Origin of the sequence: Flavobacterium sp. CHNK8, assembly GCF_019774515.1 — a bacterium.
GTDB lineage: Bacteria > Bacteroidota > Bacteroidia > Flavobacteriales > Flavobacteriaceae > Flavobacterium > Flavobacterium tiangeerense.
In genome coordinates this window covers 115,343-173,013 of the sequence record NZ_CP081492.1, presented here as the reverse complement: position 1 = coordinate 173,013, position 57,671 = coordinate 115,343, and the positions used below count along the sequence as shown (strand labels likewise).

Annotated in this window: 36 protein-coding genes and 1 pseudogene (2 of these 37 running past the window's edge); 21 read left to right on the top strand and 16 right to left on the bottom strand. The window is 37.0% G+C overall.

Translation table 11 applies throughout. The annotated features are described in order from the left end of the window. From K5V07_RS00685 to K5V07_RS00675, 3 genes are all read left to right on the top strand, one after another. Positions 1-1,259 carry the 3' portion of a PAS domain-containing sensor histidine kinase gene (locus tag K5V07_RS00685; protein ID WP_370632439.1) on the top strand. It extends 214 nt beyond the left edge of the window, so only the last 1,259 of its 1,473 coding nucleotides appear in the window; its start codon lies beyond the left edge, outside the window; it ends in the stop codon at positions 1,257-1,259. 9 nt (positions 1,260-1,268) lie between these two features. Then, positions 1,269-2,051 carry an enoyl-CoA hydratase/isomerase family protein gene (locus K5V07_RS00680; protein WP_221915962.1) on the top strand — a complete coding sequence of 261 codons (783 nt, stop codon included), beginning with the start codon at positions 1,269-1,271 and terminating at the stop codon, positions 2,049-2,051. Positions 2,052-2,195: 144 nt separating this feature from the next. Further along, complete coding sequence (locus K5V07_RS00675; RefSeq protein ID WP_221915961.1) at positions 2,196-2,600, top strand: hypothetical protein; 405 nt, start codon at positions 2,196-2,198, stop codon at positions 2,598-2,600. 159 nt (positions 2,601-2,759) lie between these two features. Here K5V07_RS00675 and K5V07_RS00670 read toward each other — a convergent pair whose 3' ends face one another. The 3 genes from K5V07_RS00670 to K5V07_RS00660 form a co-directional block, all read right to left on the bottom strand. Next, the gene (locus tag K5V07_RS00670; protein ID WP_221915960.1) at positions 2,760-3,413 is read right to left on the bottom strand and encodes an HD domain-containing protein; all 654 of its coding nucleotides are present in this window, start codon (positions 3,411-3,413) and stop codon (positions 2,760-2,762) included. An 89-nt stretch (positions 3,414-3,502) separates the two neighbouring features. Continuing rightward, complete coding sequence (locus tag K5V07_RS00665; protein WP_158730154.1) at positions 3,503-4,492, bottom strand: acyl-ACP desaturase; 990 nt, start codon at positions 4,490-4,492, stop codon at positions 3,503-3,505. 10 nt (positions 4,493-4,502) lie between these two features. After that, complete coding sequence (locus tag K5V07_RS00660) at positions 4,503-5,237, bottom strand: 1-acyl-sn-glycerol-3-phosphate acyltransferase (RefSeq protein ID WP_221915959.1); 735 nt, start codon at positions 5,235-5,237, stop codon at positions 4,503-4,505. Positions 5,238-5,352: 115 nt separating this feature from the next. Between K5V07_RS00660 and rnpA the strand changes: the two genes are divergently transcribed. The 3 genes from rnpA to K5V07_RS00645 are packed head-to-tail and all read left to right on the top strand — an operon-like array spanning position 5,353 to position 8,246. Then, complete coding sequence (gene rnpA, locus K5V07_RS00655; protein ID WP_158728162.1) at positions 5,353-5,733, top strand: ribonuclease P protein component; 381 nt, start codon at positions 5,353-5,355, stop codon at positions 5,731-5,733. Between the two features lie 42 nt (positions 5,734-5,775). Then, positions 5,776-6,603 carry a DUF4349 domain-containing protein gene (locus K5V07_RS00650; protein WP_221915958.1) on the top strand — a complete coding sequence of 276 codons (828 nt, stop codon included), beginning with the start codon at positions 5,776-5,778 and terminating at the stop codon, positions 6,601-6,603. A gap of 5 nt (positions 6,604-6,608) precedes the next feature. Beyond that, complete coding sequence (locus K5V07_RS00645; protein ID WP_221915957.1) at positions 6,609-8,246, top strand: S41 family peptidase; 1,638 nt, start codon at positions 6,609-6,611, stop codon at positions 8,244-8,246. Between the two features lies 1 nt (position 8,247). On the opposite strand, the gene K5V07_RS00640 is transcribed toward K5V07_RS00645, so the two are convergent. The 10 genes from K5V07_RS00640 to K5V07_RS00595 all read right to left on the bottom strand — a co-directional run bounded on the left by K5V07_RS00640 (position 8,248) and on the right by K5V07_RS00595 (position 43,378). Beyond that, a complete protein-coding gene (locus K5V07_RS00640; protein WP_221915956.1) occupies positions 8,248-8,694 on the bottom strand; it encodes a GNAT family N-acetyltransferase in 447 nt (148 codons plus the stop codon). Between the two features lie 29 nt (positions 8,695-8,723). Continuing rightward, positions 8,724-9,707, bottom strand: coding sequence for a DUF4837 family protein (locus tag K5V07_RS00635; protein ID WP_221915955.1), 984 nt, complete (start codon positions 9,705-9,707; stop codon positions 8,724-8,726). A 47-nt stretch (positions 9,708-9,754) separates the two neighbouring features. Continuing rightward, positions 9,755-11,767 (bottom strand): LysM peptidoglycan-binding domain-containing protein, encoded by a 2,013-nt coding sequence (locus tag K5V07_RS00630; RefSeq protein ID WP_221915954.1) that lies wholly within the window; start codon positions 11,765-11,767, stop codon positions 9,755-9,757. A gap of 291 nt (positions 11,768-12,058) precedes the next feature. After that, positions 12,059-13,246 carry a phosphoglycerate kinase gene (pgk, locus tag K5V07_RS00625; protein ID WP_221915953.1) on the bottom strand — a complete coding sequence of 396 codons (1,188 nt, stop codon included), beginning with the start codon at positions 13,244-13,246 and terminating at the stop codon, positions 12,059-12,061. A gap of 266 nt (positions 13,247-13,512) precedes the next feature. Next, complete coding sequence (locus K5V07_RS00620) at positions 13,513-14,475, bottom strand: type IX secretion system membrane protein PorP/SprF (protein WP_144893574.1); 963 nt, start codon at positions 14,473-14,475, stop codon at positions 13,513-13,515. Positions 14,476-14,514: 39 nt separating this feature from the next. Then, on the bottom strand, positions 14,515-35,859 hold the full coding sequence (locus K5V07_RS00615) for a T9SS type B sorting domain-containing protein (protein ID WP_221915952.1): 21,345 nt from the start codon (positions 35,857-35,859) through the stop codon (positions 14,515-14,517). Positions 35,860-36,007: 148 nt separating this feature from the next. Continuing rightward, positions 36,008-40,078 carry a PorP/SprF family type IX secretion system membrane protein gene (locus K5V07_RS00610; RefSeq protein ID WP_221915951.1) on the bottom strand — a complete coding sequence of 1,357 codons (4,071 nt, stop codon included), beginning with the start codon at positions 40,076-40,078 and terminating at the stop codon, positions 36,008-36,010. Position 40,079: 1 nt separating this feature from the next. Further along, a complete protein-coding gene (locus K5V07_RS00605; protein WP_221915950.1) occupies positions 40,080-41,537 on the bottom strand; it encodes a gliding motility-associated C-terminal domain-containing protein in 1,458 nt (485 codons plus the stop codon). 44 nt (positions 41,538-41,581) lie between these two features. Further along, positions 41,582-42,883 carry a hypothetical protein gene (locus K5V07_RS00600; RefSeq protein ID WP_221915949.1) on the bottom strand — a complete coding sequence of 434 codons (1,302 nt, stop codon included), beginning with the start codon at positions 42,881-42,883 and terminating at the stop codon, positions 41,582-41,584. 54 nt (positions 42,884-42,937) lie between these two features. Then, positions 42,938-43,378, bottom strand: a complete 441-nt coding sequence (locus tag K5V07_RS00595; protein WP_144889809.1) for a hypothetical protein — start codon at positions 43,376-43,378, stop codon at positions 42,938-42,940. 798 nt (positions 43,379-44,176) lie between these two features. On the opposite strand from K5V07_RS00595, the gene K5V07_RS00590 reads away from it, so the two are divergent. The 7 genes from K5V07_RS00590 to K5V07_RS00560 all read left to right on the top strand — a co-directional run bounded on the left by K5V07_RS00590 (position 44,177) and on the right by K5V07_RS00560 (position 49,970). After that, complete coding sequence (locus tag K5V07_RS00590; protein WP_221915948.1) at positions 44,177-45,325, top strand: DNA polymerase III subunit delta'; 1,149 nt, start codon at positions 44,177-44,179, stop codon at positions 45,323-45,325. A 5-nt stretch (positions 45,326-45,330) separates the two neighbouring features. Continuing rightward, complete coding sequence (locus tag K5V07_RS00585) at positions 45,331-45,714, top strand: DoxX family protein (protein ID WP_221915947.1); 384 nt, start codon at positions 45,331-45,333, stop codon at positions 45,712-45,714. 35 nt (positions 45,715-45,749) lie between these two features. Then, the gene (locus K5V07_RS00580) at positions 45,750-46,259 is read left to right on the top strand and encodes an acyl-CoA thioesterase (RefSeq protein WP_086454887.1); all 510 of its coding nucleotides are present in this window, start codon (positions 45,750-45,752) and stop codon (positions 46,257-46,259) included. A 182-nt stretch (positions 46,260-46,441) separates the two neighbouring features. Then, positions 46,442-47,449, top strand: coding sequence for a recombinase RecA (gene recA, locus K5V07_RS00575; protein WP_144890513.1), 1,008 nt, complete (start codon positions 46,442-46,444; stop codon positions 47,447-47,449). A 153-nt stretch (positions 47,450-47,602) separates the two neighbouring features. Further along, positions 47,603-48,013 carry a hypothetical protein gene (locus K5V07_RS00570; RefSeq protein WP_221915946.1) on the top strand — a complete coding sequence of 137 codons (411 nt, stop codon included), beginning with the start codon at positions 47,603-47,605 and terminating at the stop codon, positions 48,011-48,013. Positions 48,014-48,028: 15 nt separating this feature from the next. Beyond that, positions 48,029-48,577, top strand: coding sequence for an RNA polymerase sigma factor (locus tag K5V07_RS00565; RefSeq protein ID WP_086454885.1), 549 nt, complete (start codon positions 48,029-48,031; stop codon positions 48,575-48,577). Continuing rightward, positions 48,567-49,970 (top strand): hypothetical protein, encoded by a 1,404-nt coding sequence (locus K5V07_RS00560; RefSeq protein WP_221915945.1) that lies wholly within the window; start codon positions 48,567-48,569, stop codon positions 49,968-49,970. The genes K5V07_RS00565 and K5V07_RS00560 overlap by 11 nt, the downstream gene beginning before the upstream one ends. Here K5V07_RS00560 and K5V07_RS00555 read toward each other — a convergent pair. Then, on the bottom strand, positions 49,954-50,715 hold the full coding sequence (locus K5V07_RS00555) for a 1-acyl-sn-glycerol-3-phosphate acyltransferase (RefSeq protein ID WP_221915944.1): 762 nt from the start codon (positions 50,713-50,715) through the stop codon (positions 49,954-49,956). The two genes, K5V07_RS00560 and K5V07_RS00555, sit on opposite strands and share 17 nt — an antisense overlap. A 244-nt stretch (positions 50,716-50,959) precedes the next feature. On the opposite strand from K5V07_RS00555, the gene trpS reads away from it, so the two are divergent. From trpS to K5V07_RS00540, 3 genes are all read left to right on the top strand, one after another. Continuing rightward, positions 50,960-51,934: a tryptophan--tRNA ligase gene (gene trpS, locus K5V07_RS00550; protein WP_221915943.1), complete on the top strand. Its 975-nt coding sequence runs from the start codon at positions 50,960-50,962 to the stop codon at positions 51,932-51,934. A gap of 168 nt (positions 51,935-52,102) precedes the next feature. After that, a complete protein-coding gene (locus tag K5V07_RS00545) occupies positions 52,103-52,270 on the top strand; it encodes a hypothetical protein (RefSeq protein ID WP_221915942.1) in 168 nt (55 codons plus the stop codon). Positions 52,271-52,275: 5 nt separating this feature from the next. Next, positions 52,276-52,731 carry a hypothetical protein gene (locus K5V07_RS00540; RefSeq protein ID WP_221915941.1) on the top strand — a complete coding sequence of 152 codons (456 nt, stop codon included), beginning with the start codon at positions 52,276-52,278 and terminating at the stop codon, positions 52,729-52,731. A gap of 112 nt (positions 52,732-52,843) precedes the next feature. Here K5V07_RS00540 and K5V07_RS00535 read toward each other — a convergent pair. Continuing rightward, positions 52,844-53,429 (bottom strand): annotated as a pseudogene (locus K5V07_RS00535) (transposase). 283 nt (positions 53,430-53,712) lie between these two features. On the opposite strand from K5V07_RS00535, the gene K5V07_RS00530 reads away from it, so the two are divergent. Both K5V07_RS00530 and K5V07_RS00525 read left to right on the top strand, forming a co-directional pair. Then, the gene (locus K5V07_RS00530) at positions 53,713-54,213 is read left to right on the top strand and encodes an HNH endonuclease (RefSeq protein WP_221915940.1); all 501 of its coding nucleotides are present in this window, start codon (positions 53,713-53,715) and stop codon (positions 54,211-54,213) included. A gap of 2 nt (positions 54,214-54,215) precedes the next feature. Further along, complete coding sequence (locus K5V07_RS00525; protein WP_221915939.1) at positions 54,216-54,647, top strand: SMI1/KNR4 family protein; 432 nt, start codon at positions 54,216-54,218, stop codon at positions 54,645-54,647. Between the two features lie 575 nt (positions 54,648-55,222). Here the strand turns inward: K5V07_RS00525 and K5V07_RS00520 are convergent. Then, on the bottom strand, positions 55,223-55,777 hold the full coding sequence (locus tag K5V07_RS00520; RefSeq protein WP_182651143.1) for a transposase: 555 nt from the start codon (positions 55,775-55,777) through the stop codon (positions 55,223-55,225). A 505-nt stretch (positions 55,778-56,282) separates the two neighbouring features. Here K5V07_RS00520 and K5V07_RS00515 point away from each other — a divergent pair. The 3 genes in view from K5V07_RS00515 to K5V07_RS00505 are tightly spaced (at most 5 nt apart) and all read left to right on the top strand, a layout consistent with a single transcriptional unit that may run on beyond the window. Continuing rightward, positions 56,283-56,804 (top strand): hypothetical protein, encoded by a 522-nt coding sequence (locus tag K5V07_RS00515; RefSeq protein ID WP_221915938.1) that lies wholly within the window; start codon positions 56,283-56,285, stop codon positions 56,802-56,804. Between the two features lie 4 nt (positions 56,805-56,808). Next, entirely contained in the window at positions 56,809-57,504 is a 696-nt protein-coding gene (locus K5V07_RS00510; protein ID WP_221915937.1) for a nucleic acid/nucleotide deaminase domain-containing protein, read from the top strand. A gap of 5 nt (positions 57,505-57,509) precedes the next feature. Next, positions 57,510-57,671, top strand: partial view of a hypothetical protein gene (locus K5V07_RS00505; protein ID WP_221915936.1) — the 5' end (the start) only. It continues 309 nt past the right edge of the window; 162 of the gene's 471 nt are visible here — the first part of the coding sequence; it begins with the start codon at positions 57,510-57,512; its stop codon lies beyond the right edge, outside the window.

The window sequence follows — 57,671 nt, the reverse complement described above, 5'->3', positions numbered from 1 at the left end:
CTTTAACGGCAGCAAACCTAGACCTCATCTTTAAGGATAAAATCCATGAATTGGCACACATTCATAATGTCGAAATTAATATTTACAGCCTTAACGGTCAGTTATTAAAATCTTCCAAAGAATCATTCTCAGTTGATAAAGTAGCGCCACCAGTACCCAAATACATTTTGAAACTGGTACGTTCCTCCATTGAAAAAAGGTATGTAGACATTAAAACCATTGACGGCAAAAAAAATCGTTCGGCTTTTAGCCAAATCAAAGATGATAAATTCAAGCCACTCGGAATTTTAAACTTGCCTTATGTAGAGGACGATGGATATTATGAAAATGAGCTTAAAAATTTCTTGGTAAGACTTGGTCAAGTGTATACTTTTATGTTGCTCATGGCCTTTGCGCTAGCGTACTTTTTATCGTCCTATATTACAAAATCTTTGAAAACCATTTCGGATAAATTAAGTGAAACCAGTTTAAACCAAAAAAACGAAAAAATTGTTTTAGAGGCCAATAGCAAAGAAATTAATTTACTCATCAAGGCGTATAATGCCATGGTAGATGAACTGGAGAAAAGCGCCATCAAACTAGCACAAAGTGAGCGCGAAGAAGCCTGGAGAGAAATGGCAAAACAAGTGGCCCATGAAATTAAAAATCCGCTTACGCCAATGAGACTAACGGTTCAAAGCTTTCAACGCAAGTTTGACCCATTGGATACCAATGTAAAACAGAAAATGAACGACTACTCTGAAACGCTCATTCAGCAAATTGACACCATGAGTGCAGTAGCTTCGGCTTTTTCTAACTTTGCCTCCATGCCTGCCCAACAAAATGAAACCCTGAACGTAGTTGAAGTTGTAGAGCTTACCATGGATATTTTTAATGAAGATTATGTTGAATTTCAAAGTGAATCTCCAGAGATTATTTCAAAAATTGACCGTACACAATTGATTCGAGTTATTACCAATCTTGCCAAAAACGCTATTCAATCAATACCGGAGCAACAAGAACTTAAAAAAGTACTTGTAAAAATAAAAAAAGAAGACAATAACGTACTTATAACCGTATCAGATAACGGAATAGGAATACAAGCTAGCGATGCGCATAGGATTTTTGAACCTAAATTTACTACCAAAAGTAGCGGTATGGGTCTTGGTCTTGGAATTATAAAAAACATTATCGAAAATTACAAAGGAACGATTATCTTTGAATCTGAATTTGGTAAAGGAACCACATTCATTGTGTCGCTCCCCATCATCAACTCTTAAAAAATACTTATGAACTACGAAAATATTTTGGTTACTACCCAAGAAAACATTGCTACTGTAACTATCAATAGACCTACAAAGTTGAACGCATTGAATGTGGCAACCATTTCTGATTTAAACAAAGCCTTTAAATTATTATCAAAAAACACTGATATTCGTGCTATTATTTTAACAGGAAGTGGCGAAAAAGCTTTTGTAGCAGGAGCAGATATTTCAGAATTTGCAAATTTCTCCATTGAACAAGGATCCCAACTTGCAGCAGAAGGTCAAGAAAAATTATTTGATTTTATCGAAAATTTAAAAACACCTGTTATTGCCGCAGTTAATGGTTTTGCACTAGGAGGCGGACTTGAATTGGCTATGTCGTGTCATTTTAGAGTTGCCTCTGCAAATGCCAAGATGGGATTACCAGAAGTTTCATTGGGTGTAATTCCAGGTTATGGTGGAACGCAAAGATTGCCTCAACTAGTAGGAAAAGGCCGCGCTATGGAAATGATTATGACTGCTGGAATGGTTACTGCAGATGAAGCTTACAGAATAGGATTAGTAAACCACGTGGTTTCAGAAGACGAACTAATAGAATTTTGTACCAATATAGCCAATAAGATAATTAAGAACTCTCCATACGCTATTGGCAAAGCAATAAAAGCAGTTAATGCTAATTTCAAAGAAGGGAAAAACGGATTTGAAACAGAGATTAAATCTTTTGGAAAATGTTTTGGAACCGAAGATTTTAAAGAAGGAACAACGGCTTTCCTAGAGAAAAGAAAAGCAGTTTTTACTGGAAAATAAAAATAAGAGAGAACCAGATTGGTTCTCTTTTTAGTTTAAACACACATAGTTTTAAATAATTTTTTTCACAAAAAGGATTTGTTTGCCGCACAAGGCTTAATTTTGCATTTCATATGTGATTATCTCACTCTTTAAATTCTAATTATGTCCTTCCAACCTGTATTTGATCTGTTCTGGGAAAAAGTAAAAGAAAGTATCGATAACTATAGTTATGCAAAGTTAACCCTAGCCAAAACCATTGGTGATACAGAATTGAAAAATATTTATGTGCGTCCTGTTTTACAAGAAAACGATGTGTTTTGTATGTCCATAACGGCGCGTTACAAAACCGAAGAAATAGAAAGTTTCCATACCCTTGATGAGGCGTATATTGTATTGGCTCCGTATATGAATAACCCTTTTTTAACGGCTTTACTCTTCACCACAGAAAACGACATTACGTTTAAACTCAATAAAAAAAGAGTCGGAACTATCATTGAGCAAGCACCTACCTTTAAAAACGCATCGGATGTGATTCTAGAAATGAAAGAAAAAGGAATTTCAACCTAAAATTATTGAAACAAATGCTGGTTTTCGACTTGAAAACCAGCATTTGTCAAAACACAGCTGGATGAATTGGTAGGATGCATCTATTGCAAGTCCTAATTCCATTTTTTTTGAACGATAACAATCTCAAAAACTGCAAACTGTAAACTGTACACTGCTAACTTACTTCTCCCCTTCCCATTCTGCATAAAACTGAGCTAGAAAACCTTCCATGTACTGGTGTCTTTCTTGCGCTATCTTCTTCCCAGTTTCGGTATTCATTTTATCTTTTAACAGCAAAAGCTTTTCGTAGAAATGATTTATTGTTGGAGCATCATTCTTTTTGTATTCATCCTTGGTCATGCTGGTGTTTGGAGAAATTTCAGGGTCATACAGCGCTCTATTTTTAAAACCTCCATAATTGAATGCTCTAGCAATTCCTATGGCTCCTATGGCGTCTAAACGATCCGCGTCCTGAACTACATCTAGTTCAATGGAGGAAAATTTTCGTTCTACATTTCCACCTTTATAGGAGATGTTTTCAATGATTTGAACCACATGCATAATAATTTCCTCGTCAACATGTTCCGATTCTAAAAATTTTCGAGCAACTCTAGGCCCTACCGTTTCATCCCCATCGTGAAATTTACTATCGGCAATATCATGCAGCAACGCACCAAGCTGGGCAACAGTACTATCACAAGTTTCCGTGCTAGCAATTAACACCGTATTCTTAAACACTCTTTCGATATGAAACCAATCGTGTCCGCCCTCGGCATTTTTTAATTCTTCTTTTACAAAAAGAATTGTCTTGTTTATCAAATCAGGATTTGTCATTGTATCTTTTGTTTTTAAAAAAAATGTTGAACTTTAAAGTTTTGAAACTTTAAAATCCAACATTTATATTGAGTATTCATAGGAATGAATTAGCGAATTAAAGCAGGCTCAACCCATTTGAAAATGTGAGATTCTTGAGGAATTACCAAACGCTCAGAGATTTTGGCCATTCTACCAGGTAATTTCATCAAATAGTCACGGGCTTTTTCAGCTTCATCTGTTAAACCACCTATTTTATCAATTTCCCATTTGTCAATTAATTTTTGCATAATTTCAACATAGTCTACTGCGGTATACACCCCAATACGCTGTGCTGAATCAGAAAACTGTTCAAAAGCTGTACTTATTTTTTCACCAGATTCTCTCAAGAAATGAGCCGGCATCACAATTTTTGCTTTCATCATGTATTGGAAAGCAAGCATCATTTCGCTTGGGTCAATTTGGAAAATTCGGTTTACAAACTCACTATATGCATGATGGTGGCGCATTTCATCGCCTGCAATCATTTTGCACATTTTAGACAGTTTGTTATCTCCGTATTTTTTAGCAATTTGAGCTACTCTGTTATGAGATACATAGGTAGCTAGTTCTTGAAAACTAGTATAGATAAAGTTCTTATAAGGATCTCTACCAGTACCAATATCAAAACCATCATTAATCAAGTGCTGTGTCGTCATTTCTACTTCGCGCATGTTCACTCTACCGGATAAGTACAAGTATTTGTTTAATAAATCACCATGGCGATTTTCCTCACCTGTCCATTGTCTGATCCATTTAGACCATCCGTTGCGCTCCACATTATCTATTCCTTCTACATCCATAAGCCAAGACTCATAGGTAGGCAACGCTTCCTCTGTAATGGTATCACCTACTAGTGTTACCCAGAAATCATAAGGCAAATCTTTAGCAATTTCACGTAGTTCTTTTACTTCATCAAAAAAAGTATCACTCTGGGAATCTGGCAAAAAATCTGTAGGTTGCCATATCTTTTCAACAGGAATAAGATACTGATCGACAAAGCTATCTACGTTTTTCTCTAAAAACTGCATTACTTCTAATCGAATGTTTTTTATTGACATTTTATATATATTAAATTTTTATTCCATTCACTACGGCTGCTTCGGTTTTCACCATCAAATCAGCAAAATCATATTCGCTCACAGCAAGCGGTTCGTGCACTACAAAGGTAAGATGATTTCCTAAACCTACGGGGAAAAAACCAAATTTAACCATTTTCCAAGAGTTGTTAATACTTACCGGAACTACATAGGCCGATGGGGCATTCTTGCACAACATTTTTAATCCTGTTTGTGAAAACTCTTTTGGTTTTCCTGTTTTACTTCGGGTACCTTCTGGAAAAATAACGGCAGAACGCTTGTGCTTTTCTATATACTCTGACAAACTTCTTATAGCAGGAATGGCTTGTTTGGGATCTTTTCTATCTATAAGTACAGAACCTCCATGGCGTAAATTATAGGACACACTTGGTATTCCTTTACCTAATTCTTTCTTACTCACAAATTTACAATGAAAACGTCTAAAATACCAAATCATTGCAATAATATCGTACATACTTTGATGGTTGCACACAAAAATCAAGGGTACATCCTTTGGGATGATATCTCTATTTGTAAAAGTATACGTAGTTCCAAGCAAATTAGTGCATTTTACCAAGAAAAAATTCAAATAATCCACACTTTTTTTATGTGCTTGGTAGCCAAACACGTTGAAACAAACCCATTGAATAGGATGAAAAACAAGCAATGTCAGACTAAAACAGAAATAATAAACAACAGATATAGGGTACGAAATTATTTTTTGCATGCTTCAAAAATTTCTGCAAAAGTAATAAATATATTTTTAGCGTTATTTCATCTAGAAAAAGTCGCAAAAAACAGCTTTAATTGTACCTTTGCTATCCAAAATACGTTCCCTATATATGAATTTCAAATACCCTAAAACCGAGAAACTAAAAAGCAAAATAACCATTGGTTTATTATTTACTGAGGGTAAATCCGTATCCAAATATCCGTTGCGATTGGTATACAAAGCAGGTACTTTTGGCGAAAGTGAAAAAATAAAAATAGGCGTTTCCGTATCCAAAAAGAATTTTAAAAAAGCAGTAGACCGCAATTATTTCAAACGCGTACTTCGCGAAACCTATCGCCTAAATAAACATTTGTTGCTTGACAATCTTGACCAACCGTACTCTTTCATGTTTTTTTATCAAACCAAGGATCGCTTGACTTACCAAGAAATCAATACTAAAACCGTTCAATTGTTTGAAAAGTTTTTGCTGCAAATAAAAAAAGAAGAGTAGCAATTCTATTTTTTGTATTTTTAGCATTAAAACAACCTATTTATGAAGTCAATACTCTTATTTATTCTTGTACTCTTGTGTTTGGGGAGTTGTAAAAAAGAAGAAGCTGAATTAGATATGAAAATCACAGCTATTAAACTTCCTGCAAAAAGAGAATCTGGACAAAATGGCAACTACAGTGCTGATAAAATGGACTCGCCTGAAAAAGAAAAAACAGAACAAAAAATCATCAAAACAGGTAACCTTCGTTTTGAAACCAATGATTTAGAAGCTACATATACCCAAATACAAAATGCAGTAAAAAATAGTAAAGCAACAATTCAAAACGATAGCGAAGGTAAAGATTACGAGTCGGTTTTTAGAAATCTAACCGTTCGTGTACCAAGCCAAAACTTTGATGTTTTTATAGCTTCGATTTCAAAAGGAGTTGCGTATTTTGACACTAAAGAAATTTCTTCACAGGATGTCACTGCAGAATTTATAGATCTTGATGCCCGCTTAAAAGCAAAGAAAGTATTGGAAAACCGATATCTAGAACTTTTGAAAAAAGCAAACAAGGTTACCGAAATGCTAGAAATCGAAAAACAACTTTCGGCTATTCGCGAAGAAATTGAAGCCAAAGAAGGGCAATTGAACTACATGCAAAACCAAGTTTCTTATAGCACCATAACCATAGAATTTTATAAATCTGTTGCAGAAGCTAGTGGCGCTACCGAATCATATGGAACAAAAATTTGGACCGCCATCAAATCAGGGTTCAATAGTCTTTCGAGTTTGTTTATCAATTTACTCAGCATTTGGCCATTTATCCTCATTATGATTGCTTTAGGTTACTTTATTAGAAAACGATTTAAGTCAAAAAAAATATAAAAAACATGTATTCTTTCCTCAAAAAAAAATTCATATTACCTGTTGTTGCTTCGGCATTTTTATTCATTGGAAGCAGTTTCAAAGATGATTTCTTCGAAATTGCCAAACAAATCGAAATCTTCACCACGCTTTTCAAAGAATTGAACCGCAATTATGTAGATGAAACTAATCCAGGAGAGTTAATGGACAAAGCCATTAAGGCCATGTTGGCTAATTTAGATCCGTACACGGTCTATTTTAACGAGCAAGATGTTGTGAAGTTTAAAATCAACAATACAGGTGAATATACCGGCATAGGCGCTATACTGACCCGCAAAGAAGATAAACTGATTATCAAAGAACCGTATAAAAATTTTCCTGCTGACAAAGCCGGTTTAAAAGCAGGTGATGAGATCATTCAAATAGGCGATGTGCTTTTATCAGATTTCAAGGATGATGCCTCGCAATTACTCAAGGGTTCTAAAAATACCAAAATTACAGTAAAATACATCCGACAAGGCAAGCCAAATACCACACAAATTATATTGGATGAAGTAGAAATTAAATCGGTACCGTTTTTTGCAAAAATAGATGATAAAACGGGTTACATTGTCTTGTCTCATTTTAACAAAAAAGCCTCTTTTGAAACCAAAGAAGCATTAGAACAACTCAAAAAAGAAGGAGCAGAACGCATCATTCTAGATGTAAGAGACAATCCCGGCGGGTTACTGAATGAAGCTGTAAATATTTGCAATTTATTTGTAGCCAAAAACGAAACTATTGTCACCACAAAGTCTAAAATTGACAAACACAATACTACCTATAAAACTACCAGAGAGCCGGTGGATTTGGACATTCCTTTGATTGTTTTGGTAAACGGTCGTAGTGCATCCGCTTCAGAAATTGTTGCAGGTGCGTTGCAGGATTTAGATCGTGCGGTAGTGGTAGGAAGTCGTAGTTTTGGAAAAGGACTAGTACAGCGTCCTGTTGATTTAACTTATGGTACCCAACTCAAAGTGACCATTTCGCGCTACTATACTCCTTCGGGACGATGCATTCAGGCATTGGATTATTCTAAAAAGGATAAAAACGGAATGGCTTTGAAAACCGAAGAGAAGAACTTTAACGCTTTTAAAACCCGAAAAGGTAGAACTGTGTATGACGGCGGAGGTATTCAACCTGATGTAGTTTTAGAAGAAACCAAATCTAGTCCTATCACAAACGCCTTGCTTCGCAACGACGGAATCTTTAACTACGTAACCAGTTACTGTTACAAAAACCCAACACTTGGAAATCAAATTCCAGTGATCAGTGATGCTGATTATGCCGACTTTAAAAACTATTTAAAAGCTCAAAAATTCTCCTTTGACACAGAAACTGAACTGGCTTTGAAAAATACTTTGGCTGTAGCCAAAAAAGAAAAGCTAGACGAATCCATTCAAGTAGAGTACCAGCAATTATTGACCGCCTTGCAAAAATCTGAAAATGCATTGCTAGACAAACATCAAAAAGAAATCAAGGGCTTAATGGTTGATGAAATTATCAAACGTTTTCAATACCAAGAAGGTTTGTATCAATATTACACCAAAAACAACATAGAAATCAAGAAAGCAACGACACTCTTAAACGATGCCGCTGCCTACAAAGCTATCTTAAAAATGTAACTTACTGTTTTTGCATTTCTATGTGTGGGATATCATCTTCCAGATACATCTCACTGGTTTGTACAAAACCGTGGCTTTCGTAAAACTTTTTTAGGTACAACTGGGCTCCTATTGTGATTTGGCTTCCGCCAAAATGTTTCGCTATGCCCGCAATAGACTCGCGCATTAGATCATGACCCCATTTGCGATCACGGTAATTAGCATCAACAGTAACTCTACCTATTGAGGCAAAATCAAAACTTATTCCGGGTTGAAACAATCTAGAATGAGCCACTATTTTACCGTCATAAACGCCCATAAGGTGTAAGGCTACTTTATCTTTATCATCTAAGTCAAGGTACACACAGTTTTGCTCAACTACAAAGATCTCGCTTCGTAACTTTAAAATATCATATAACTCAAAAACTGTAAGTGCTTCAAATGCTTTTATTTCCCACTGTAGTGTCATGTGCTGTTTTTTATACAAATTAAAGCAATTTAAGGCTCTTTTTTAATAATCCGCGCCGATTTTATAATGGATTCTAATTCGTGCATTAAATCCCTTTTATCTTTAGAAGGCGCATAACAAAAACCTTCAAGAATTAGCAGTCGGTTGTATTTGGTATCTACTATTGCATAATTGATAAAAGGACCCGACATGAAATCATTATTCAATTGCCAAGTTCCCTTAGTTTCATAAGCAGTGTATTTGTTGAGTTTTGTCTTAGAAAAATAAGGAGAATACGCTTCCTCTGTAATCATGTTGGTATGCGGTTCTTTACCTCTGATGTACAAATTGCCTATAGAATCGCGCAATTGAATAACCTTTGCACTCCAGTTTTTATCGGTTCTATATTTATCTAGAGGAACTTGGTAGAGCAAGAGACTAGTGTTTCCGCCAATAAATTCTTTTTTGAGCCACAAGAAATTTCTTTTTTGCAAGACATACACATAACCCGTAGGCACTTGGATAGCCGTATGAAACTTGTTCTCAATAATTTTAGGATCCAGTAAAGATTGTTTGTTTATTTTTTGGCTAGCCGCAATTTCAGCATTTTTAATCATGCTGATCATTTGGGGTGCGTTTTGCTCCATGATTGTCACAATATCACTAACTGTTCTTCCTGAAATATGAAAAACATTTTGCGGACTAGCATATTGATTTTTCTTGATTTCAAATTTATTGACTTCGGTTTTTTTTACCACAATTATCGCTCGCGTATCGGTCATGAAACCCTCTAAAAGTTTCACAGGATATTGATTGATGTTAAAAAGAGGTTCTTCCTGAGGCAAGCCTATTACTGGCGCAGCAAATTTATTCCTGATGCTATCTCCTATCTCACCATTCCACAACTGATCTTCAATAATAATCGATATGGTGTTGATTTTACCTGTAGTAATACGCGGCAACGAGCTGTTATCCTTTTGACAAGAAAACAAAGAAAGTGTCACAAAAATGAATAAACAATAAAATCGATGCATTGCTGGGTGTTGTTTAGTAAAACCCAAATATAAAGAACAAAGCCGTATTATCCGTTTATTTTTAACTTCATACCTGGTTTGATATCTTCACCACTAATACCGTTCCACTTTTTTAAATCATTGATGGTTACACCCGGATATTTTTTAGAAATACTAAATAAGGAATCTCCTTTTTTTACAAAATATTCTGAAGCAGTTTTCGCAGCAGATGTATTTTTCTTTGTTTTAAAAGTATCTACAGTAGCTTTATCAGTATTGATTGCTATTTCATCCTTAGCAACAATAAGAGATTTTCCTATAGTAATCGTATTATCAGATAGATTATTCCACGATTTTAATTCAGGAATGGTAGCACCAAATTTAGTAGCAATAATTCCTAAATTATCTCCTTTAAGAACTACATATTCAACATCTTTGCGCAACGGACTTGTTGCTGCATCTGGTTTAGCATCAGTTTCTTTTGGACTTAATTGCAAAACCAATCCCGCTTGTACAGAAGCCGTAGTTAAGCCATTTAACTTTTGAATCTCAGTAACTGTCAAATTGTGTTTCTTTGCAATACTTCCCAAGTTATCTCCTTTTTGTACTACATAACTTGAAGCGGTGTTTGACGCATCAACAGCCTTTTCCTCTTTATTTACTTTAGCATCTGCCAGCGCTGTGTTTTTATAAACTGTATTTTTAGGTTCAGACTTTAATTCCTTTACTGTAGAAGGATCAGTATTGATTTTCAAACTTCGTCCGTATGCAATATTGTTGCCCTTGATGTGATTCCATTTTTTTATTTCGGCAATAGTTACCCCATATTTTAGAGCTACACTAGCAATATTATCACCTTTTCTAACTTTGTAGTAAACACTTTTGGTTGCGGCCAGACTTTCAGTGTTAGTTCTAAGACTGTCTTTAACAACAGTTGTTTTTACTAACATAAAAGGTTTTTCACTTTTGTCTTTTTCGTATTGTGCGTAGGCATATATTTTGTCTTCGTTTGAGGCAAAAACGGCAACTTTTTCTTGTGGTAATCTTAAAAAATGTGTTTGATCGTGATAAAAAGGCACCACGTTTAGTTTGTAAGAGGGATTTAAAAGCTGTAATTGTGCTACCGGCACATCAAGTAAGTCCGATATTTGTCTGAAAGTCATTTGACGCTTGATCATCACCGTATCTGTAGCAAAGTGTTTTACTTTGGCTCTATTAGGAACAATACCATGTTCTTTGTGGTATTCATAAATATACATGGTTGCTAAAAAAGCAGGTACATAACCTTGTGTTTCACGGGGTAAATTTTTTCGAATATTCCAATAATTTTGTTGTCCTCCAGAACGTCTGATGGCTTTTGCAACGTTACCAGGTCCAGAGTTGTAGGCTGCTAAAACCAAATCCCAATCTCCAAATATCTTGTACATGTTGGTCATATATTGCGTTGCAGCTTCGCTAGATTTCAGTGGATCACTTCTTTCATCTACATAAGAATCTATTTTAAGACCGTATTGTTTTCCGGTTTGATACATGAACTGCCACAATCCAGTAGCGCCCATTCGGGAAACTGCTTTAGGATTTAATGCCGACTCAACCACTGCTAGATATTTAATTTCGAGTGGAACATTTTGCTTTGCTAACGCTTCCTCCATTAACGGAAAATAATATTCAGAAACTGCCATAAGGCGTTCAAAAGATTTTTTTCTGTTTTTCAAAAAGGATTTAATTAAGTTTTCTAATCCCGGATTGTACTCTATGTTAAAAGGTGACTTGGCATCCATGGCTGCCAATCTTTGTTTAAGTAAATCTGTAGGCAATTCAAAATCTATGGCAAGATCAAGATTGGTATTTTTTATTTCTTCAGAGAATGAAGTAAATAAATCAAGATCGTTGAGTTCTTTCATCCACAAACTGTCAACGCGTGCGGCAACTTTGTCGTTTACAAAGGTTTTCTTGATAGAATCGAGGTACGAAATTTTAGGTACTATTTTTAAAATGGATTGGGTGTCATTTGCATCTTGTGCAAACAAATTAGCCGAAAACAAAAGTAATAGTGCAACAGTGGTATTTTTTATATTCATATTTTTACGATCAAAGACCTATATTTCAAATGATTACAAAGCTTGATTTACAAACTTAACGGGTTTTTTCTAAAAAACGTCTTTAAAAAGTGTTAAAAATGCAATAATTGATACATTTATAAGGAATATCTATCGATTTAAGAAAATAAGTGGCGATACCAAACTAAATTAGTATCCAAAATAAAAAACCTCAACAACTTTTTTCGTTGTTGAGGCCTAGTTTTCAATTAGTAGCCTGTAAAAACTACTTTAAAAATATATTTTTGCATTTACAAAGTGGTCTTTGGATCCTTATTCAAGGATAGCTGCAATACCAGGAAGTACTCTACCCTCAAGCATTTCTAGCATGGCTCCTCCTCCCGTAGACACATAGCTTACTTTGTGTTCTAGTCCAAATTGTTTTACTGCAGCCACAGAGTCACCACCACCCACAAGTGAAAAAGCTCCCTTGGCTGTAGCCTCGGCAATGTAATTCCCTAATGTAATAGTTCCATTTGCGAAATTTTCTAATTCAAATACTCCCAAAGGTCCATTCCACAATATCGTTTTAGATTCCATAATCACTTCTTTAAAAAGGTCTAATGATTTTGGTCCTGCGTCAAGACCTTGCCAGCCATCTGGGATACTATTCACATCCACTACTTGCGTTTGAGCATCATTTGCAAAAGCATCTGCCGCTACAACATCAACCGGAAGATGTATTTGAACCCCTTTTTCTTTGGCTAAACGCAAAATTTCTAGTGCTAAGTCTTGTTTGTCATCTTCGCAAATAGAGTTTCCTATTTTGCCTCCTAGCGCTTTCACAAAAGTAAAAGTCATTCCACCACCTATGATCATGTGGTCTACTTTATCTAAAATATTTTCGATCACAGTAATTTTAGAAGAAACTTTAGAACCACCCAAAACCGCAGTAACTGGTTTTTCACTGTTTTTCAACACTTTATTCAAGCTCTCAATTTCTTTGGCAAGCAACAACCCAAAACATTTGTGCTCTGGAAAAAACTGTGCGATGATAGTAGTAGATGCATGTGCTCTATGTGCTGTACCAAAAGCATCATTCACATAAATATCTCCAAGACTGGCTAATTCTTTGGCAAAAGCTACGTCTCCTGCCTCTTCCTCTGGATGAAAGCGTAAATTTTCAAGAATCAATACGCTTCCTGCTAACAAGTTTTGCGCAGCCTCTTGAGCCACTTCACCCACACAATTTGATGCAAATTGAACCGGAACACCCAGGATTTCTGAAGTAATGTGTACAATATGTTGTAGTGAATATTTAGCTTCTACACCTTTTGGTCGTCCTAAATGCGACATTAATATTACGCTTCCCCCTTGTGCTAAAATAGCATCAATAGTAGGTTTGGCTGCTTCAATACGCGTGCTATCGGTTACTTGGAATTGCTCGTCTAGTGGCACGTTAAAATCTACTCGAATGAGCGCTTTCTTATTTTTAAAATCGAAATCTTGTACGGTTTTCATGTGTATGTTGTTAGTGTTTGTTTTTTCAAGGAGAAACAAATATAGCACTTTTAGTATGGTAACAAATTGGTGAAAACCAAAAAATCTACTTTAGTTACTAACGAAATCGTTATCAATTACGAACTAATAACACAACACTGCTTCGGAGCTACATTAGCTTCCAAAAAATTACATTTAGAATAGCGGCTTTGAACAAACCTAAAGGATGGAAACAAAAAATCCGATTGTGGGGACAATCGGATTGTAAGTGGGTTTCGTGCATTGCTTTAATCAATAATTGGGTTTTGCGTACATGGGCAATCACTTACTCCTTGAAGGAAGTCAAGACCTATAGTCACAACGTGCGTTCCAGAGTTAAAACTCCCTAAACGATTCAAAATTACTTGGTACGAATACCCAAAATAAAAATTCGATTTCTTAAATCCTACCATAGGGCCTACGTTAAGCGGTTTTCCTATTTGATCGTTTAAGAATCGGTACGATGCACCTGCCCATAAATAATCATCATTACGATCGTATTTACGATACTTGATGTTGATATCGGTACTAGAACGTTTGTCACTAGCAAAATATTGGTAGTACACTGAAGGTTCAAACTCTGACCTGTTGTAGGTTCTACTTCTAAATACATATCCCGAATAAACTTGGTAGTTCCGAACCAAGCTCGGCTCCACTCCGCTAAATTGATCAATATCTTTGTCCAAAATGTTACTGGCATTGAAACTCAGGTAATACTCTTTGTTACGGTATAAGAAACCCACATCAAAATTGTTATTGGCCACAAACCTATTGTTGTTAATGGTCGGGTCATTATTGATAGGTTGTAAAGCATCAACATCTATTTTAAAGGTGTTTAAGTTATACGAGATACCAAAAGACAAATACTGCTTTGAATAATAATCCAAGATAATGTGGTGTGCAAAAGAGGCTTTGATCCCTTGTTGCATGGTATTTCCGTTTTTATCATTGTACGCAGAAATCCCCACACCTGATTGATCAGCTACCCTAAAATCAGCATAAATAGATTGGTTTTCAGGTGCGCCTTTAATTCCTACCCACTGCGTCAAGCCGTTGGCACGTATCCTCAAGTTATCCCCAATACCGGCAAAAGTAGGAGAAACCACAAAAGGATTATCCGCAAGATATTGCGTAAAAACGGGCAAGTTTAACTCTTGGCCGTGGCTTGAACCCACCACCAAGAGCAACATTGAAAGGATGATTTTTTTCATTTTACTATATTTTTTTGAGAACATATGCAATTCTCTATATTATCTGTACAATGTGAAATGTCCAACAAATTCTCGAGCGTCTTGTACATTTCTCAATCTAAGGATGTACCAGTAATCTCCCGAAGGTAATTCATTTCCGTTGTATTTACCATTCCAAGACTGACCTTCTCTGTATGTGCCTATTTTACGGCCGTATCTGTCAAATACTTCAAAGATTAAATCTTTGTAATTAATTGTATTTGTTGGAGCCCAAGTATCATTATTACCGTCCCCATTTGGTGTAAACACATTTGGAATCTTGATATCAATGAACTCAAAGTAACGAGTAGCCGTTGCAGAACAACCATTGGCATCAGTAACCGTCACCGTGTAATCACCCGATTTGTAAATGATGAAATTACCTTGACTTCCTTGAGGCTCTCCGTTTAAGCTGTATTGGTAGTTACCAAAACCTCCTGAAACAGTAGAAACGATCTCATTCAATCCACCATCTGATAAGCTGATTGTGATTGGATTTATTTGATCTACATTAAAGATTACTTGCTTGATACAACCGTTAGTATGTCTTACATCAACAGTATGTCTACCTGCGCTCAAGTTATTGAACACATTACTGGTTTGGAACACTAATGACCCATCAAGTGAATAATCTAAGTCAGCAGGCACGTTTCCAGCAGCTACCGTAATGGTTACTGAGTTCACTTGACTGTTGTTCACACAATCATAGTTCACATCAGCTACAGGATTAAGCGTTACTGGTTCTCCTAGCATAACAGAAATATCGCTTTCACATCCATTAGCATCACGTATGTATACAATTTGTTCGTTTCCAGATAAACCACTGAAATCAAATTGTGTTTGTGTAAGCGTTCCCGTAGTGTAGGTTCCGTTTCTATTATTTAAACTTACACTGTATGGAGCGTTTCCTCCTGTAATGTTTATACTAAAAGCTCCATCAGCGTCACCCGCACATACTTCTGGAACCGCACTGTTAGGAATAACAGTAGCAAATACAGATCCTGGCTCTGTGATTTCAATATCCTTAATGTTTATAAAACATCCGTTTTCATCTTGAACAATATACTCGTAGAAACCTGGTCTTAAGTTTTCAAAAACACCCGATTCAAAGAACTGATCTAATCTAGGCGAAATAGCATACTTAATGATTCCCGTTCCTCCTGATGCCGTGATTACGATACGTCCATCACCCTCACCAGCACAAGTAATAGGTGTTACCACATAAGATTGAGTTAATGCTACCAGCGGTTCAGTAATAGGTACAATACTAGAAGTTACCGCAGCACAATCTTGACTTACTACACGTACTACATAATTTCCAGCAGGAATATTTGTAAAGTTACCTGGTGTAGTTTGTGTTACCGTAAATGGTACTGGATTGCCCGTACTGTCTAATAGTGTGTACACATAGTTACCTAAACCACCTTGTGCCAAAGCAACAATCACTCCTGATGCATCACCTGTACAATTGATCGTGGCATTTTGAACATCTAATGCAAGGGTTAATGTAGGAACCTCTTCGATTTTAACATCGTTAGAGATGAAACTTACACAACCGTTATTATCACGAATGTAGTAGCTATGCGTTCCTACAGGTACAGAAAATGTAGCTGTGTTACCTACCATTATTGTTGCAGTTGCAAAATTAGGGGTAGTGCTGTATGTATACGGTGCCGTTCCACCAGCAGCTGTAAGCGTAAGTCTAGCATTAGTAGCACATGTTTTGGCTGTAGCCAATGCTAAAGCTGCCGTTACTCTTGTTGGTTCATTGATCACAATATTACTTGATGTTGTAGCACAAGACCAAGAATCAGATACTCGTACTTGATACGTACCAGCACCTAAATTGTTGAACGTATTGGCACTTTGTGGTCCACTGGTTGTTACCACACCACCGGCGTCAGTTCTAATCAAGGTATATAAATAACTTCCAGATCCACCAGTAGGTCCTGTAGTTACCGTGATAGTAGCACTTGTATCGTTAATACAAGAAACAAGAGTAGTACTAGGTACTGCTACAAAAGCAATAAGTGTTGGATTATTAAGTACTACAATTTCAGAGTTTACACATCCTTTACTATCTCTCACATTTACAGTGTAAGAACCAGCAGTTAAGCCTGTGAATACTGTTTGAGTTCCATACGCCACACTTTGTGCTGGTGTAGGACCTACCAATTCAAATTGATAGCTTCCTGGCCAACCTCCTGTTGCTGCAACAGATATAGAACCATCATTATTACCCGTTACACAAGTAATCTCTGTATGGGTTTCGGTAATATCAAGTGCTGTTGCCGGTGCCGCAATTGTAAAGTTTGTTGTAACTGTACAATCTGGGGTTTGAGACAAGGTAGCACTTATTGTGTATGTTCCTGCCGCAAGACCTGTAAGCGTAATTGGTCCTGCGTTAGTAGCAGTACCACTTCCTACATTTAAGCCTGCAGCATTTTGAAGCGTATAGCTAAAAGGTCCTGCATCATTACCATTAACTGGTGTTGTAGTGATCAAACGATCAACTAATGTTATGGTGGCTGTTCCATTCGTATCATTCAAACACGTTACATCAGTAGTAGCGTTAACCACCAAATCAAAAGTGTTAGGATTGTTTACAAAATGAACCGCACGTATTTCGCAATTCGTATCTAAGTTGCGAACGGTAATGTTGTAATCCCCAATTGGTAAATTAGTAAATATACCATCAGTATTTGTTGTAGTTGGATATAGACCTGTTAAAGCTCCTGTAATTGGATCTTTGTACACAATAGTATATTCTAAATTAGTAGCAGTGCCACCAATCGTAGTAACCGATACCGTAATATTTTCTAGCACAGCGCAAGTAATAGGTCGATTAACAGTTACCGATACGGCATCAAGTGCTACGTAAGGTGCAATAGTTATTGGAGTTGTAGTGCTACCCACGCATCCACGATTATCAAATACGTTTACCGTATAGTTTCCGCCAGTAAGTACCGTTTCTGTATACACATTACTGTTTCCAAATTGTACGCGTGTACCATTTCGTAAAAACTCGTAATTCAAGTACGTTCCTGAACCTCCTGTTACTCCCGTTACTGTAATAGTAGCAAGGTTGCCGGTGTTACCAGTTACACAACCAAACTGTACCACAGTTGGTGCTGGAACCGTAATTAATCCTGGTTGATTAATAGTTATTGATGCTGTAGCATCACAACCTCTGCTAGAAATCACTCTAACCGTGTACGTTCCTGCCACTAAATTACTAAACACGTTTGAAGCTTGTGGCAATCCTGAGTTAAGACTGTATAAGTATACTGGGTTATCGTTGATACCTGGTGCTGGAGTATCAAATGATGCAGTAATAGTTCCGTCATTACCACCGTTGCAGGTTACATCGGTTTTAGCCAATGCAAATCCAGTAACTAAAGTAGCTGCTTGTAAGTTTACTGGAACAAATACTTCACATAAAGTTGTTGTATCACGAACACCAATAATATGGTTTCCTGCTGCAACTGCGTTAAACGCTGTTACTGCTGCAAAAGGGGCACCATCAATATTGTACACAAAGTTTCCTGAACCTCCTGTAGTGCTTACCGTTATTTGTCCGTCACCGCCAGTACAAGATACTGGAATGCTCACCACTGGTGTTAAAATTAAAGGATTAACTATAGAAACAACAGTTGCTGCTGAAATACATCCATTAGCATCACGAACTGTAATATTATAATTACCAGGTGCATTTACAGTAATCACATTTCCAGATTGGTAGTTGCTACCATCAGCACTGTATTCTAGTGCTGGACTAAAGCCAGATGCTGTTACCGTAATGTTATACGTTCCTGTTGCACTCGGACACTGCGTAGCTACTGCTGAAGCAATAGTAGGATTAGCATCTAGTGATATTGTTTGTGGTTTGTTGATTGGACAACCATTTGCATCCATTACGTAAACAATCCAGTTCATATCGGCACCGTTGTTGGTGTCAACCACTAGCGAATTGCTCAAACCATAAGCAGTAACTGCTGGTGCTGGCGCTGTAGCTAGTGCTACCGCATACTTATAATCAGGGGTTCCACCTGTAGCCATTACCGTAATCGTTGCAGTATCTACATTACAATTAATATTGGTAGCCGTGCTGTTAAAATCAAGTACTTGAGCAACATCAACTATTGTAAATGGTACATCAGCTGTACATCCTGTGGTAGTATCTACCACTTGTAGGTTATAATTTCCTGGTACCAATGCGGTAAGGCTTACCGTGTTTCCTGCAATTACTGGAGAACCAGTACCTACTGTTAGCGTTGCAGTATAACCCGCTGAATTACTTACCGTAAATGTTGCTGTTCCGTTATTAGCGTTAAAACAAGTTTCGTTTGTAATGGTTGCTACTGTTGCTGCAATGTTTACACGTGGAGCCACTGTGTACAATTCTTGGTACGTACATCCATTAGCATCTGTTACTTGGAACATATAATCGCCTGCTGCTAAACCTGCAAAACTATTGGAACCAAAATTATTAATAACAGAAGGCGAAACCATTTGATAGGTAAATGGACCTACACCGTTTGTAACACTGTTTATGAGTACCGTACTTGTTGTACTTGTAGCTGGTGCACAATAAATCAATGAACCTGAAATATCCATATTTGTTGGTGGATCTAAGGCAATTACTGTAGTACCTACTGCTGTTGCAAATGAACAACCGTTGGTATCTCTCACAATTACACTAACTGGTCCGGCTGTATTAGTCACAAACGTATTGTTTGTTGTAAAGCCTTGGTTGTTGAAGTTGTATTGGTACGAACCATTTCCTCCGCTAGGTACAGCTGTTACTGTTGCTGCTTGAGTCGCATTACCTGTACCACAACTCAATGGTGTGGTTACGCTAATTGTAGCTGACACAACAAATGGCTGATTAATAACAATTGCTGTAGCTGCTGCTGATTGACATCCTTTAGCATCTGTAATTACAACCGTGTATGATCCTGCTGGTAAACCACTGTAGTTTCCAGTAGCATCTCCAGTAGTGTTGAATCCTGTTCCGCTTAACGCGAAAGTAAATGGTGCCACACCTGCAGTTGGGGTTACCGTAATGGTACCGTTACTGTCTCCGTTACAAGTAGCATCGGTAGCTACTGCTGTGAACGTTGGCGTTACTGGTGTAGTTACTTCAACCGTATTAGTCGTTACCGAACATGTAGCTGGGTTACTATCCGTAATTACAAATGAGTAGATTCCTACTGTTGTTGGGTTTACCGTATATATTGGACCTGTAACTCCTGTTGCAGCTGCTCCTGTTGGGATTCCTCCAACTAAGGTTTGAACTGTAAATGGAGCTATTCCTCCCGAAATAGTAACATCAACTCTAGCGGCGGTTGGAGATGAACAAGTTAAATCTTTAACTAACACCGCTCCGCCAATAAGTTGGTTTGTAATGGTATAATTTACAAAAGCTTCACAACCGTTGTCATCTTTAATTCCTAATACATAAGTTCCTGGTCCATTGAAGGTAGCTATAGAACTTGTTAAAGCCGTTCCGTTAAGCGTATATGCTTTAACACCATTATAAGTAGTTGTAATTGTATTTGGACTTAAATCAGCTGTCAATGGCGTACCTGTGTAACACTGTGCTGCTGGCGCTACAATAGTTGGAGCAGCATTGCTTACCACGGTTACATTTTGCATGCCTACGCAACCTTTGGCATCCATAACATAGACATCCCACGATAAAGCTGTCAAGTTAGTATCTACTGAAAGAACTGGATTGGTATTGTAAGCACCCATTACTGGTGGTGTAACGGTTCCTCCAGGAAGTACCGCATATTGATATGCGCCTGAACCGCCTGTTACTGCACTTACGGTAATTTGTGAAATGTCTTGTGTACAGAACACTTTGGTAGCTGCTGTAGTAAAAGCTATTGGATTTGGCAACGTAATAGTAACTGCATCACTAGCTGCACATAAAGTAGTGTTGTCTGTAACGGTTACTGTAAAAGTTCCTGCTGCTAATCCTGTTAAGGCTACTGTGTTTCCTGACTGCGTAAATGGTACTGGAGGTACAACAGATACTGAATAACCACCTACAGAAGATACACTAGTGACAGTGAAACTAGCTGAACCATTATTTGTAGTTCCATTTGCTGGGTTACACGTAATATCGTTTACCAACGCGCCTACAATAGAAATGTTTACACGTGGAGCCACTGTGTACAATTCTTGGTACGTACATCCATTAGCATCTGTTACTTGGAACATATAATCGCCTGCTGCTAAACCTGCAAAACTATTTGAAGGACCATTATTAATACTAGAAGGCGATAGCATTTGATACGTAAACGGAAGCACACCGTTGGAAACCGTGTTAATTGTTACTGTACTTGTTGTACTTGTAGCTGGTGCACAATAAATCAATGAACCAGAAATATCCATATTTGTTGGTGGATCTAAGGCAATTACTGTTGTACCTACTGCTGTTGCAAATGAACAACCGTTGGTATCTCTCACAATTACACTAACTGGCCCGGCTGTATTAGTCACAAACGTATTGTTTGTTGTAAAGCCTTGGTTGTTGAAGTTGTATTGGTACGAACCATTTCCTCCGCTAGGTACAGCTGTTACTGTTGCTGCTTGAGTCGCATTACCTGTACCACAACTCAATGGTGTGGTTACGCTAATTGTAGCTGACACCACAAATGGCTGATTAATATCAATTGCTGCAGCTGCTACTGATTGACATCCTTTAGCATCTGTAATTACAACCGTGTAAGATCCTGCTGGTAAACCACTGTAGTTTCCAGTAGCATCTCCAGTAGTGTTGAATCCTGTTCCGCTTAACGCGAAAGTAAATGGTGCCACACCTGCAGTTGGGGTTACCGTAATGGTACCGTTACTGTCTCCGTTACAAGTAGCATCGGTAGCTACTGCTGTGAACGTTGGCGTTACTGGTGTAGTTACTTCAACCGTATTAGTCGTTACCGAACATGTAGCTGGGTTACTATCCGTAATTACAAATGAGTAGATTCCTACTGTTGTTGGGTTTACCGTATATATTGGACCTGTAACTCCTGTTGCAGCTGCTCCTGTTGGAATTCCTCCAACTAAGGTTTGAACTGTAAATGGAGCTATTCCTCCCGAAATAGTAACATCAACTCTAGCGGCGGTTGGAGATGAACAAGTTAAATCTTTAACTAACACCGCTCCGCCAATAAGTTGGTTTGTAATGGTATAATTTACAAAAGCTTCACAACCGTTGTCATCTTTAATTCCTAATACATAAGTTCCTGGTCCATTGAAGGTAGCTATAGAACTTGTTAAAGCCGTTCCGTTAAGCGTATATGCTTTAACACCATTATAAGTAGTTGTAATTGTATTTGGACTTAAATCAGCTGTCAATGGCGAACCTGTGTAACACTGTGCTGCTGGCGCTACAATAGTTGGAGCAGCATTGCTTACCACGGTTACATTTTGCATGCCTACGCAACCTTTGGCATCCATAACATAGACATCCCATGATAAAGCAGTCAAGTTAGTATCTACTGAAAGAACTGGATTGGTATTGTAAGCACCCATTGCTGGTGGTGTAACGGTTCCTCCAGGAAGTACCGCATATTGATATGCGCCTGAACCGCCTGTTACTGCGCTTACGGTAATTTGTGAAATGTCTTGTGTACAGAACACTTTGGTAGCTGCTGTTGTGAAAGCTATTGGATTTGGCAACGTAATAGTAACTGCATCACTAGCTAAACATAAAGTAGTGTTGTCTGTAACGGTTACTGTATATGTTCCTGCATTTAGGCCTGTTAACGTTATTACATCTCCCACTGGTGGCAATTGTGTAAATGGCAGTAAAGCTGGCACGCTAGTTACATTTATTGAATAATTACCTGTACTGCTAAATCCAGTTACGGTAAATCGAGCCGAACCATTATTTGTAGTTCCATTTGCTGGGTTACACGTAATATCGTTTACCAACGCGCCTACAATTGCAATTGGGGTTACTGGTACCACGGTGTACAATTCTTGGTACGTACAACCATTGTCGTCAGTTACTCGGAAAATGTAATCTCCCGGAGGTAAATTAGCAAAACTTGTTGGTGTACCACTTCCTGCGGTTGATTGCGTTGGATATAAAGTTGTTGCTACATTATTGAATTCAATAATATCAAAATCCAATGAACCTAAACCGCCTGTTGCCGTTACTTGAACCGTTGCTGTATTTGCTGGACAAGTTGGTGCAGTAGTAACTGCAAAAGTTAAATTAGTTGGCGGTGTTAAGGCTGGGGTAATTACATCTGGTAATGCAAGTGTACAACCATTAGCATCTTTTACACTTATTGTTGTAGTGGTAGCTACTGGACCGTTATTTACCGTAAAGGTATTATCACTAGTGTATGATAAACCATTAAAACTATAGGTATAACCTGTCCCTACAGTTGATGGAGTTCCTTGACTAGCAGTTACAGTAATTACAGTAGTGGTACTACAAGTGGTGTTTGCTGCTGCAGTAGCTGTAGCGGTAAGCAATGTTGGCTGTGCAATTGGTATTGAAGGAGAAGCCTGTAAACAACCTCTACCATTACGAACTGTAACCACATAATTCCCTACTGGTAAACCAGTATATACACCCGAAGCATCTCCACTAGTGTTTGTAGTTGTACCTGAAAGTACATAAGTATAAGGTCCTTCGCCTGAAGTTACTGTAACCGTAATGGTTCCGTCACTTCCTCCATTACAACTTACATCTTTCACTACAGGAGTAGCAATAATAGTAGCCGGAATTGGATCAATTGTAAATGTTGTGGTTGCAGTACACGCACCGTCATTTACTCCGAATGTATAATTTCCAGCATCTAAACCTGTAAAAATACCAGTAGTTGCTCCCGTAGTATTTACAACTGGACCTGAAATAATAGTATAGGCATACGCAGCTGTTCCACCAGTTGCTGTTACAGTTACTGTTGCATTTGGTGTAGGTAAGTTACAATCTAATACTTTAGTCAAGACAGGTTGTAACTGCAACTGAGGCAACACAGTATAATCTACAAAAGCTACGCAACCATTGCCATCTTTAATGTACAATCTATAAGTTCCAGCAGCATTGAACGTAAAAGTAGAACCATTTTGGTACGCAGCTGTATTTAAACTAGCAATTGGTTCCACTTTGTAAGTTGCAGGTAAAATAGTAGCCGAAGCCGAAGCATCTGTAACTAAATTTATTGTAAAAGGTGTACCGTTGTAGCAAATAGATGCTGGAAGAGAAATTGAAGGTGGTGCATCTTGTAATAAAATTACATCATCCGATTTAATACAACCATAATTATCTTTTACATACACAATATAGTTACCCGGAACACTTGTCGCAAATGTTGTATTAGTCACCCATCCTGAGGTACCAGCAGTAGGGGCAGTAACTGTATCTAATAAATATTGGTACGTGTAAGGACCAGTTCCATTACTTGCAAAAGCAGCAATAATACCATCTTCGTTACAATTGATATTTTTAATCTTTTGCGCAGTTATGGTTAAATCAATTGCAGATTCAGTTATGTCAAATCTTGTAGAAGTGATACTACATCCAGAGTTTGTTGCAACACCTGTTTCTGTTACCAAAACAAAATAACTACCGAAAGGCAAAGTTCCAAAATTATTAACTACTAATGAACCCGTTGCTGGAATAACAGCAGCAACAGCAGGGCCAACAGGAGTTACTGATTGCGAATTATAAATTTGATAAGTAACCGGAGTAGCTACTCCATATAGTTGATTCATTGTAAATGTAACATTACCATCTCCAGCTCCTCTACAAGTAATGTTATTAGGAGTTAAAGGATTAACAGTAATAGTAGAATTTGTTGGTATCGGAATTGTGGATGTTTCATAATAATAACAACCTGTACCTGTACCACCATTGGCAACATCGGCGTCAAAGACAACAAAAGTATAAGTTACACCAGGAATAAGATTAGGAAATGTTGTCTGCTTACTTCCCGGGGCATCTTCAGGTAACCAAGTTCCAGCAGGATAAACAGTGGCTGAACCAGTATAAATACTAAAGTAAAATGGTCCTGCACCTATTGTACTTGTTGGAGAAGAACCAACAGAAATAACAGCTGAACCAGGAGCTGAACAATCTGCAGGAGGTGGAATCACACTTATATCTAAATCATCAGGTGGAGATGCTACTTTGACATTTTGAATTAAAACTGAACAACCATTAAAATCAACTACGTTAATTTGATAGATTCCAAAATCAACAACATTGAAAGCAACAGAAGTTGTTCCTAAATTATTTAATTCTGAATTATTATATCCATTAACACCCGTAACAAAATAATTGTATGGTCCAACTCCTCCAGTAACACTTTGAACAATTACAGACCCTTTCGAAATACCTGCACCATTACAAGTAATTGGAGTTGAAGTGCTTGTAACTATAATAGCAGGTGGTTCATTTATAGTAATTGTTTCGGTATCCGTACAACCTTTAGCGTCAGTAACAGTAATTAGATAATCTCCCGCAGATAAACCTGAAGTCTGCGTACCATAGTTTTGAACTGTCGGTGCTGTTCTTTGCACATTAAATACAAAAGGAGATTGTCCTTGTGTGTTATCAATAGCGATTGCTATTGCAGCGGTATCGTCACCGTTACAATTGATAAATGCGGTTTGTGTAACGCCAACAGGTCCAGGTAATGCAACATCATCAATTACTGGGTTCACAGGTACTGTTACAGGAATAGCCGCAGTAGTTGTATATGTACAACCTGTAGTAGTATCAGTAACTGTAAATGTATAACTACCAGGTGCGTTTGTTGTGAAAATAGCTCCCGAAAAAGTTCCTGTTGCAGGACTCGCAGTATAAGTAAACGGACCAACTCCACCTGTTGGAGTCAAAGTAATTTGTGCGTCTGTTGGCGCAGGATTACATGTAATATCTTTGTTTAAAGAAGCATTTAACGTTAACTGTGGTGCAACCGTAATTACGTTACTTGTACTAGTACAATTATTAGCATCTTTTACAGTAATAGTATAATTACCAGATGTAGTTACGGTAAACGTGTTGCCTGCTTGGTAAGAAGCTCCACCGTTGATACTATAACTTAGAGTACCTACTCCACCTGAACCTAAAGCAGTGATAGTATATGAACCTGACCCTAAACATTGTCCTGTTGCTGTTGCAGTAACAGTTGGTATTGGATCGGTTGCAATGGTTATTGGCAATATAAATGTACAATTGTTGGCATCAATGATATGTGCAAACCAAGTTGTACTTGTTGTTGGGTTCAAATTAGCAATATTATTTGTACCGTACGCACCTGGAATGGTACTTGAAGTAACAAATGAATATCTGTAATTGGCAGTTCCGCCTGTTGGTGTTACAGTAACACTAGCTGTAGGAACATTACAATTGGCATTTACAGTAGTGTACGTTGCTGCTAATGCTTGAGCTGGTTGCGTAATTGTAACAGAAGTAGTTGCAGTACAACTAGTAATATCGTCTGTGAAAACTACTGCATAGGTTCCTGCAGCTCTGTTGGTCAAGTCGAAAGTTCCTGCCGTTTGTCCGGTAGCTGTGGCAACACCATTTATAGTGTAGCTATAGCTTCCTGTTCCAAAACCACTCACTGTATAACGAATAGAACCTGTTGTGTTTCCAAAACAATCAACATCAGTTAATTTAGTAGCCGTAGCTACTATTGGCGTTACTGGAGCTACAAAATAAGACTCAGTATCGTAACATCCGTTAGCATCCGTTACTCTGAACACATAATTTCCAGAAGTTAAACCTGAGAATACTCCCGTTGTAGCTCCTGATGTGTTGGTAACTGGACCCGAAACAATCGTGTAGCTTAAAGTACCTACTCCAGTACCCGCATTTACAGGAACTGTTACTGTACTTGTGGTTGCCGCTGGCGCACAGTAAATAGGAGTACTTGTTATGGTTCCTATTACCGGATTATTTAAAGGTAATAGAGTTCCACTGCCAGATATTGGACAACCTTTGGCATCTTGAACAGCGTAGGTATACGGTTGATTTGAACCATTATCATTTAAAGTCAATACGTTGTTGCTCGTAAAAGCACCACCGTTAAAACTGTATGTATAAGGAGATGTTCCAGTTCCTACAGTTACATTTATCGTTACTGTTCCTGATACCTTAGTATTAGAAGGGCTACAACTAAATGGTACTTCGGTCACTGTAGCTGCCAAAGCATTTGCTGGTTGCGTGATAGTAACTACTACTGAATTTTGGCAGCCTTTGTTATCACGTACATAAAAAGTATATGGAGAACCTGCGGCAGTTAATCCACCAAAGGTTGCAGTAGCTGTATATCCTGAACTAGCGTTGTTACTATAGGTATACCCACCTGATCCACCTGAACCTGCTAAAGTAACCGATCCGTCGTTACCACCAGTACAACTTACATTGACTTGACTGGCTACAGCCACAGTAGGATTCGTGATAGGTGCCACCGTTGCTGAAGTAGTTGTTGGACAACCATTAGCATCTGTAATTACAAAAGTATAAAGGTCCGCATTGGCATTACTTACACTTGTAGTAAATGTTAACGAGGCACTTGCTGCACTCGGGGCACTTGGAGTACCAGTTCCTTTTTGAACCGTATAGGTAAAAGGTGCTTTTCCGCCTGATATTGTTGTAGTAATAACAGCATTTGGCGTACCAGTACAATCTAAGGTTTTCGTTACAGCTGCATTGGCTGTTAATTGCGCTGCCACTGTTACTGCTGTTCCTGTAGATACACAACCGTTTTTGTCTTTCACATAAACTGTGTACGTTCCTGGCGCTACATTAAACGTATTAGCTGTTTGGAAAGCTCCCGTTGTGCCTGCTATTCCATACGTATAAGGAGATAAAGGTCCTGAAACAGGAGTTACTGTAATAGTAAATCCGCTTCCTGTCGCTGAACATTGATTTGGTACGGTTACTACTGGAGCTGCTGGTGCAGGATCTCCTGCAATGGTTACTGGAGTACTTGTTGTACATCCGTTAGCGTCACGTACAAAAACAACCCAATTTAAAACGGTTCCATTGTTAGTATCTACCGTTACTACATTGCTACTAGCAAAAGTAGTTGGTACCGTTACAGGGGTTGCTGGTACTGCTGCATAGCCGTAAGCCGTTGTTCCTCCTGATGCCGACACCGTTATTTGAGCATTATCGTTGTTGCAATTAAAGTTGGTTTGACTCGTAATAGACATTGTAAGTGGCAAAGCTGGCTGGTTGATGGTAATGGTTCCATCAGCAAAACAACCTGTTGCCGTATCCGTAACACGTACGGTATACGTACCTGCTCCCACATTGCTTAGCGTAAGTACATTATTAGATTTTGTTAAGGTTCCTGTACCCAATGTTCCTGCTGTCAATGTAAAGGTGTAAGCACCTACTGTAGCATTTCCTGAAATCGTGTAGGTTCCTGATCCTGTAGTTCCGCCTTGACACAAAACATCGCTGGTTTTATTAGCCGCAACGGCAATTGGTGTAACTGGGTCAATATTGTGTGATTCGGTGTAGTAACATCCATTGGCATCAGTTACTCTAAAGGTGTAATTTCCTGGTAATAAATTAGGGAACGAAGCCGCTTGTGATGATCCTGTGGTAGTTATTGGTCCAAAATTAGAAGCAGCTGTACCTGAATTTGTTCCTGTAATCAAGAACGATAAAGCGCCTACTCCATTGGTAGCCGTTACAGAAACCGTTGTGGTAGTTGCTGTACACGTTACTGCTGCATTTAAAAACGTTAAATCTGTTGGTTTGTTTAATGGTGCTAAAACAATAGCTTGCATTGGTGACAAACAACCATTGGCATCTTTAACTACTATTTGAATGGTTTGAGTGGTTCCGTTATCGTTTACAGTCAAGGTATTGCTTGGTCCAAAACTACCTCCGTTGTTATAACTATAGGTATACGTTCCTGTTCCACCCGTTGGTGCTACAGTTATGGTAGCCGATTGAGGTGCATTGGTAGTACTACAACTGAATGTAGTAGATGTTGCATTAGTGGCAATGGTTGTAGGTTGTGAAATAGTAACTACTACTGAATTTTGACAGCCTTTGTTATCACGTACATAAAAAGTATATGGAGAACCTGCGGCAGTTAATCCACCAAAGGTTGCAGTAGCTGTATATCCTGAACTAGCGTTGTTACTATAGGTATACCCACCTGATCCACCTGAACCTGCTAAAGTAACCGATCCGTCGTTACCACCAGTACAACTTACATTGACTTGACTGGCTACAGCCACAGTAGGATTCGTGATAGGTGCCACCGTTGCTGAAGTAGTTGTTGGACAACCATTAGCATCTGTAATTACAAAAGTATAAAGGTCCGCATTGGCATTACTTACACTTGTAGTAAATGTTAACGAGGCACTTGCTGCACTCGGGGCACTTGGAGTACCAGTTCCTTTTTGAACCGTATAGGTAAAAGGTGCTTTTCCGCCTGATATTGTTGTAGTAATAACAGCATTTGGCGTACCAGTACAATCTAAGGTTTTCGTTACAGCTGCATTGGCTGTTAATTGCGCTGCCACTGTTACTGCTGTTCCTGTAGATACACAACCGTTTTTGTCTTTCACATAAACTGTGTACGTTCCTGGCGCTACATTAAACGTATTAGCTGTTTGGAAAGCTCCCGTTGTGCCTGCTATTCCATACGTATAAGGAGATAAAGGTCCTGAAACAGGAGTTACTGTAATAGTAAATCCGCTTCCTGTCGCTGAACATTGATTTGGTACGGTTACTACTGGAGCTGCTGGTGCAGGATCTCCTGCAATGGTTACTGGAGTACTTGTTGTACATCCGTTAGCGTCACGTACAAAAACAACCCAATTTAAAACGGTTCCATTGTTAGTATCTACCGTTACTACATTGCTACTAGCAAAAGTAGTTGGTACCGTTACAGGGGTTGCTGGTACTGCTGCATAGCCGTAAGCCGTTGTTCCTCCTGATGCCGACACCGTTATTTGAGCATTATCGTTGTTGCAATTAAAGTTGGTTTGACTCGTAATAGACATTGTAAGTGGCAAAGCTGGCTGGTTGATGGTAATGGTTCCATCAGCAAAACAACCTGTTGCCGTATCCGTAACACGTACGGTATACGTACCTGCTCCCACATTGCTTAGCGTAAGTACATTATTAGATTTTGTTAAGGTTCCTGTACCCAATGTTCCTGCTGTCAATGTAAAGGTGTAAGCACCTACTGTAGCATTTCCTGAAATCGTGTAAGTTCCTGATCCTGTAGATCCGCCTTGACACAATACATCGCTGGTTTTATTAGCCGCAACTGCAATTGGTGTAACTGGGTCAATATTGTGTGATTCGGTGTAGTAACATCCATTGGCATCGGTAACTCTAAAGGTGTAGTTTCCTGGTAATAAATTAGGGAAATTGGCCGCTACTGATGATCCTGCAGTCGTGATTGGTCCAAAATTAGAAGCAGCTGTTCCTGAATTTGTTGCTGTAATCAAGAACGATAAAGCGCCTACTCCATTGGTAGCCGTTACAGAAACCGTTGTGGTAGTTGCTGTACACGTTACTGCTGCATTTAAAAACGTTAAATCTGTTGGTTTGTTTAATGGTGCTAAAACAATAGCTTGCATTGGTGACAAACAACCATTGGCATCTTTAACTACTATTTGAATGGTTTGAGTGGTTCCGTTATCGTTTACAGTTAAGGTATTGCTTGGTCCAAAACTACCTCCATTGTTATAACTATATGTATACGTTCCTGTTCCACCTGTTGGTGCTACAGTTATGGTAGCCGATTGAGGCGCATTGGTAGTACTACAACTGAATGCTGTTGCACTGGCGTTTGGTACAATTGGTGTTGGATTTATAATCGTTACTTGCGTTGGCGTCGACTCACAACCTTTGCTGTCTATAACTTTAATATCATAAATACCTGCTGCTAAACCTGTAAACTGGTTAGTAGCTTGAGTAGTATACGTTGTAACCGTGCTTAATTTTATAGCATAGGTATAAGTAGTAGTAAATCCTCCTGAAGGGGTTACAGTAATGGTCCCGTTATTCAAGCCGTTGCACGTAATATCCGTTTTTGCAGTAATGTGTGTCGGAGTTGTTTTTGGTGTTACTACAATAGGATTACTTGTTGCAGGACAACCACGGCTGTCTGTAACCGTGAATACATAGCTACCTGCTTGTGTGGCAGTGTACGGGAATGAAGTCACTGCAGTAGGAGTTCCTGAATTATAAGATACCGTGTAGGTGTATGGTGTTCCATTGCCACTAGTTACCACCGGATTCCCAATAGAGGCATTTGCCAAACAAGTCAAATCATTGATTAAAGTTACATTGAAACCTATTTGTGGAGCAATAACTACATTAGAAATTGTTGATGTACAATTATTACTATCCGTTACTAAAATAGTGTGTGTTCCTGGTCCTACATTAGAAAAAGAATAAGTAGTCGCTACAGAACTCACACCTGCATTGCTGTCTAATTGATACGTAAAAGGACCTGTCCCTCCCGAAACATTGACTACAAGAGTAGCTGGATCCGCAGTGGTATAGCAATAATCTGTGGTATTAGCCAGTACAGCATTAACAGCTGGAGAAGCTAAAACGGATACTGCAACTCCTGTTGGGTTAGTACAACCATTTGCATCTTTTACAAATACCGTATAATCTCCCGCAGGAACATTAGTAAAATCTCTACTAGTATTAAAAGCTGTAATTACAGTAGTACCGTTGGTAGCACGCAATTCATATTGATAGGCCGGAGTTCCTCCACCACCTGTTGCACGTATGGTTGCTCCCGTGGTACACGTTGCCGGAGTAAGTATTGTTGCAGCAGCTGTAACAGCAGCAGGCGCAGTGATGTTTACTGTAAATGATTTAGAACAAGCCGTAACTGTAGAACCTACAGGGCGAACCAAAACATTATATGAATTAACGCCCAAGGTATTAATAACTACAGGAGAAGTTAACTGGACAGCACTCCATGCACCACCATTATTTAATGAATATTCAAAACCAGTAGTGGCATCAAAATTTTGAGCCGTGATGGTAAATCCGCCATCAGCACCTCCTGCACAAGACACATTGCGTTGTCCAGTAACTTGAGCTTCAAACGCACGACCTGTAGGTACTTGGATATCAATCGTTCTTGATGTAATACAAGCTTTTGGCAATTGATATACTCTAATATCATCAATTGCAGCATCATTACCACTGATTTCTGTACTACCTGATCTTACACGGAATGTTAAAGACGTATTGTTTCCTGGATTCAAAGATACAGATCGTAATACCCAATTATCAGAACGCGGTATTGTTGGTATTGGAGGAATTCCTGTTGGGTTTGGTGTTGGAGGAATTGGTGGTTGTTGGGCAACTACGTTTCCAGATGAATCTACTAATTCAAAAGAAAAGCTTGGATCTGCTGAGCCTACAAAATTAGCACGGAATAAATTGGCTACATAAGCTTCAACAATAACAGGTTGATTAGGAATAATATCATTAATTACCTTGCTGTACAATACCCCATTAGCGCCAGCTGCTCCACCAATATTAACTGCTAAAAAGCGTCCATTAGGATTGGCACCTGCAGTAGTGTGGTCTCTAAAAGGAAACCACGCTGGGTTATTAGGAACTAAACCTCTTGTCACTACATATTGATTGTCTTCTAAAGTCAGTAATGGATTAGGACAAGTAGATGGAACTACATCAAGATTATGAAAACAATATGCAGCTGCTATCCCTGGAGTGGTTGTGTTTGCACCAATACCAAAATCTTCATTCAATAAATTACTAAATGTAGTTACAGTAGACAATTGATAATCTATCCTTATGGCATGAGGTCCAGGAGTAACGTTTAAGAAAATATTACTTGGAGTATTAGGGTTTTGTACACCATCAATAAAATAATTATAGGTATAATTGATATTGCCTGGATTATTTACCGTTACGATACTTGTGGCTGTTCCGTCACAATTAAAATCAACTGGCGTACCCACATTAATATTTGGAGTTGCTGGAGCAGGATCAACAGTTACTGGAGCTTGAAAAATACAATTGTTGCGGTCTCTTACATACAAAATATAATTACCTGGCGCTTTCAAAGCATTATTTACAGTGGTCCAAGATCCTTGGTTGTCAAAACTAAATTCATAAGGCGCAACTCCTCCTTGGACATTGGTAATACGAACCCTGCCTTCGCCTGCTGGTCCACAACCTGCTAACTCAGACACCCCCGCTGAGGCAGTTAAGGCAGTTGAAGGTTGCGTAATCGTAATGGGCACCATAGTATCAAGACACTCAACCCCATTCAATGTGTATTTTAAGATGGTGTTGTAAGTCCCTGCAGCTAAACCAGAAATTAGTCCTGATGTACCATATTTTAATCCGTTATCTATACTATAGGTTACGGTATATCCATTATCAGCAGTCATGTTAAAATTAATAACACCCGTAGTATCACCATAACAATTTACATTAGTACCTACTGTGTTGTAAACCGGTTTAGGAACACTTGCTACATTTATAGAGGTTGTAGTTCTACAGCCGTTAAAATCAACAACTACTATTTGATAAAGTCCCGCTGTTGGGGTATTTATAACATTCGAAAATTGAGGAGATGTTGCACCGTTTACATAATAGGAATATGGTGTGGTTCCACCAACTGGTGTAACAGTAACTTCACCTGTTTCGCAGGTTAGTGCTTTGGTTTGGTTTACCGTAGCTGTCAAGATAGCAGGTTCTTTAATTTCTATAGATCCGGTACCCAAACATCCATCATCAGTTCGTACTTCATAAGTGTACATGCCTGCGGTTAAATTTGGAAAGTCAAAATCACTTGCAGCAATTGGGCCAACTGAATTTACAATTGTTCCATTCTTTTTTAAGGTGTAAAAATATTGTGCTCGTACGTCATTGGCTGCTAATTTTATTAAGCCACGATCCCCATTACAAAGTGGTTGAGTTACAAATTCACTTACAGTAAAATTACGTCTAACAATATCAATACCTGGTACTGAAAACAAACATGGATTAGTTGCAATTCCTTGTTGTCTAATATAAACCGTATAAGTTCCTGGAGTTGAAATTGGAAAAACATTACTGGTTTGAAAAGGACCTGTTGCATTCAAACTGAATTCATATCCTGTAGCGGGAACTCCACCCACAGTAATTTGTCCGATGGTCGTACAATAGATATCTCTAGAAACGGCAGTTGGGTTTAATAAGTTTTTGAAAACATTAAAATAGAATATATTAAAACAGCCTCCTGCATAATTAAACACTACTCTATATTGACCTGAGGTATCGGCAGTATAATTAGATCCTGTAGCCACTGTAGTCCAAGTACAACTAGTTTGTTCATTGGCACAATCATCTGAACCAACGGCAGGACAACTGGCTTCGTTCAAGCGTTGCCATTGAATGGAAGTAGCATCAGAAGCACCCGTAGTGATTAATTTGCTCGCATTAGCACCACACAAAAATATTTTAGGTAATAGCTTTCCGTTATTCGTACAAGTTACCACCTGATCTGCAAATGGAATAACTGGATTAGAAACCGCTGATCCAGCTGGTTTTACAGTAACCACTTGTTTTATAGTTCTACATGGGGCTATTGCAAAATTGGTTACATAATAAGTACCCGTTTGCGAAACCGTAATGGATTGTGTTGTACCTATTACCGGAGTTCCTGAAGGGCTGGTTGACCAAGAATAAGCATTATATCCATTGGCAGCTGTAAGTACAACAGTGGCACCACATAACTGGTACTCTTTTGTATATACACAATTTTCAGTTCCTACTAAAAAATTGGTTGGTGCTGGAGTTCCTAAAAAACAAGCTCCAAAAGTAGCTAAACTTTGCTGATCATCAACTTTAATTCCACTTGTAACACCATCATAGGTTGCAAAAGCTGTATTTTGAATCTTGTCTGAACAAGCATCACTCAAATCATTACATTCAGGAACTACCTTAACTTTAAAACGAATTATATATCTAGGATCTTTAACCTCAACTAAATTTTTAGGAATTGTAAATATAATGGTTCTTGTTGAAGCAGTATAGGTGTATGTAATTCCTGAGCCGTTAGGAATAATAATATTACTAGGATCAAAATTAATATTGATAGGCAAAACATCTTTAATGGTAAAGTTATCAGCATTGTCATTTCCTATGTTTTGGAAACCAATTGCATAAAATAATTCTTGACCCAGAGTTACATTTTGATTACCAATATCGTTTGTTAGCGTGGCATCGCTGAAAACTTGTTTGGTCAAAACAATATTTGGCGCTATGATATCTAAAGCAATTGCATTGAAATAATAAAAATAAATATCTTGTGAACTTCTTAAATTAATGGTTGCACTAATATCATTATTTTTAATAATTGCATTACCATTATTATTGATCTCTAGTATTCCAGCGTCATAACCTAATGTATTAGAACTGTTTGGTGTCCTATTGAGGAAATCCTCCGTTTTGTTTGTAACAGGATCAATAAAAGTTACAGAACTATTAAAAAAATTGTTTGTGCCTCTTATGGTGGTTCCTGCATTATTTACTGCAGATAAAATAGACCCATTGATTGCTAAGTAATCACCATTAATTCCTTGATCACCCTCTAAGGCCGAAAAAGCAAATTTTGCTCTTACAGGTCCCGTTGGGATTGTTCTGAATCCCGAAACTGGTATGTCTAAGTTTACAGTAGAACTTATGGCACTAAACCCATCAAAAGAAGTAATGGATTTTGCAGGTAATTTAGGATCTTCATATACAATGTATAACGACCAACCTGCCGAAAGTCCAGTACCGCCATTTATACCTTGAGCTGTAGACACGTTTGCAACAGTATAGGTTCCCTCTGGATTTGGATTCCCTGTTCCAGTCACTAAGCTAGTTACATCAGCCACACAAGCATACGGCAAACTGGTTCCTATAAGTGTAGTCGAATTATGAATGACGGTTCCTACAACATCATTATAACCGCCCGAAGGCATTTTAAACTTAATATTGGTCACTGGAGTTGTACCCTTAGTTACGGCACCCCAATACAAAGCTGCATATACAATTTTATAACAAGGAGCAGAGGTAGCTACGGGATTCGGAACAACAAGATTAGCACTACTAGAATTAAAAATACCTGGAGTAGCACCATTATCAATGTTGATGTACTCCATACTAAAATCAGAGTTCAAATTGTTACCATTATAAGGATCGTTTGGATTCCTGGTAGCTGATCTCCTATTCAAAATACTGTTACCTATAAGTAACATATCACCTTTAATGTCACGATCAAATCGACGTGTAAAAGGAACTACGTTTTGAGAAATAGACAAAAAACTTTGCAAAAACATAAAAGCAAGTAGGATTACTTTTAAAAAAGTAGTTTTTTTCATGATTGTGGTATTTTTAAAGCATAAGCCTAGTAAATGGGGAAATCTACTAGACAGATCTTTCTTATTTATTTTTAAATTCCAATTTTAATATTCTCTAACGGTTGTTGCTTTTATTAAATTAATCAAAGATCCCAGTCTTTGTTCTCGTTTAATTTTCAACTTTTATAACAACCATTTTCGCATTGTAAGGCTTGTTTCCTCTTGACTCTAATGTTTTAGTCGCCTCCTCTAAAACATCAAAACGTGTTGTGTAAATGAAATAATTAGAAGACTTCACATCAAAGAAGAAATTCACCTTATTTTCCCCTGCCGCAACAGTTTTGGTTAAGAATGCATCTCGTTTTGCAACGTCTGCATGAACCGCATAAACAATATAATATCCTGTTTCTACATTTTTAATGTTCTTGATAATCTGCATATTCAACTGCTCGTTACCAAAATCAAAATCTTCTGGTTTTAATGGTGTTGCACTGATTTTAGTAGTCTCTTTAATACGTTTTAAGGTTTCCTGATCTTTAGCAAAACGATCGTCTTCATTTTGGAAATTCGCACGCTTGATTCGGCGTTTTTTCTCTATTTCTGTATCCACTTTAATTTGTTCTAATGTGGCTAACAAGTTTTTGTTAGACAACTCCGCTTTCGCTTGCTCTGCTTTTAATTGCTCTATACTTTGCAAGTAGCTTAAAGTAAGGGCATCGTTCTTGTTTGGAACTTTTTTAATACGCTCTTCGTACAATGCCTTAAAGTTACTCAATAATTGGTTCTGATTTTGATTTACTATTGCAATTTCAGCCTTCAAGTTATCTAGCTCGGCATTTTGAGCAGCAGCACTCTTAAATGCTTTTGGGGCACTAGCAATTCCTTTATCACTTAAATCGTTCTCCGTTTTTAAGTCCTGAAGTTCTTTCTCTTTCAATTTTACTTTCTCGTTCAATTGAGACAATAGTTGTTGTTGCGTTTTACCAGCCATGTCAAGAGTCTCCGCAATTTTATCCATTGATTTGGAATTCTCATCCTTTGGTTTATTTTGAGCAGCCAACTTAGCTTGAGCTTCGGCATCTGCCTTCGCTTTTGCGTCGGCTTCTAGTCTTGCTTTGGCCTCTGCTTCTGCTTTGGCTTTAGCTTCAGCAGCTTGTTTTGCAGCTTCGGCATCTGCTTTCGCTTTAGCATCTGCAGCTAACTTCGCTTTTGCCTCTGCTTCTGCTTTGGCTTTGGCTTCAGCAGCTTGTTTTGCAGCTTCGGCATCTGCTTTCGCTTTAGCATCTGCAGCTAACTTCGCTTTAGCCTCTGCTTCTGCTTTGGCTTTAGCTTCAGCAGCTTGTTTTGCAACTTCGGCATCTGCTTTCGCTTTAGCGTCTGCAGCTAACTTCGCTTTGGCCTCTGCTTCTGCTTTGGCTTTAGCTTCAGCAGCTTGTTTTGCAGCTTCGGCATCTACTTTCGCTTTAGCATCTGCAGCTAACTTCGCTTTGGCCTCTGCTTCTGCTTTGGCTTTGGCTTCAGCAGCTTGTTTTGCAGCTTCGGCATCTGCTTTCGCTTTAGCGTCTGCGGCTAACTTCGCTTTCGTTTCGGCTTCTGATTTTGCTTTAGCTTCAGCAACTTGTTTCGCAGCTTCGGCATCTGCTTTCGCTTTTGCGTCTGCAGCTAATTTGGCTTTGGTTTCTGCTTCTAATTTAGCCTTAGCTTCTGCAGCTTGTTTCGCAGCTTCAGCATCTGCTTTAGCTTTCGCATCTGCTTTAGCTTTCGCATCTGCAATTAACTTCGCTTTCGTTTCGGCTTCTAGTTTCGCTTTGGCTTCCGAAGCTTGTTTCGCAGATTCAGCATCTGCTTTCGCTTTAGCGTCTGCAGCTAACTTGGCTTTGGTTTCTGCTTCTAATTTAGCCTTAGCTTCTGCAGCTTGTTTCGCAGCTTCGGCATCTGCTTTCGCTTTGGCATCTGCAGCTAACTTGGCTTTGGTTTCTGCTTCTGATTTTGCTTTGGCGTCTTCAGCTAGTTTCGTAGCTTCAGCATCGGCTTTCGCTTTTGCATCTGCAGCTAACTTGGCCTTGGTTTCTGCTTCTGATTTTGCTTTGGCGTCTTCAGCTAGTTTCGTAGCTTCAGCATCGGCTTTCGCTTTTGCATCTGCAGCTAACTTGGCCTTGGTTTCCGCTTCTAATTTAGCCTTAGCTTCAGCAGCTTGTTTCGCAGCTTCGGCTTCTGCTTTCGCTTTTGCATCTGAAGCTAACTTGACATTGGCTTCTGCTTCTAATTTAGCTTTAGCTTCCGAAGCTTGTTTCGAAGCTTCGGCATCTGCTTTCGCTTTTGCGTCTGCAGCTAACTTAGCTTTGGTTTCCGCTTCTAATTTAGCCTTAGCTTCTGCAGCTTGTTTCGCAGCTTCGGCTTCTGCTTTCGCTTTTGCATCTGCAGCTTGTTTGGCTTTGGTTTCCGCTTCTAATTTAGCCTTAGCTTCTGCAGCTTGTTTCGCAGCTTCGGCTTCTGCTTTCGCTTTTGTATCTGAAGCTAACTTGACATTGGCTTCTGCTTCTAATTTAGCTTTCGCTTCCGAAGCTTGTTTCGCAGCTTCGGCATCTGCTTTCGCTTTTGCGTCTGCAGCTAACTTAGCTTTGGTTTCTGCTGCTTGTTTCGCAGCTTCAGCATCCGCTTTCGTTTTCGCATCTCCAGCTAATTTGGCTTTAACAGCTGCTGCTTGTTTGGCTGCTTCAGCATCCGCTTTCGCTTTTGCGTCGGCGGCAAGTTTGGCTTTAACATTAGCTGCTTGTTTTAATGCTTCAGCATCAGCTTTCGCTTTGGCATCGGCGGCTAATTTGGCCTTCGCTACCTCTTCAGGTTTAGGTTTGTTGGCGGTTTGTTTCGCAGCTTCAGCATCCGCTTTCGCTTTAGCGTCGGCGGCTAGTTTGGCTTTTACAACTGCTGCTTGTTTTGCTGCTTCGGCATCAGCTTTCGCTTTGGCATCAGCGGCTAGTTTTGTTTTCGCATCAGCAGCTGCAACAGGGACTACTACTTTAGCCTTGGCTTCAGCCAATTGTTTGGCTCTTGCATCAGCAGCAACTTTGGCTCTTGCAGCAGCATCAGCAATTGCTTTTTCGCGGTTCAATCTGTTCTCTTCTGCTTTTGCTTTAACTTGAGCTTCATAATCTTGTCTTGCTTTTAAGGCAGCATCTGCAACGGCTTTTGTCTTAGCCGCTTTTAACTCATTTTCTTTTTGTATATCTGAAGCTGATTTTTGTGTCACTTTAGGTGTTGACTGTGGTGTCGGAACCGATTTAGGTTCTGATTTTGGGAGTATAGAACCTTCTTCCTCATCCTCATTACTATACTTGCCACTGAATTTGTAAGCTAAAACAATTTCATGTGAAGGTCCAAATTGGGTAAAATTACCCAATGCTTTTTCATAATTGTATTCTAAAGCGATTCTGGATGTAAGATTAAGTCCTATCCCTGCTGAAACACCATGAAATGAATTGTAACCAGCTTGTGCCCAAACACCACTAGGAATACTGAACATCATTAAACCAGAAAGGATGGTTTGTTCTTTTTTAATCTCAGTACGAATAAGACCCGAAAATTTACTTCGGTCAAAGAACCCATTACTGTCAATAAAACCCGTATACATTATATGTGCTTGTAGTGCTCTTTGTGGGTCATCTTGCACCATTTGTGATGTTTCTAAATTATACAAAACCGCATTGTTTAGAGCAAGTCCAAAATCAAAAAAAGCCGTTCCGTAATTAATCCCTGGGCTTACAACAAGTAAGGAATTTGAAGGAACTAAACCTAATGCAGGATCGGTATAATTACTAACTACTTTACCTGTATTAATTCCACTTTTATAAAAACCGAAGTTCAAACCAAAAGTAAGGTTATTGTCTTCACTAAGATATACGTTTTGTGCAAAATTGGCCACTCCGCCAAATGTTGTGAGTACACCATAATTTTGTTGAAACAATCCTATACCAATTCCTTGATTTTCTCTAAAACGTCCTGAATAACTCGCCAAATAAGTTTGCGGCGCATTTTCAAATTGCACCCATTCTCGTTTATTAAAAATGGTAGCGTATGAATTTTGCTCTCTAGCAAAACTGAAAGCAGGATTGATTAAAAATTTATGGAACTTAAGTGAATTTCTAACTGGTATATTGAAAGAGACCACACCATTATCTTGTGAATGGATGGCCTGAAGTAAACAGAAAAAAAAACAAAAACTAAAATAAATATTTTTCATGTTACCTAATTACTGTGATGGAACCCTTTTTAATCGTATTATCTTGTGTTGTAATGATATAGTAATAAATGGGATTCACAGATTTAAAATCCAGTTGCTCTTCTGGCCAATTATTTTGATAATTTGTAGTATTCAATACCATTTCACCCCTTGCATTCAAGACCACCACCAATGTATTTGTACCACTTATATATTGTTGTGGTATTGTCCAAGTATCATTGATACCATCGTTATTCGGACTTATGATATTTGGGATTAAAACTACATTAGGATCAACGAAAGGAAAGCGGATTTCAAATGGTAATTCTTTTTTTGAAACACAACCGGTAGTTTGTGTTATGGTCAAAGAATAATTTCCTTCTTGATTTGCATTAAATGTATTTGTAGTGGCTGATGGTATTAAAGTACCATTCAAGAACCATTCAAAAGTAGGATTGTTTGCTGATGTTGTTACTACTATTTGCTTAGTTTCTCCTTCCTTGATAATTGTTGTTCCTGAAACATTTAAGGAACTTGTAAAAGGTACATTTTCTAGATTAATGGCCCCTGTAGAGGTACAGCCACCAAAATCAACTCGTACCGAATAATTACCAGCGGTACTGGTAATATAGTCTTGGCTAGTAGCACCCACGATGGCAACATTGTTTAAAAACCATTGGTAGTTATTTCCAGCCTGTGTTCTCAAAGTCGTTGGTCCATCAGATGGACAAAATGGATTTCCTTTGCTTGACGTAACAGTTGCTACAGTACCCGTAGCTTCTCCAACTGTAACTCTATTAGAAAAAGAATCGGAAGTACAAGTACCGTAATTGGTTTCTACATAATACCTACCAGGTGCATTAACAGTAAGACTAGGGTTTGTAGCTATAGGCACTAAACTAGGTTCTTTAAACCATTTAAAAGTCAGTGAAGGATATTTTAAAGGGGAATCATTAGTTCCCGTTCCCGGATTGTCAATAGTCAATACATACGAACCACCTTTACAATACGTGGCATTTTCATTGAAATTATTGATCGAAAATTGGGTGTCTTGTAACTTGTAATAGGCCGCAAATGCGTTTGAGCTAGGACTAGTTACTGCAGGAGCAGTACTGCGTACTCTGATTCTGAAATTTTCACCTCCCGTTGTGGTTGGAACAGCAAAAACAAAAGTTCTTGAAGATATTGTGGCAGAATTTGGTTTCTCTGTGAAACTAAGAGCTATTGGAGCGGAAAAATTTCCCACTCCATCGGACAGCTCTAGTATAAATTGATTTGAGGTACTTAACGATCCCGGAGGATTAAATGAAAAACTAACCTCAAAAGTATTAAAACCACTATTTGCACATATTTGTGTAAAACCAAGTGAAGGCTTATTTATAGTAAATTGTGCGTGTAAGGAATTAACTGCTAATAAAAACAGCAATGAAAATAAAAATTGATAAGCTTTAAAAATAGTAGGGGGGCGTCTACATTTCATAATTAGTTTTACATCAACTTGACAGCTATTACATTACAACATCATTAATTAGATGCTGTAATTTTAGATAATTGTAAACGGAAATCCGGTCTTTTTTCATTGGCAAAGTCAATAAAAGTCTCTGCATTATTACTGTTTGGCGAAAAGTAATTAAACAGGTTGGTTTGACCGTAATAAGACTCTAAATCTTCATTATTAGAGTTATCAACAATAAAGATGTTTCCTTTACAGTTATTAAAGTACATAGATTCAAACTTAATTTTAGCTAAGTTCTCTTCATTCATTTGAATTTTGTTATCCAATAAAACTGCAGGTTTGAAACCAGAGATTACAGTTCGCTTGCAGTTGAGTGCTGCATTTTCAGCAATATAAATAGCCTCTTTAACTAAACCTGATTCAATATCAGCATTAATATTAGCACTATTGTTCACAAGTGTTAAATTAGTGGCTACCACCAATGTCTGTTTTTTAGAAAAATCCACTTCTTCTTTCTTATTGTAAGAAGCAATGTCTAAACATCTGGAACCATTTTTACTTGATAAAAAGGAAGAACGAATGGCAAGAGAGTTTGTCAAGCTACTTTGAGCACCATAATTAAAACGGTAATCATCATTACTAGATTTGTATGAAACAACTTGAGATAAATTGGTATCACCACCAAAGATTTCAAATGAATTCCCACCAGAGAAACTAATCATTATATTTTGTAAAATGGTTTTGTTTCCAACACCTGCCAAAAAAAGAGAATTTAAATTTCCTCCACCTGTTGAAAGCTTTGATCCAGCAAATTCAATACGAACGTATCTCATAATACCAGAATTACCAGCAGGATTATTACCACCGTAAGATGTTAAAGTCGGAATAAAATCCGTACTACTTCCTGTATTTACTGATGCAACACCTCCAAATTTATTTAAAGGAGCATCACCTAATATTACGATACCACCCCAATCTCCAGCTTTTCTCAAACTGCGATTCGAAGTAAAGACAATAGGATCTGTTTCTAGACCATCTGCAATGATACTAGCACCTTTAGTAATTATTAAAGTTCCTTTGGTATCAAAGTCTCCAATAATTTTAGTTCCAGGTTCAATAGTAAGCACGGCGTTGTTAGTCACATAAACATTACCTTGTAGCAAGTAAATATTTTTCTTGTACAATTTAGTATTTGCAGTTATGTTAACTGCCAATATTTGATTAGCTTCTCCGTAATCTACTTTGTTAGGCTTAAACTCGGTCCAGTTATTCAACCAATTATTAAGTCCAATAATTCCTTTTTCTTGCTGTGCCTGAGCAGTTGAAATTACCAATAGAAAAATTGTTAAAATTCGGGGGAAATTTTTCATGGGATTAAAATTTAATTATTTATTATATATTAAGAATAGGAAAGAAAGTATCCATTACAATCCTTCAAATTCATGCAATGATTTCATTGTGGTTTCAAAAAATAATATTGCTGCAACCAATGTGTTTTTATCAGCATAAGGCAACATTTTCTTTTGGAAATCTGTAGATACAACTAGAAAATCTTGTGTTCCTTGAGCCACATCTTCTAATGCTTTTTTATTTACTGCATCATTAGGAATGCCTAAATCAGATATGGTTACTCCTGGTAATTTTGCTAGGGCAATGTTTGGCAAGATCTTAACAAGCACTCTTACACGTTCTGTGTATAGCTCAATTAGCTCTCCTTTTTGCATCGATTTCAATTGATCTAAATCATGAAATGTTCTTATGGAAGCATCTTTACTAATTATGCTTCTTTCTACAACTTTCGCTTGTGAAAAGGCAGCACCCGTCGACATTAAAAAAAAACTTAAAACAATAACTTTCGCTTTCATAATATTATATTAAAAAAATTTATTTAAGGTAACAAATCTAAACATTTAAACTTAAAACAACATACGTTTTTATTTTTATTTTGGTTTTGGTGTTGAATTGTTAACAATTTTTGGTTAATAAGTTCCCAATGCCTTTGTTTTATTGGTTTTTTTTAATTAGAAACATTACAAATAATGTGGAGTTTACTAATTTTCGTTCAAAACTCAAGTGCATTTAGGGTAAATTTAACATTTTTTAACAATCCATACCGTATTAAAAACAAATCAAAACGCCTATAACCACGTATTTATACCTATATGATTCTTAAAAGTAATAAAAGTTGCTTAATTATTACGTTTTTTTAAAAAAAATCTTTAGTTGCTTCTTAGCTTATCAACTTGTGCTTCCCTTTTAAAATAAAATATGAAAGTACAAATACATGTTATAAAGCATATTACAAAAGGAATGCCAAAAAATACAAAACCTTAAAAATAAATTAAAAAAAAGTTAAAAACACGTGTCAGCTCCCATAAATGTTAAATAAAAAAAAATTTATAAAATTTTAAAAAACATTAACATCCCTTTTAAACAATTCATTTGAAGGAGTTCTTATTTAAAAAAATAAAAAATGTTTAACGACTTAATAAAAAGTAATTTCAATACTATGAAACTTATTAAGAAATTCAGGATTTGGTTAACCAAAAAAAAAACATACCGTAATCTAGGTTTTCTAATATGTGAATGGAGAAAGACCACTCTTTTTTAAAATTAAAAATTGAAAAATTTATGTCTCAATCATTTTCTATTATCTTTGCTTCATGCAATTTTCAGATATATTAGGGCAAGAGCACATTAAGAGTCACTTGACAAAAAATGCTAGTTTGGGAAGGATTCCACACGCGCAACTGTTTGTTGGGCCTGAGGGTTCTGGGACATTGCCCATGGCTATAGCCTATGCACAATACATTATTTGCAATAACTCAAACGGAGAAAACAGTGATGTTAATGCCGCTTGCAACATCAAATTTGAGAAATTTGCACACCCTGATTTGCATTTTATTTACCCTACAGTTAGCACTGATGCTATAAAAGGAAAACCCAAAAGCTTAGATTTTATTACGGAATGGAGGGGATTCATAGAAAAAAAACCGTACGGTAGCTTGTTTGACTGGTACCAAGTATTAGACGTAAAAAACAAACAAGGGGAAATAAGAGTTGAAGATGCACAAGAGATTTTGAAATCACTAGCTCTTAAATCATTTGAAGGAGGTTACAAAATCATGATTGTATGGATGGCTGATAAGCTGAACATACCCGCCTCTAATAAATTGTTGAAATTATTAGAAGAACCAAGTGATAAGACTGTGTTTATTTTAATTTCTGAAAACGAAGAAGACATTATACAAACCATTCGCTCTCGCTGTCAAGTATTGCATTTTAATGGTTTAAGTGAATCAACAATAGCCCAAGCTTTAGAAAAAGAATGGGAAGTTGATGCCGCAACAGCGCAAAAAATAGCACACCAAGCACAAGGAAATTATAATAAAGCCCAGCAATTGTTGCAACCCAATAGAGAAACCGATTTTTTTGAAAAATGGTTTGTTGACTGGGTAAGAGCCGCATTTAGGGCAAAAGGAAATGCAGCAGCCATTCAGGATTTGATACAATGGAGTGAACAAATAGCCGTCTTAGGTAGAGAAACCCAAAAAGAATTTTTACAGTTTTGCATCGAAATGTTTCGACAAGCTTTGTTGCTTAACTATCAAACACCATCTCTTGTTTACATAGAACCTAAAGTAGAGAAATTCAAATTAGAGAATTTTGCTCCTTTTGTAAACGGAAATAACATTTTTGACATCTATAAAGAACTATCGGATGCCATGTATCACATTGAAAGAAATGGAAATGCCAAAATTATCCTAACCGACTTGTCTATAAAACTAACACGATTAATCCATAAAAAATAAAACCTATGAACAACACTACTTCAATTTTAATTTTAATTTTTTTGGCTATTACCTTTTTACAATCCAGTTATGACAAACTGTTTTATTGGAAAGATAATGTGGAATGGCTAAAAGGACATTTTGCCAATACACCGCTTAAAAATCAAGTGCCACTAGCTTTGCTCAACATTCTCGTTCTAGAACTAATTACGGGAATATTAAATGTTGTAGGTTGCATTGAATTGTTCATCAATAACGGAAGAGTGTTTGGGTATTACGGAGCTGTATTTGCATGTATTACCTTATTGATGCTGCTTTTTGGTCAGCGTTTGGCCAAGGATTATGATGGAGCAAGAACCATTGTAATTTACTTTATACCCGCTATTTTGGCCGTATATTTGTTGAACTAAATTATTATTTTTAGAAAAAAGAACTTTTTATATTTATGACACCAAAAAATCCATCTGAGTCTTTAACAACACTCACCGATCTTGTTTTACCGAGTGAAACAAATCCTTTGAACAACCTTTTTGGAGGAGAATTGCTGGCAAGAATGGATCGTGCTGCAAGTATAGCTGCAAGAAGACATTCCCGCCGAATTGTAGTTACTGCATCTGTAAATCATGTCGCATTCAATAGAGCCATTCCGCTAGGTAGCGTAGTTACTGTTGAAGCAAAAGTTTCAAGAGCTTTTAAGAGTTCTATGGAAATTTACATCGATATCTGGGTAGAGGATAGAGAATCTGGAAATAAAACCAAAGCAAACGAAGCCATCTATACCTTTGTAGCTGTAGATGACACTGGTAGACCTGTAGAAGTACCTCAAATTGTTCCCGAAACAGAACTGGAAAAACAACGTTTTGAAGCAGCACTTAGACGTAAACAATTGAGCTTAGTTTTGGCTGGAAAAATGAACCCGCACGACGCCACAGAATTGAAGGCTTTGTTTACCTAATAACGATAAACTAGAAAATAGATTTCAAATTTTTATCGAAAGGAAAAATTGTAATTGAAAAAGAAGTATTTTTACAAGAACAATATATCAATTGCAATAATCAAATTGTGGTTGCTAAGGTACACCACTTAAATTCATAGCGTTACAAACAAAAATAGATGAAAGAAAAGGTAAAAGAGAAAATGAGTACAGAAAAAGAATCTAAATTAAAAGCGTTACAACTTACGCTTGACAAACTAGACAAGACCTACGGAAAAGGTACTGTGATGAAAATGGGAGATAAAGCCATCGAAGAAGTAGAAACAATTTCTTCGGGATCTTTAGGAATAGATTTGGCTCTTGGCGTAAATGGATATCCAAAGGGAAGAATTATCGAAATCTACGGACCAGAATCATCCGGTAAAACAACTTTAACGTTGCATGCTATTGCCGAAGCTCAAAAAGCAGGAGGAATTGCAGCATTTATAGATGCAGAGCACGCATTTGATAGAAATTATGCAGAAAAATTAGGAGTAGATATTGAAAACCTAATCATATCTCAACCTGATAACGGAGAACAAGCCTTAGAAATTGCTGAAAATTTAATTCGCTCAGGTGCTATTGATATTGTAGTAATTGACTCCGTAGCTGCCTTGACACCAAAAAGTGAAATTGAAGGAGAAATGGGTGATTCTAAAATGGGATTGCACGCAAGATTGATGTCACAAGCTTTAAGAAAATTAACTGGAACCATAAGCAAAACAAATTGTACAGTATTTTTTATCAACCAGTTGAGAGAGAAAATCGGAGTTATGTTTGGTAATCCAGAAACTACAACGGGTGGTAATGCCTTGAAATTTTATGCATCTGTACGTTTAGACATTCGTCGTTCTACACAAATAAAAGATGGTGATAATGTTCTAGGAAACAGAACCAAAGTAAAAGTAGTTAAAAACAAAGTGGCACCGCCATTTAAAGTAGCCGAATTTGACATCATGTATGGCGAAGGAATTTCAAAAACAGGTGAGATATTAGACTTAGCCGTTGAATTTGAAATTATTAAGAAAGCAGGTTCTTGGTTTAGTTACGGCGAAACCAAATTAGGTCAAGGTCGGGATGCTGTTAAAACCTTAATTAAAGACAATCCAGAATTAGCCGATGAGCTAGAACTTAAAATTAAAGCTAGAATTAAAGAATTAGCTGGAGAATAATTTTTTAAAAACCCGATTTTTTCGGGTTTTTTTTGCTTTAAACGCAACCTTTTTATCAAAGATACCTCTATTTAAAAAAACAAATGTTTGGGCCGACACTACAATTCAACCCAAGCCTTTGAAATAAGTGTCAAATTCTAAAAATGTAAAAAGATGAAAAAAATTATTGCTTTAACACTATTATGGGCCTCATTCCTTTCTTGTAGCCCTGACAATGATTACCCAAATTACAGTTATGAAGTATTGCCTGTAGCTAGTTATGAAGTTCCTGCCTCTTTTAAGCTAGGAGAAACCTACACCATTACACTCAAATATCAAAAACCAACTAGTTGCCATGGATATCAAGGGATTTACTACGATAAAAACCTCAACGTAAGAACCATTGGCATACAAACTGTAGTAGATAAGGATCAAATTTGTAACCAAGCTTTACCTCCAATAACAGAAGTTTCGTTTCAATTTTATGTAACCAATACGGGATCGTATATTTTTAAATTTTACAAAGGCAAAGACGCTAATGGGGTGTCTATATTTGAAGAAAAAGAAATTAAAGTAGACAACTAAATAGAACAACAAATTGTGGGGTTAGATCAAATCATTGCAAACTGTAAAAAAAACTGTCCAAAAGCACAAGAGGAGCTGTATGGACTGTTTGCAAAAAAACTTTTTGGAATCTGCCTCAAATATTCTAAGAGTTATTCAGATGCACAAGACAATTTGCATGATGGTTTTATACTCATCTTGAATAAAATAAATCAATTTAGTAACAAGGGTTCTTTTGAAGGTTGGGCCAAAAGAGTTATGATTAACAATGCCTTACAAAAATTTAAAGACATACGGTTTTTGAATATTGTGGATACCGACTTAGCTGAAGAAGAAATTACAATTGATGATGAACCTATAGCACTGGAAACGCTACTCAAAATGGTACAAGAATTACCTGATCAATACCGTTTAGTATTTAGTCTATATGTACTAGACGGCTATTCACACAAGGAAATTGCCGAAATACTCAATATCACTACGGGCACAACTAAATCAAATTTGGCCAGAGCCCGAATGATTTTGAGAGAAAAAATAAATTCTTATACCGGTAACCCTACTAGAACAAAATACAATGCACGATAAAAAAAATATTGACCGGTATTTTCAAGAACAATTTAAGGATTTTGAAGTCAAACCTGAGCCACAGGTGTGGGAAGCTATTGAGCTGAGTTTACGCAAAAAAAAGAAAAGACGAAAGGTTTTACCGTTCTGGCTTAAAATAAGTGGAATTGCGGCCTCATTATTGGTAGGGTTATTGCTAGTTCAAAAAACACAATATGCGGGTTCAAAACCTGTAATAAAGATCGTAAACCAATCAAAAGCTAGAGAAAAAGAAACGCTCCAAAAAAAGAAGTTCATCACCAAACCAAACCTCATTGATAAGGAGCCGCAACAAGTAGTGACTAACCAACAACCAAACCAAACGAATTATGAAAAAGAAACTATACGAGTTACTGGACCTAAAATCAATTCGAACCAAAAGAAGAATAAAAAGGATTATCTCGTTCATATCCAAAAAAATAATACATCGGTAAGTGATAACGCTACAAAAGATTCAGAAGGATTAGCATTAGCACAACAAGAGGATAAAAGTGTCATTGAAAAAGATATCACAGCCGTACAAAATGCGCAATCAAAGAAACCAATTGCTGACACTGAAATGTTTAATAAGACGCAAGCAGTTACAAATAAAGAAGTGAGCACTACCATAAACACTTTGGAAGAAATTTTAAAAAATAAAAATACGACTCCAGAATCTAACCCAACAAAGGGTAACAAATGGAAAATAACACCTACTGTTGCCGCCGTATATTTAAACACAAACAGCAACGGATCTGCACTGGATCCTCAACTATCTCAAAATAAAAAAACGAATGACAACTCATCAAGTTATGGGATTGGTATACATTATGCTTTGAACCAAAAAATGAGCCTGCGCAGTGGTATAAACAGGTTAGCCTTAGGGTACAATACAAACAATGTGTCCTATACAGCAGGACTACGAAATAATACCGTATCAAACATTAACTTCAGGAATTCTTCATCCATTGAAATTACTAACAACAATGGCGCTACTACCCTATCTAGTTTTGAGAAAAACTTACAAAAAAACAATGTAGGAGCACTAAACCAACAGATGAATTATTTTGAAATTCCGTTTGAAATGTCCTACGCAGTAATTGATAAAAAAATAGGAATACATCTCATTGCAGGTGTTAGTACATTACTTTTAAAGGATAATGAAGTGAGATTGGAATCTGAAGGGTTCAATGAAACCCTTGGTAGCGCAACCAATTTAAATTCGGTACACTTTAGTACTAATTTTGGTTTTGGAGTACGCTACAAACTCATAAAATCATTTCAACTCAGTTTAGAGCCCATGCTCAAGTACCAAATCAATACATTTACAAACAACAGCAGTAACTTTAAGCCGATGGTAATGGGAGTATATACCGGAATTAGTTATGAGTTTTAGAAGATCCTGCTGCAAATAACAACAACTGATGGTAAATGGTGGAACGCACTTGATCCCGAATTTCTTTTCGATCTACACCATCAACAGCTGTAGTGGGAACGTGATGGTGAATTTTAACACGCATTAAACCTGGACTACCACTCAAAAAAGTAAATGAAAATCGTTTTTTATTATCAGGTAACGTAATAGGCACAATAGGTAGTCCGTGATCTACTGCCAGTCTAAAAGCACCGTCTTTGAAAGCATCCAATACAATAGATTCATCATCAGGGACACCGCCTTCGGGAAAAATACAAATGCTTAATCCTTGTTGAATCCTTTTTTGGGCTCTATCAAAAACTTCTAACCTACTTTTTGATGAATTTCTATCTACAAGAATGCACGTTCTTTTGTAGAAAAAACCAAATAAAGGAATCTTAGAGAGTTCTTTTTTACCAACAAAAACAAACGGGTTCTTGGTAATAGCCAGCATCAGCATAATGTCGGTCATAGAGGTATGATTGGCCACTAGCATATAACTCTTGTGAGGAATTAAAGCCTGGTCTTCATCAATTTTATAATAAAAACCCATACCAAATAGGATACACTTGGCCCAAATACGAGCCATCTTAAAAAAGTAAGGATATCCGCGCTCTGACACGATAGACAATACTAAAAAGGGAAACATGACCAGAATGGGTAGTGCCATTAGAACATAAAACCAAACACGCCACAATACCAAAAAAATAATTTTGATTGCATTCATAGCTCCAAAAGTAAGAAATCAAGAGGTAAAATACTCCAAAAAAGTAGGGTGTTTTTTTATGAAAATTAAAACTAAGGCTAGCACCAAAATCTTTTGGGAACAAAATACTGATTTATGAAACATAAGACGATGATACTTTACTTAAAAACGCTAACTCCACAAGGCTAGTTTGTTTTTAAAAATTATAATTTTGCAGTAATAAATAAAAAACTTTGCGAACTTTGCGAGAAAAGTTAAAATCATAATGGCAAAAATACTTACCGGGGTTCAAAGTACAGGGACACCACATTTAGGAAATCTTCTTGGCGCAATTATACCCGCAATAGCACTCTCAAACAAACCCGAAAATGAATCTTTTTTGTTCATTGCTGATTTGCATTCGGTTACCCAAATAAAAGACGGAGCAACACTACGAACCAATACCTACAGCACAGCAGCAGCTTGGCTGGCTTGTGGGTTGAATGTAGAAAAAGTTGTTTTTTACAGACAATCAGATGTGCCACAAACAGCAGAATTGTCTTGGTACTTGAGCTGCTTTTTTCCATTCCAACGCTTGACATTAGCACATTCTTTCAAAGACAAGTCAGACAGACTAGATGATGTCAATGCAGGACTGTTCTCCTACCCTATGCTTATGGCCGCTGATATTTTATTGTACGATGCAGAGTTTGTACCAGTAGGAAAAGACCAATTGCAACATTTAGAGATCACCCGTGATGTAGCTTCAAGATTCAATCACCAAATGGGCGAAACCTTTGTACTTCCTGAGGCTAAAATTCAAGAAGACAGCATGTTGATTCCAGGTACCAATGGCGGAAAAATGAGTAAATCTGCCAACAACATTATCAATATATTTCTGGATGACAAAGCCTTACGCAAACAAGTCATGAGTATTGAAACCGATAGCACTCCACTTGAAGATCCTAAAAATCCAGATACCTGCAATGCTTTTGCTATTTATGCTTTATTGGCAACTGAAGAACAATTAGCAGCAATGCGTGCTAATTATCTAGGCGGCAATTACGGTTATGGTCACGCAAAGCAAGCCTTGTTTGAATTGATTTGCGAAACCTTTAAAACCGAAAGAGAAAAATACAACTACTACATGAACAATCTTAACGAGGTAGATGCGCTTTTAAAAATTGGTGCTCAAAAAGCATCGGCTGTGGCCAATGGTGTACTAGCTAAAGTGCGCGAAAAACTAGGATTCGAAATATAATTACGTTTTTAAAATAACCGCAGATTCGCAGATTATAGTAACATTTAATCTTCGAATCTGCGGTACAATACAATTTAAAATGGCGCGAAGTCAGAGACATTCGCGCAGCAGCCCGCAGTTTTTAAGAACGTTTTTTTTTAGAATACTTCGAGCAGCTGGGTACGGATTATGTCTGATAACTTTAAAGTATTTAAAGATGCCAAGTTAGCCAATAAAACATCTGAACAAGCTGCTTTTGAAACATGGACTGGAAAACAAGCAGAAAAGAAAGGATTTACAAAAGCAAATGTTACAACCGATGAAAGTAATTTAGTACTTGTAGAATTTACAAAATAATAGTTATGATAGAATTGATATTAAATCTTAGTAATGCCAATCAAGAAACAAAAGCGCAAATAGAAGAATTATTAATCAATGCTTATATTGCTGTTCAAAATCTTCGTAAAATGACATTAGCTAAAAGTCTTACAATTACTTACATTGAAGAAGTCGAACAATTATTTATGCAAAATCAATTTATAACTTCTGAGTTACAATTACCAAAATACCTTCAGAGATATTCAGAGTGTTTAAGTAATTTTTGGGGAAGCTATTCCTACAACAAAAGCACTCAACTTAGTCGAGGTAAGTTTAATTTGTTTGATTCTTTGAAAGAATATGATTTCCCTATGAAAGTACATCATTCCGAAGTAGAAATATCAAAGATTTTGAGAAAAATGGAGGATTATTGGATAGCTTCAAATCAAGTATATACTAAATATCAAGTTAGTCTGATAAAAGAAAAATATTTGAGATAAAGAAACCTGAACTCCCGATGGCTCGGGTATGACGAGCATTCTCGATATTGATAGCGCGGAATTACACGATAGCGCGGATTTGCAATCCGTGCCCACACAGTGCATCAACAATTTAAAATAAGTCCAACATTACAACATTTAAATCATTGTCTAAGCCCGCATAATTTCTAGCAGAACTAAAATAATAATCCTCTGGTGAGCTAACTACTTTCTCTTTTACAGGATTGTTGTGTATATTATTCACTTTTTGTTTTATGAACCAATTGGTTTCTATTCTTTCAGCGTGATAGCCGTCTTTCCACCCGAGCCTGAAAGTGCGAATTGGCGAAGCATACTTTATAGCTTTGATCTCTCTTTAGATGCGCACAGGCTTGTTCAAAATAAGCCAAAAGCCACTCCCTGCGACTCTCTGGTTCCTCTTTAATCGTTTGAATAATTTTCTTGGAAGTGAATTTTTTAAAATCACGCATGACATCAGATAAAATAAAACCATTCGTGGCTTTACACATTAAATGGATATGACTGTGCATAATGCAATACGCATAAATCTCAAGTCCTTTTTTCTCCTGACAATATTGCAAAGCATTAACAATATTGTACTTTTGGTTGAGTCGCGTAAATATATCAACCCAACCTACTGTTGTAATAGTTATAAAATATGCCTGATCTGTTGTTGTTGCTTTATATTTTGTTGACATTTTTTTATTTAAAAATACAATAAAAGCTACAAAACAAACAAAAAAATAGCTTGTATTTTTTTGTTTTCGTGTAGATTTGTTTTGAGGTTACGGATTATGTTTGTGGCTCATCGTTGTGGGCACGGCTTGCAAATCCGCGCTATCAGTTCGCGATAAAGTTTAGTGTGGTTTTAAAAACCGTCTTTCTTTAATAACATGTTTTTGTATACCACAGCGATTGGGGTTTATTTCGTTTCATGTAGATTTGCTTTGTGGGCACGGATTGCAAATCCGCGCTATCGGGATGTCTGTATTACTAGAAACTGATGGTGTCACTCATGATTTAATTACAATTCAGAAAAATGTAGACGGAAAATACTGCATGCAAAAATATAACAGAGCTTATAATCCTGATGCCAATTTAAATTATCCAGTTAATCCTAGCATAAATAGACTAGTTCCTAATTATGATGGAACTAAATATTTAGATATTGATTGTCAAGATGTAATTAATTTAATTAAAAAAGAAAAAGGAAGTGGAAGTGGAATTAAAATAAAGATGACCAGGGGGAATCGAAATGCAGATTATAGTGCTGCAAATCAAATTATTAAAAAATATATTCCAAGTTTTACTAAACCTAGTAAGTACACTTGGCATCATATGGATGATTTAGTAGTTGACGCAAATGGTGATGCCTGGTGTACCATGCAATTAGTTGAAACAGCTGCCCATGATGCTGCAGGAATGAGACATTCAGGCGCTGTAGCCCAATTAGAAAAATATTATTCTAAAATAAGTGATTAAACATGAAAAAATTAACTTTAAGTGATAGGTTTTTACCACATCAATTTATTAGAATTGAAAATGAAGCCGGTATTAAAATACCTGATAACATTAAAGATTTTATTTCAGAGTATGCTGATTTGTCTGTAAAGGAAAATAAGTTTATAAATAACGATGGAAAGTTATTTGAAATTTCACAATTTATAACTTACAGGATTATGTACGATTTTATTAAAGAATTCAAAGAAGAAGGTTTGGGTAAAAAACTACCTTTTGCTATTGATAATGGAGGTTGGGTATTTTGCATATCATTTGATAAAGAATCAATGGATAAAATTTTGTTATATCAAATGGAAGTGGAATGGGTCGCAAAAAATGATGCTTTTGAATTAGTAGCTAATAACTTTGAAGAATTTATAAATGGCTTACAGGAAGAAACTGCTAACGATTTATAGAGCATTTTACCCAGACCTGAACGCGCAGATATGTGGCATCGCTAGACCCGATAGCGCGGATATGTCTCTACGTACGATAGCGCGGAATTGTATTCCGTGCCCACAATCAAAGTCAAATAATACAAGTAAAAACAAAAAAGCAACAAGTAAAATTGTTGCTTTTTTGTTTTGAAATTTCCAGCTGGCGATCGTTTGCCCCGCTCCGCAAAGTCTCATGACTTTTACGTTTTTTTTTAAAAGTGCTTAAAAACCCCGATCGCGCGGATATGTCTCTACGTATGATAGCCCGATGGCTCGGATATGACGAGTATTCTTGATATTGATAAACCCCCCCGCTCCGCAAAGTCTCATGACTTTGCGTTTTTTAAAAGTCCCCGATCGCGCGGATATGTCTCTACGTACGATAGCGCGGAATTGTATTCCGTGCCCACAATCAAAGTCAAATAATACAAGTAAAAACAAAAAAGCAACAAGTAAAATTGTTGCTTTTTTGTTTTTAATTTTCCAGCTGGCGATATGTCTCTGCAAACGATAGCGCGGATTTGCAATCCGTGCCCACAAAGTTCATCAACAATCTAAAATAAGTCCAACATTACAACATCTAATTCATTTTCTAAGCCCGCATAATTTCTAGCAGAACTAAAATAATAATCCTCTGGTGAGCTAACTACTTTCTCTTTTACAGGATTGTTGTGGATATAATTCACTTTTTGTTTTATGAACCAATTGGTTTCTATTATTTCAGCATGATAGCCGTCTTGCCATACTTTATAGCTTTGATCTCTCTTTAGATGCGCACAGGCTTGTTCAAAATAAGCCAAAAGCCACTCCCTGCGACTCTCTGGTTCCTCTTTAATCGTTTGAATAATTTTCTTGGAAGTGAATTTTTTAAAATCACGCATGACATCAGATAGAATAAAACCATTTGTGGCTTTGCACATTAAATGGATATGACTGTGCATAATGCAATACGCATAAATCTCAAGTCCTTTTTTCTCTTGACAATATTGCAAAGCATTAACAATATTGTACTTTTGGTTGAGTCGCGTAAATATATCAACCCAACCTACTGTTGTAATAGTTATAAAATATGCCTGATCTGTTGTTGTTGCTTTATATTTTGTTGACATTTTTTTATTTAAAAATACAATAAAAGCTACAAAACAAACAAAAAAATAGCTTGTATTTTTTTGTTTTCGTGTAGATTTGTTTTGAGGTTACGGATTATGTTTGTGGCTCATCGTTGTGGGCACGGCTTGCAAATCCGCGCTATCAGTTCGCGATAAAGTTTAGTGTGGTTTTAAAAACCGTCTTTCTTTAATAACATGTTTTTGTATACCACAGCGATTGGGGTTTATTTCGTTTCATGTAGATTTGCTTTGTGGGCACGGATTGCAAATCCGCGCTATCGGGGAAATGGAGAAAATGTGTTGTAGAAGGAAAAGGAGTAATAACCGAATTACAAATAGTTTTTAATAAACTACCAATTGATGTTTCCGATGATTTAGTAGATTATATAAATTCTTCTTCCAAGGTCCTTTCAGATTTTAAAGAAGCCCAAAAGATAGGAAAACTAGACGAAATGGTAACATCATATCAAATCTTTAGAAAAAATAATATTAAAAAACCATGTTTATGAAATTAGATAGTCAACACTCTTATAAAGCTCTAAATAGCAATACAGAAATCCTTGCTACAGAATTAGAAGAACTTAATTATGGTAGAATGTTTTGGAAATTCGATTTCAACATCGATAACCATAAAAATAATAATTCATTATTAAAATGTGAATTCGAAGGGCTTTTTGTAAATCTAGACAATTTTAAAATGGAATCGGAAAATGGGAAGTATATTTACATCCCTAAATATAACCCCGTAATATACAACACAAACACAAAAGAATTCAAAGAGTATAAATCTCCTATAGAGCCTCAAAACAATGATTTTATAAGAAATTATTTTTTTGAAGATAATTTAGTCATTCTTCACCAAAGAAGTGTTTATAAAATCAATTTAGAAAACGGTGATATTTCAAATAATACTTTTGATTTTGGTAGTGTTTTATTGAATGATATTCGTTTATCAGATAGACGATTTCTATTGGCATTTAAAAATCTAAAAAATTATGAAGATGAAGAACAAGAAATTAAACTATAGCATAATGAAAAAAATAATAACTATTTTTCTTGTTTTACATTCACTATTTTCTTTTGCACAGTGTCAGCTTAATTTATTGGCTGGAGATTTATCAAAAAGCAATAAAGAATTTAAAGAGATTGTGAACGAGGCTTCAGGATTTAATGCTTGGCAAATTTTAGAGGTTGAAGCCACTGCACTTCGCACCGATATAAATGAACTCACTCTAGTCTCAAAAAACCTTGAAGCCATAAAAAGTGCTGGAGGTTATATGAGATGGAAGGCTATGCAGGGGGTGGGGAAGGTCTTAAATAAGGTTGTTTTAGGTAGTGAAGAATTAAGTCAAATTGCAGTGAATTTCAGAAAAACATTAGCTGTTCCAAATCATAAAGGAAATGTTGCAGTGTTTGAATATTTTGACAATTCAGGTAATTTAGTTAAGAAGGCGTTCTCTACTGCTGAGTCAGGTCCATCAAAAGGTATACACTCTGAAAGAATTGCGTATGAATTCTTTGTTACAAACAATATCCCAAAAACAAATATAAAAAGAGTTTATAGTGAGTTAGAGCCTTGTGAGCTTGCATCGCAATGTAAACAATTATTACAAACTGAGTATAAACAAGCAACTATTTCTTATTCCTATCCGGGCGGAGTTGATAATACTATCAGAGTCAATTCTGTTAATCAAAGATTTTTAGATCTAGAAAACTTATTAAAATAAAAGATATGCACAAATTTTTAATTGGAGATGACGAAAAAAATATTTTGGGAGAAGATTTGATAAAATCTATTTTAAAAATTACGTTACCTGAAAAAATAATAATGCTCAGGTATGATTTATTGACTAAACCAATAATTCTTGGAAATGATTTGATTTTAGGCTATACT

Coding starts and splice junctions, on each gene's coding strand:
- K5V07_RS00540 (WP_221915941.1), top strand. CDS start 52,276: ATGATAGAATTGATATTAAATCTTAGTAATGCCAATCAAGAAACAAAA.
- K5V07_RS00610 (WP_221915951.1), bottom strand. CDS start 40,078: ATGAAAAATATTTATTTTAGTTTTTGTTTTTTTTTCTGTTTACTTCAG.
- K5V07_RS00675 (WP_221915961.1), top strand. CDS start 2,196: ATGTCCTTCCAACCTGTATTTGATCTGTTCTGGGAAAAAGTAAAAGAA.
- K5V07_RS00620 (WP_144893574.1), bottom strand. CDS start 14,475: ATGAAAAAAATCATCCTTTCAATGTTGCTCTTGGTGGTGGGTTCAAGC.
- K5V07_RS00545 (WP_221915942.1), top strand. CDS start 52,103: ATGTCTGATAACTTTAAAGTATTTAAAGATGCCAAGTTAGCCAATAAA.
- K5V07_RS00640 (WP_221915956.1), bottom strand. CDS start 8,694: ATGACACTACAGTGGGAAATAAAAGCATTTGAAGCACTTACAGTTTTT.
- K5V07_RS00630 (WP_221915954.1), bottom strand. CDS start 11,767: ATGAATATAAAAAATACCACTGTTGCACTATTACTTTTGTTTTCGGCT.
- K5V07_RS00615 (WP_221915952.1), bottom strand. CDS start 35,859: ATGAAAAAAACTACTTTTTTAAAAGTAATCCTACTTGCTTTTATGTTT.
- K5V07_RS00605 (WP_221915950.1), bottom strand. CDS start 41,537: ATGAAATGTAGACGCCCCCCTACTATTTTTAAAGCTTATCAATTTTTA.
- K5V07_RS00525 (WP_221915939.1), top strand. CDS start 54,216: ATGAAAAAATTAACTTTAAGTGATAGGTTTTTACCACATCAATTTATT.
- K5V07_RS00570 (WP_221915946.1), top strand. CDS start 47,603: ATGAAAAAAATTATTGCTTTAACACTATTATGGGCCTCATTCCTTTCT.
- K5V07_RS00635 (WP_221915955.1), bottom strand. CDS start 9,707: ATGCATCGATTTTATTGTTTATTCATTTTTGTGACACTTTCTTTGTTT.
- K5V07_RS00680 (WP_221915962.1), top strand. CDS start 1,269: ATGAACTACGAAAATATTTTGGTTACTACCCAAGAAAACATTGCTACT.
- pgk (WP_221915953.1), bottom strand. CDS start 13,246: ATGAAAACCGTACAAGATTTCGATTTTAAAAATAAGAAAGCGCTCATT.
- K5V07_RS00580 (WP_086454887.1), top strand. CDS start 45,750: ATGACACCAAAAAATCCATCTGAGTCTTTAACAACACTCACCGATCTT.
- K5V07_RS00530 (WP_221915940.1), top strand. CDS start 53,713: ATGTCTGTATTACTAGAAACTGATGGTGTCACTCATGATTTAATTACA.
- K5V07_RS00645 (WP_221915957.1), top strand. CDS start 6,609: ATGTATTCTTTCCTCAAAAAAAAATTCATATTACCTGTTGTTGCTTCG.
- K5V07_RS00595 (WP_144889809.1), bottom strand. CDS start 43,378: ATGAAAGCGAAAGTTATTGTTTTAAGTTTTTTTTTAATGTCGACGGGT.
- K5V07_RS00555 (WP_221915944.1), bottom strand. CDS start 50,715: ATGAATGCAATCAAAATTATTTTTTTGGTATTGTGGCGTGTTTGGTTT.
- K5V07_RS00665 (WP_158730154.1), bottom strand. CDS start 4,492: ATGTCAATAAAAAACATTCGATTAGAAGTAATGCAGTTTTTAGAGAAA.
- K5V07_RS00590 (WP_221915948.1), top strand. CDS start 44,177: ATGCAATTTTCAGATATATTAGGGCAAGAGCACATTAAGAGTCACTTG.
- K5V07_RS00650 (WP_221915958.1), top strand. CDS start 5,776: ATGAAGTCAATACTCTTATTTATTCTTGTACTCTTGTGTTTGGGGAGT.
- K5V07_RS00520 (WP_182651143.1), bottom strand. CDS start 55,777: ATGTCAACAAAATATAAAGCAACAACAACAGATCAGGCATATTTTATA.
- trpS (WP_221915943.1), top strand. CDS start 50,960: ATGGCAAAAATACTTACCGGGGTTCAAAGTACAGGGACACCACATTTA.
- K5V07_RS00510 (WP_221915937.1), top strand. CDS start 56,809: ATGAAAAAAATAATAACTATTTTTCTTGTTTTACATTCACTATTTTCT.
- K5V07_RS00670 (WP_221915960.1), bottom strand. CDS start 3,413: ATGACAAATCCTGATTTGATAAACAAGACAATTCTTTTTGTAAAAGAA.
- K5V07_RS00515 (WP_221915938.1), top strand. CDS start 56,283: ATGAAATTAGATAGTCAACACTCTTATAAAGCTCTAAATAGCAATACA.
- K5V07_RS00600 (WP_221915949.1), bottom strand. CDS start 42,883: ATGAAAAATTTCCCCCGAATTTTAACAATTTTTCTATTGGTAATTTCA.
- rnpA (WP_158728162.1), top strand. CDS start 5,353: ATGAATTTCAAATACCCTAAAACCGAGAAACTAAAAAGCAAAATAACC.
- recA (WP_144890513.1), top strand. CDS start 46,442: ATGAGTACAGAAAAAGAATCTAAATTAAAAGCGTTACAACTTACGCTT.
- K5V07_RS00585 (WP_221915947.1), top strand. CDS start 45,331: ATGAACAACACTACTTCAATTTTAATTTTAATTTTTTTGGCTATTACC.
- K5V07_RS00560 (WP_221915945.1), top strand. CDS start 48,567: ATGCACGATAAAAAAAATATTGACCGGTATTTTCAAGAACAATTTAAG.
- K5V07_RS00660 (WP_221915959.1), bottom strand. CDS start 5,237: ATGCAAAAAATAATTTCGTACCCTATATCTGTTGTTTATTATTTCTGT.